The following is a 57671-nucleotide window of genomic DNA, read 5'->3' on the forward strand; positions in this document are numbered from 1 at the left end:
ACGGCCCGGCCCCGGTGTTACGTGAGGGCGGGCGTTTCGGTTCGAAGTACGGGCGCGAACGACCGGGCCGCGATTACGTGACGCGGCCCGGTCGTTCGCCGTGCGATCGGGGGCGAAGGGTTCGCCGCGCTCGCCTTGACTCGGACCCGCCCCCTGTCGAGAATGCCGGTATCAGTTATTTCGTCGCGCCCGCCCGCATCCGGCCCGACCGCGGGCCGTCTCCGAGAATTCCCCTCATGCCAACGCCTAACTTCCGGTTTCGCCCCGTGGCGCCGTTCGTACTGGTCGCGTGTCTCGCTGCCGGCGTCCTCGGGTGCGGGGGCGACGGGATCAGCGTGTCCACTGCCCCGAAGGCTAACGGCGGTGGCGGCGGCGGCGCCGTGAGCGAATACCGCATCCTCGGGGCCATGTACCCCGCCGACTCGCCCGAATGGTTCTTCAAGCTCCCCGGGCCGGCGGACGACCTCGCCAAGTACGAGGCCGACTTCGACAAGCTCCTCGCCAGCGTGTCTCTGGCCCCGGGCGGGCAGCCCAAGTTCGATGCCCCCGAGGGCTGGAAGGTCGGCCCCGGGCGCGCCGGGATCGTGATCGCCACGATCCGCACGCCGGACGGCAAGTACGAGGTCACCATCACCTCCTCGACCGGCGGGGTGGAGCCGAACCTCAAACGGTGGGCGGTGGACCAGCTCGGCCAGAAGAGCTTCGGCCCCGAAGACGTGGCGAAGGTCACCAAGCCCGTCGAGGCGAAGGGCGTGAAGGGGCTGAAGGCCGACCTCCGCGGCCCGAACAACCCCGCCCCGAAGGGCGGCCCCATGATGATGGGCGGCGGCAAGTAGCTTACACCTTTCCCGGGCCACGCGGTCGGGACCGCGAGGAGCACGCACCATGAGCACGACCCTGCCGCACACGCCCGGCGAACACGGCGAGCCCCCGGCCCCCGCGCCCCGCGGGGCGCGCCGGCCCGACCGCTACAGCATCGACTACTACACGCTCAAAGGGCTGAAGGCGCTCAGCTCGCTCCAGCTCACGGTCGGGCTGTTGGCCGTCGGCGTGCTCCTCGTGTTCTTCGGCACGCTGGCCCAGATCGACTTCGGCATCTGGACCGTCGTCGACAAGTACTTCTGGTCGTGGACGGTGGACGTTCCGTTCGAGCTGTTCCGCAAGTTCCTCAACGTTTTCTGGGAGGAGGCGTTCCCGAAGACCGGGGCCGAGTGGAAGGGCTCGTTCCCGTTCCCGGCCGGGAAGGCCGTCGGGCTGGCGATGCTCGTCAACCTGCTCGCGGCGCACGCCCTCCGGTTCCGCCTCACCTGGAAGCGCACCGGCGTGTTCCTGATCCACGGCGGGCTCATCCTGCTGTTCGTCGGCGAGTTCGTGACCCGCGAGTTCGCCGTCGAGCAGCAGATGCGGATCGAGGAGGGCTCGTCCACCGACTTCGCCATCGACACGCGGAACGTCGAACTCGCCTTCGTGGACCCAACGAGCCCGGCGTTCGACCGCGTCGCGGCCGTCTCGCAGCAGCGGCTCAAGGCGGCCGCGTCCGGCGCGCGGATCAGCCACCCGGACCTCCCCGCCGATGTCGAAGTGCTGCAGTTCATGAAGAACTCGGACCTGCTCGACACCCCCAAGGTCGCGCCCGGTGAGCTGACGGACTCCGTCTTCCTCGACGCCCCGAAGGGCCGCGCGCACGAGGCCGGGCCGGCGGCGTACGTCCGCCTGCACATGAAAGCGGGGGCCGAGGCGAAGGGCAAGGGGCCGCTCCCGGCCCTCGGGACGTTCGCGGTGGCCCCGCAGGTGAAGGAGCAGCGGTTCGGGGTCGGCACCGCGACCGGGCGGGTCGCCCTCGCGGATGACGGTTTGGTGGTTGTGGACGAGTCGCACCCGGGGTTCGACCGGACCATGAAGGTGTCTCTCGACCGGCTCGCGGACGCCGCGCCCGGTTCGCGGATCAGCCACCCGGACGTGGCGGTCACGGTCGAGGTGCTCAAGTTCATGCCGCGGGCCGAACGGGTGGACGTCGCGCGGGTGACGAAGGCCCAAACCGGCGGGTTGGCCGGCGACCTGGTCGTGATCCCGGCGAGCGAGGAGTCGGGCGTCGCGATGAAGCAGCGCGGCGACGCGACCGCCGCCTACGTGCGGCTCTACAAGAAGGGCACCGACGAGGTGATCGGCACCTACGCGGTCGCCCTGTTCACGGCCCTTCAGAACCAGGCGGTGACCATCGACGGCACGCCGTACCTGCTCTCGCTGCGGAACGCCCACTACCCGAAGCCGTACAGCGTCAAGCTCCTCAAGTTCAGCTTCGACCGGTACGAGGGCACCGACAAGCCGAAGAACTTCTCCAGCGACGTGGAGGTGAACGAGCCCGGCAACTCGGAACCGGTCCGGAAGACGCGGATCGCGATGAACGAGCCGCTCCGCCACGCCGGCGAGACCTTCTACCAGGCCGACTGGGACAAGGACACCGAGAAGGCGACGGTGCTCCAGGTGGTCAAGAACCCGGGACACATTGACGTGTTCGGGTTGTTCCACGCGTCCATCGACTACCTCGCGTGCGCGGTGGTCGGGTTCGGGCTGGTGCTGCACTTCGGCATCTTCCTGACGCAGTTCCTCGCGCGGAGCCGGACCCGTCCGGCTGCCGCCGCCGCGCCGGTGGTCGCGCCGGGCGGGCGCACGGTGTCGGGCGTGCTCCACTGGATCGTTCTCGGGATCGCCGTGCTGGCCGTGCTGGCGGCCGTGGGGCGGATGACGCCGCGGTCGCTCCGCGAGCCGTACAACCTCGACGCGTTCGCCCGCATCCCGGTGCTGGAGGGCGGGCGGGTGAAGCCGCTCGAGTCCGTGGCCCGGGTGTACCTGCGGACGGTCTCGCACCGCGAGGTGTTCGTCGACGACAGCGACCGGGAACAGCCCGCGATCAAGTGGTACGCGGACGTGATCGCCGCGGGCTCGTTCGACGACGAGTCGCCCGCGTGGCACCACAAGGTGTTCCGGGTCGAGAACGACCAGGTGCGGCAGGACCTGAACCTGCCCAAGCGGGAGGGGCTGCGGTACTCGCTCGCCGAGATCCGGCCCGGCCTCCCGAGCCTCGAAGAGAAGGCGGCCGCGGCCCGGCGGGCCAACAAGGCGGGCGCCGGCGACCTCGTTGGCGCCAAGTTCATCGAACTGGACGAACACCTGACGCTGGTGCGCGGCCTGAACCGGCTGAAGGCCCTGGACTCGCACGGCAAGGACACGCTGCACCACCTGGCCCCGGCCGAGGGCCGGGCCTGGGGGGCGCTGGGCGGGCTGCGCGACGAGGCCGAACTGAACGGGCTGATCGCGGCCCAGGCGGCGCTCAACAAGAGCCCCGACCGGCTGTACCAGTTGTCGCGCGAGGAGGCGCGGCAGGTGGTGCTGGCGTTCGCCGGGGTGGACCTGAACCGTGCGGCCGACGAGAAGCGCCAGATGGACGCGCTCATTTTCGTCGTGAAGGCGCTCCAGCAGCCCGCGACCGCGATCCCGCCCGAGGCGCGGCCGCGGTGGAACGCCGCGACCCTCGCCGCGCTGCCCGCGGCCGAGGCGAGCCGCATCCGCGACGGCATTGAAGCGGAGTACCGGGCGCGGCTGGCGAACGCGCCAGCCGCGCAGGGCTGGGAGCGGATGATTTCGACCTACCGCGCGAAGGACCCGACCGCGTTCAACGCGGCCGTCGCCGACTACCGCGCGACGCAACTGGGCGGGGTGCCGCCCGCGGACGCGCGGCGCACCGGGGCGGAGGTGGCGTACAACCGGTTCGCCCCGTTCCTCCAGTGCTCGGCCATGTACATCCTGGCGTTCGTGCTGGCGGCGGTCGGGTTCGTGATGTACGCCGCCGAGCGGCCCCGGTGGGCGGTCGCCCTGCGGAAGGCCGACACGGCGCTGCTGCTCGTGGCCCTCCTGGTTCACACCGCCGCGCTGCTGGCCCGCATGTACATCATGGAGCGGCCCGGGGTGTTCGTGACCAACCTGTACTCGTCGGCCGTGTTCATCGGCTGGGGGTGCGTGGCGCTGTGCCTGGTGCTGGAACGCATCTTCCCGATCGGGGTGGGCAACACGGTCGCGGCGGTGCTGGGGCTGTCCACCTGCATCGTGGCCCACAACCTCGGCACGCAAGACACGCTCGAAATGATGCAGGCGGTGCTGGACACGAACTTCTGGCTGGCGACCCACGTCACCACGGTGACGCTCGGGTACACCGCCACGTTCGTGGCCGGGTTCCTCGGCGCCGTCTACGTGGTGATGATGCTGGCGACGGTGGTCCGCGACTCGTACCGGAGCACCGGCGAGCCGAGCGTCGGGTCGCTGCTCGCGTTCGGCACCGCCGTGCTGGGGCTGGTGGCGGTGCCGGTGTTCTTCATGTGGTTCGCGAAAACGGCCCTGGAGAAGTTCGAGGTGCTCCCCGCGGTGCTGCTGGACTTCGGGTTCTGGGTCGCGGCCGCCGTGGTCGGGGTCTACGGCGCCTTGCTGCTGGCCCTGCGGGTGATGGCCGTCGGCGTGGACGCGCACGGCCGGCCGTTCCAGGGGCGTGTGCCGGAACCGGCGCAACCGGTCGTCGCCCTCGCGCTGACACCCGAGAGCGGGAAGATCATGGGCCAGATGATCTACGGCGTGGTCGCGTTCGCGACGCTGCTCAGCTTCATCGGGACGGTGCTGGGCGGCATTTGGGCGGACCAGTCGTGGGGCCGGTTCTGGGGCTGGGACCCGAAGGAGAACGGCGCGGTCCTCATCGTGCTGTGGAACGCCCTGATCCTGCACGCCCGCTGGTGCGGGCTGGTGAAGGACCGCGGGGTGGCGGTGCTGTCGGTGTTCGGCAACGTGATCACCGCGTGGAGCTGGTTCGGGACCAACCAGCTCGGCATCGGGCTGCACGCCTACGGGTTCGACAGCCGGCTCGCGGACGGGTGCTTCAACTTCTGGCTGCTCCAGTTCGTGATTCTGGTCGTGGGGGGGGCGATCCCGCGGCACTTCTGGGAGAGCGGGTTCCGCCGGAGCAACCCGGCGCCCGAAGCGGCGGTCCCGGTGACGCCGGTCGCTCCGCCCGCCGTGGGGCCGCCGGCCGCCCCGTCGTTGGCCGTGCGCACGGTGCCGGTCAACGGCTCGCCGAACGGGAACGGGCACTCGCCTCGTGACAAGAAGAAGTCCGGTAAGCGGCGCTGAGCCACCCGCCCGCCGGTCCCGCACCGAAACTCGGTGCGGGACCGGCGGGCGCGGGTTACGTGTTTTTCACCTCTTCCGCTTTCGAGGCCCGTGGGCGGCTAAGAAGCCACGCGGTCGGGGCGATCACCAGCGCGGTGCCCGCCGCCGCGACCTCGTCCACCCCGCGGCCGAAGGCACACGCGCACAAGCCCATCACGAACACGATCTGCGTCAGACCCACGACTGACACCTTTGCGGGCGCGCCGCGGCCGAACGCGAGCGTGAGGAACACCTGTCCCGCGGTGGCTGCGACTCCCATCCCGATGAGGCGAGCCATTACGCCGAACTCCAGTACCCGCGTCACGGGCTGCTGGCGCGGTGTGAGAAAGAACGCGCCGGCACAAAACACCGTCGCGACCACGGAGAAGTGAACGACCACGGCCCGCGGGTCGATGTCGCGGAGCCGGTTCAGCCCGAGCATCGCGACCGCGGTAAACACCGCCGCCGCCAGTGCCGCGAACACCGCCAGCCGCCCGGCCTCAAAGTGCGGTTGCTCGACCAGGACCACGCCCGCGATGCCGACCGCGATCGCAATCACCACCCGCATGCCCGGCGCCTCGCCGTACAGGGGCCAGGAAATGAGTGCTACCCACAACGGGAACGTGTTGGTGAGCGTGACCACGTCGTTCGCTGGCAGGTTCCCGAAGGCGTAGAACGTGCCGACCATGCTGCAACTGCCCGCGACGCTCCGCACCCACAGCCGCCCCGGCCGGAGCCACACCAGTTTGGCCCCGGCGTGCTTCGCGAGCGCGGCCGCGAACAGCGCGACCAGGGCGGCGCGGAACACGGCCATCGTTTGCCAGTCGCACAGCGGGGCGCCGCCCGGACGGGTGCGGGTCAGGTCTTCGGCGAGCACCGCCATCACCGAGAACGAGAACGCGCCGCACAGCATCCACAGGTACGGCCGGGGGTCGGACTGACTCATTCAGCAACCTTAGAGCGCCGGGCCGCACCGGGTAGGCAACGCGGGCGGCACCGGAGTACAATCGAGGACGCCCGCCCCGCGCCCGCGGGCCGGTCCGCCGTGCAACAGCTTCGCGGGGCACACCTTGGAGGGACCGATGTACCCATCGGGCCGCTGGGACGGGTTCTGGGTTCAGAGGCACATGGGCCGCCAGGCGATGACGCCGTTCACGCTGCGCTTTACCGACGGTACGGTGACCGGCGAGGGGCGCGACATGGTGGGGGCGTTCACGTTCGCCGGCACCTGCGACGAAACGACCGGCGCCGTGCGGCTCGTGAAGCAGTACGTCACGACCGACGGGCGCCGGCGGCACCAGGTGCTCTACGTCGGCCGCCCCGACGGCGAGGGGAGCATTTCAGGGACGTGGTCCCTCGGCCCCCACGACTCCGGGCCGTTCCTGTTACGTCCGCGGGTGCAAAAACCGACCGGCGACGAACCCATTCACGAGATCGGCTGATGTCCGTGCCGCCCGACCCGCGCGCGGCGCTGGCCCGCCTCGTGGTGCAGTTGCGCGGGGCCGCGCCCGCCGCCCGCGCGCCGCTCGTGCGCCGGATGCTTCCCCTGCTCGCCCAGCCCGGCATCCCGCTGGCCGTGCGGTACGCGGCGGCGGCGCGCGCGATCGACGCGCTGCCGGACCACCCCGGCGCGGTCCGGAACGTGGTCCGAGCCCTGACCGGTCGCGTCCCGCCGGCGCGGGCGCTGCGCCGGCTCCGGCACCTCCAGCACCTCACGGAGCGCTCGGGCGCCCTCGATGCGCTGGTGGAGCGGCGCGAGCGCAAGGTGAAGCTCACGTGCCCGCGGTGCGACACCAAGCTCCCCCGCGCGGAGATGGCGAAGCACCTTTGGCACGAGCACCGCCTGGAGCTCGTCGAAGGCAAGGTGCGCTCGAACGCGCAAATAGTAGAGGTTTTCCGGGCCGAACACACGGCCACCGGCGACCCGGCGCTCATCGACCGGGCCGCGTTCCGTACCGGCCGAGTGGGCGTGTGGGCCGCCGGTACGGCTACGCCGGAAGAAACCGTTCCACTGTGCTCGGCCGCTCGCGAGCGCGGGGTGAGTTTGTGCCCGGTATGCTTCGGAGACGTAGCGCCCCAAGTGCCGGCCCTGCCGCCGGAACTCGCACTCGCGAACGGGCGGCTCGCCGGCGACGGCTTCGTCGCCACCGCCCCGGTGCTGTCGTCCCCCCGCGTGCGGGCGACGCTGCTGGCCACGGGTGTGATGCTGGCCGGCGCGCTGGTGATACCGGTCGCGCGAGCTCTCGTGCTGTCCGCCATCGCCTATCTGCTCGGGCGAGCCCTCTTCCGGTCCCAAGGCGCGCCGGACGATCTGGCCCTCAACGCGGCTTGGCGGACGCTGGCGCGGAAGCTCACGGACCGGCGCGACGCCGCCCGCTTCCTCACGCGGCTCTGCGTCACCAGTGTGGGCCGCGGCGACCCGTTCGATCGCGCGAACCCGCTGAACGCGCTGGTGGCCCGGGCGAACGCGAACCGGGGTGAGGGGCAGTTGCTCGCGACCGCGCTCGCGCTACGTGTGAGCGACAGCGCCCGCTTTGGACGTGACTATCCGGCCGGATTGGCGGATCTGATTGCACCAGTGTTCCGGGGCGAGCGGTCCGCCGATTTCGCCGAGCACGTTCTGGCGGTGTACTTCCGCACCCCGCGCCACACGGGCGAACTCGCCCGCCTGCGGGCGCTGCTCCTGGCGTCCGCGTTCGAAGCCGAGTGTACTCCGCGCGAGGTGCTCGCGCTCTGCGATGCTGCCCCCCACTTCGCGCGGGCCGCGCGGCTCTCGGCGAATCACGTCGCCATCCTGTACGGCGTCTGGGCCAACCGGACGGCGCGCCCGTGGGAAGCGGTGGGGAAAGCGCGAACGGTGTTCGAGCTGGCGGCCGACGCGCCGAGCACCGCGACCCGGTTACTGGCCACGGACCCGGGACTCGTTTTGTTGTGCCACCCGCGGGGGGCCGAAGACGAACTCGGGCCGGTGCGCGTGCTGGCCGGAGGGGTATCGATCGGTCGGGGCGAGAACCCGATCACCGTCGCCGACCCAGGCACCGACGTGCGGCTGGTTTCGCGGCGCCGAGAACTCGTGTTCGGGGAACGCACGTTGCGCGTCCGCGGCCCCCTGCCCGAAGGTCTGGTTCGCGAGCTGAAGGGGTGGCTACTGTTCCGCGCCGAGGTGCTGGCGGAGTTCCCGGCCGCGTTCCTGAGCGGCACGATGCCAATCCCGACGCGCTTGCTGAAACCGTTCGTCGCGCGGTGCGCGGCCTGCGGAGCCGAGTGCCTGCCCGCGGTCGGGGCGGTCGCCCGACCGTTCCCCACCTGACACCGCGACCGCCTCGCCGGCCGGTTGCGCCGGTGGTGCGGACTCGCGCGACGTGTCCGCCGTCGGCGTGGCCCGGGGACCGGAAATCGTTCGCGCGTGGGTACGGTCTTGTGGTCAGACTGGATGCGTCGGGCTTCACTCTGAGAGGACGCACCATGAAGCGCTTCGGACTCGCGACCGTTCTGGTCGCGGTGCTCGGCCACTCGGCCGGCGCACAACCCGCGCCTACCCCGGCGCCGACCGTCGTTCAGCCGCCGCCTGTTTACCCGCCGAGCACGCCCCCACCGCCGGCGTCGCCGGTTGGCGTTACTCCCACGCTGGAAGCCCCTTCGGTAGGAGCGCCGGCGCCGAACGTGTTCGTGCCGCCCGGGACGCCCCCGGGACCGGCGGTCCCGTTCGCCAAGAGCGGCGGGTTGGTGGTTGGGGTGTACGGGTACTACCCCTACGACACGGGAGTGTGGCTACGGGGCGGCACCGACGGGCTCACCCGCCAGAGCGGCGCGTTCACGATGGTGTATCCGGAATCAACGGGTGTGGTGGTCGGTCCGGTGTCACACGGCCACTTCCACGGTAAGCTGCGGTGCGGCCCCTTCGGTCGCTGAACCAAGTTGAGTAACGGCCGCGTGGTGGCGCAAGGTTTGTTGACCGGCGCCACCGGGACGCGGCCGTTGCGGCAACGGCCTGCCTAAATATTCTCAGCCAACTCTCGCGCCAAGTGCGTGCGTCGCGTTTTGGCGCCGCCAAGCACGCACACCGTACGCGCCCCTACCCGTCATTCGATCGAATCCCACGCTCGTTAACGGCATTCATTCCCCTTTATCCGAACGCTGTGAAGCACAGAACAACTCTTAAAACGACTGAACGTGGTGTGAGTGCGATTGCAGCGGGGTAGCGGGTCGGGTATAAGCCAGTAGTTACATCACGGTACGGTAATGCGGTCCACGTCCTGAGAAACAGAACACCGGCTCGGCCATCAAGGATGGTGCCATGAGGTGCGTGTTATTCCCGCTCGCGGGTCTACAATCGGCCGCTCCATTGGGTCGCCGTCCGGCGCGCATGTCCGCCCCGTCGTCGAGCCATCGACCGCCGATCGCTCCGCACGAGAAGAACCGAGAGATTTCGCCCGAACCTCTGTCCCGTAAGCCCCCTTCGATCAAATTGCCGTTACGTCGCTGTGCCTATCCGCGGTTACGAGCTGGTACAGTGTGCGGTTCGAGCACATGGGGCCGATGGGGCTGGCACAGTTTCAGTGCCCTTCTGCAACACAATCACCGCCCAGACTGCTTGGAAGCAGGCCGGATTCACTGCTCCAAAGAAACGGACCTATTCCCAGTTGTTGCTTCCGGGGTGTCGGGCACGTCAAAACTGACCCATCCCACCTGGATGCGATAGTACCAGCAGCGAACCCCCGCCATGAAAGCGGAGTTACGAGCGACTGAACGGTCAGAAAGGAGATATCCGAGCAAGCAATGACAGCTTGAGCCAAGAAAGCGTCTCGCCTGCGAAGCGTTGGCACGAAAAATGACCTAGAAAATCGTCGAGATGAGTAAGGTGGCTCTGTTCTTGAAGATACTGTCGTCTGTAGTCGCATCGTACTTCAGCCCTGACCGCTCTGCTGACGAGTTATGTGTTGGTGGTACCGGTCGTCCGGTACCAGAATCACGGAAACTTCATGACCATCTGTCTGTGTTCTTGCACGGGCGGCCCACTCGCGACAAACTGTGAACCGCTCGGTACCCACTAAACCGTTCGCCCTCTCCCCGGACCGATGAGGCCGATATGATCGAGCTCAGCTATCCGATGGTCGCTCTGATCACGTGCTTCGTGCTTGTGGTGCTCGTGCTGTGTTTGGGCGGCAAGAGTTTGGACGAAGCTTGGCGCCGCTAATGCCAACGTTGTGGAAGCGCAAGCCGCATGTGGCCCCGGGATGTCCGGGGCCACGTTATTTGAACGGCCCCACAGGCCATTCGCTTTTTTCATACCTTCTGGGGGCAGTGAGCGGCGTCTTCGAGTTCGACAAGCACGTCTCGCAAAACTTGGCCTTTACGCCAGTTTTCTACGTGACCGATCACGGAAACCTCACCGCCATCGGTGAACTTCTCCACCTCTGCTGTGCCAGCCGGACGCTGTAAGCCGGTGACGTTCGGCGGGTAGCCGACGTTGCGACGACACCGCCAGCCGAATTTCCGGCGACTTTGCGCCAAACCACGTCGTTCCCGGCGTGCCCGATTACTCAGGGCACAAAAGCCGCCAGCATCGAAGTGATTCTGAGAACGGATTCGTGCCGTGTCCAAGCACATGACACGGGTGGGCACGAGGGCACGAAGGTGAACGAAACGCCACACCACTCGCGTGTCTAGAACACGAACTTGACCAGCATCACAGCGAGGACGCCGACCGCCGCCATGCAACAGAGGGTTGCAACGAGGAGCGGAGCTTTCCGCTCGTCCGATCCCGGGGCGGCCCGCCGGATCGGCCCGAACGAGGCGAAGGCCACCAGTAACAGCGCTCCGAAGAGCGCAACGAATTCCCAAGGGCGCATGTGTCGGGTGCTCCTGATCCCGTGGGCGAGCAGCGACAAATCCGGCACCACGAAAGGTATTCGGGCGCCGGACGACCGCGAAGTGTTCGTTTGTCCAAATCCACACTCACCCGCCGGATCCGCTGGCCGAGGTTCGGGAGGCCTCTGAACCTGACAACCCGAACACCAGTTCGGGCGCGCGAGGAGGCTGTTGTTCGACGCTCAAAGGTCCGGCGCCGCTGGCATATTGACGGGCGGCCGACCGGTGTTGACAATGTGGCAACCTCCCCCAAACCCTCTTGTAAACACCGGGTGCCGTATGGCCACGCTCCGCTACGCGCTGCTTGCTGCGTTCCTGACTGCCGCAGGACTTACATCGTCCTCCGCGCAGCCGCCACCGCCGAAAGACCCGAAGGCGCCTACGGGGGACGACAAGAAGGCGTCCCCGGAAGGCAAGACCGCACCCAAGGACGAGACGGCTGGCTCCAAGGGCGACAAGAAGGGGCCGCCGACCGTTGTTACTGACGGGTCGGTCATCATTGCCGGACAGAAGGTGGAATACAAAGCGACCGCCGGGATGCTACCGGTGACGGACAAAACGGGTAAGGCGAAGGCGAACATCTTCTTCATGGCGTACGTCCGCAGGTCCGGGGAGGCCGCGGCCACGCGCCCGCTCACGTTCTGCTTCAACGGCGGCCCGGGGTCCGCGTCGTCGTACGTGCATCTCGGCTTCTTCGGCCCCCGCCGCGTACTCATCAACAACGACGGGCTGACCGCGCCCAACCCGGTCGAGTTGGTCGATAACGACTGCTCGATGCTGGACGTAACCGACTTGGTGTTCATCGATCCGGTCAGCACCGGTCTGAGTCGGGCCGAGACCCCGGCCGACGCCAAACTGTTCCACGGGTTGGAGGAGGACACGCAGTCGGTCGGAGATTTCATCCGGGACTACGCGGCCAAGTTCGACCGGAAGGAATCACCGGTGTACGTGGCGGGCGAGAGCTACGGCACCACCCGGGCGGCGGCGCTGGCCGCTTACCTTCAGAACAAGGGCGGGGTGAAGTTGACCGGAATCGTTCTCATCTCCACTGTGCTCGACTTCCAAACCATCCGGTTCGGTACCGGTAACGACCTGCCGTACGCCCTGTTCCTGCCCACGTACACGGCCACCGCGTTCCATCACGGGAAACTCGACAAGAAGTGGGCGACGGACCTACCGACGGCACTCAAGGAGGCCCAAAAGTACGCGGCCGGACCGTACTTGGAGGCGCTACATAAGGGCAACCTGTTGAGCGATTACGAACGGTTAGCGGCGGCCAAGCAGGTGGCCGCGCTGACCGGCCTGTCGGAGGAGTTCGTACTGCGGTCCGACCTGCGGGTGGAGGCGATCCGGTTCCGCGCCGAGTTGCTGCGGGACCAGCAGACCCTGGTCGGGCGGTACGATTCCCGCGTGTCCGCGAAAACCGCCGCCCGCCCGGCCGGCGCGCCAGCGACCGGTGCCCCAAGCGGCGGCACCCCGCCCGCGAGCGGCCCGGGCGGCGGGCCGGGCGGCCCGCGCGGCGAACGTGTGGGCGGGGGGGACCCGTCGGCAGCGCTGCTCTCCCCGCTGTTCACCGCCGGGATGCGGCAATACCTCCCGGACGGGCTCGGGTACAAGACCGACACCGCTTACGTGCTGAGCGCCCCGGTGCAGCCGTGGAACTACGGGCCGGCGGGCACGAACCAGTACGCCAACGTCGCCCCGCGGCTGCGGGCGGCGATGGAAAAGGATAAGGGACTGCGGGTGTTCGTGGCCAACGGGTACTGTGACCTAGCTACCCCGTTCGCGGCCACCGAGTACACCTTCTCCCACCTCGGGCCGCGCGCCCTGCTGGACCGGGTAACCATGGCGTACTACGACGCCGGGCACATGATGTACACGCACGAGCCGTCCCGGAAGAAGTTGCGGGAGGACCTGCGGAAGTTCGTCACCGCTCCCACCGCCGAGCCCGTGCCGAAGCCTTGACAGCATGGTGACGCGGTGGCGCGATCCCCTCCGGCCGGGCCGGCGGCCGAAGGGCGGTGCCGGGGCTGCGATCACGGACGCCAATCGGCCCCCTTGCGAAATAGGCGTTCACAGCGACCCGGATAATGATCGGGTCGAATGAGCTGCAAAACCCGGCAATTGCCCGTCTTGACATTAATCAAACGATCTACCAATCACGCCCGGTGTCGTCGCGCTGGCCCAGTTCAGGCCCGCGCGGGCACCTCCGGTATACTGGTCATCCCGTCGCCCGAGGAGCACGCATGCCGATTCGGACCTTGGCCGTAGCTGTTTTGGCACTGACCGCCGCCGCCGCGGAAGCCGGTAACGTGTACAAAATCACCGCCAAGAAGGGCGACGAGGAGGTCGTCTATAACGTGAAGTTCGGCGGCGGGCGGCGGTTCGAGCAGTTCACCGCGTTCGACCCCGTGTCCAAGAAGTTCGTGTACCTGACCTGGAACCGCGGGGAAACCGCGCCGAAGCCGGCGGCCACCATCTGGGACCACCGGACCGGTGAGACGATCAAGCTGTACACGTTCCCCGATGTCGAGACCCCGCTCCCGGCGATCCCCGCAGTGGACGCCATCAAGGTGTGCCCGATGACCGGGGACAAGGGGTTTAAGGTCGAAAAGACGATCGTGTACGACTGATACGGATTGGCCGCCGGCCACCGCACCAGCCACTGCGCTGGGCGGTGACTGGCGGCCCGTTTGTGTTCCGATCACGGCGTCAGCCGACCCACCAGCCCTTTTTTCAGTCCCTCGTCGAGTGGCTTCGGTCCGAGGTACACCTCCCACAGGGCCTGACCTTGTTCCCCTCCGACTGGTGGATGATCTTCAACTGCGACGCGGTCCCGGCCTCCACCGGCACCAGCTTGAAGCTCTTCCCCTTGTACGCAAAGGTGAATTGCGTCGATGTTAGTTTGCCGGATTCGGCCCCCGTGATCACCCCGCCACCGAGCCCCTTGGCCACCGCCGCCACCTGGTCCCGCAGCAGCTTGTCCACACGCTGCGGCACGTACTCGGTCAACCGCTTCAGCTCGTCCCGCAGCTTGTTCAGGCCGAACTGCTGGGCCGCCAACCCGATCAGCGGCCCGAGCGACGCGTTCATGGCCCCCAACAGCTCCGCCCGGAAGTTCCCCGCGTTGCCCGCCGCCAGCGCGTTCAGGCTGTCCACGATCTTGGTGAACATCGCCCCCATCTCGACCCGGTTGTCGATGGCCCTCCGCAACGGCGAGGGGGCCACCCTCGTGAAAGCGTAATTCTTCGAACACAGGGGCGTGGACTCGGAAGTGAAACGCCCCTGTGTGGTTCGGACGCGGCATCGATCGCACGCACATCGCCGATTCCCCCTGCGTGGTAGTTCTGGCCGTTCGAGCAGCCCCGGGTGGAGCGACCGCACCAGTTCTCGCCCAAGACGAGTGAGCCCGCGTGCCAAGCGACATCCGCCGTAACAGCTCACACAGAAATGTGTTACGGCAGACATTTCGCGTTAAACGGCAGCCCGGCTCGGTTCGTCGGGAGCGATTATCCGGGTTTTGACGGCGCGATTCGGTGGTAGTGCCGTACCAGCGAATGGGCAGCGAATCGCCCGCGGAACGCCAGCTCATAACCCATCGCCCGTCCCGCCCGCGAATGCCGCCCGCGCCACGAGCGGCCGCCCCTCTGTCACTGACCCCGGCAGTCTGGCTGCACTTGGGGCCTCGGCCACATGACTCGTGTAGCGCCCGCTGCGGCCCCCGCCCCCTACCAACCTGATGGCACGCGCGGGCCGGTCGATCTTCTTGGCCGCGCCGGCGACCGCTGCGGCCCCGGCCCCCTACCAACCTGATGGCACCGCGCTCCGTGGTACGCCCGGGTCAGCGCATTTCAACCTTGCCGAAAATGCCGTTGCGGACGGGATCTGTAAAGCACCCCCGCGATAAGTGAGACAATCGAGGTGTGAAGCCAGTGCGGTACAGGTGATGTCGCGAAGCTCTTGTGGTCCCACCACAACGCCCTCCGATACCAGCAAGGGCGGACCGGGGTTCGCGTTTCTTTCGCGCTGAGCGACTGGGTTAAGTTGGCGGCCGTCTGCCGGCCCGCACGCGAGGCATTGGTCCGCACCCGCGACGAGACTGAAGCCGCGTTCAAAACCGATCTATCCTGTGATCTGTTACACGACTTGACCGCGCTGAACGTGAACGTCGCTCGACCGACCCCGCATCGCGTCAGCAGCTTACTTCTGGTCGTGAAGCACCCGGCGTTGAACTCCTGGCACACGTCGTTCACGATGCCCGCGACCACCTGGTCCGTGGCGCCCGATGCGACGGAGACTGGGTGCGCGGGCCGGCCGGGCCGTGAGCCGAGATACACGGGTTGCGGGGTAAGCATGCTGCCCGCCCCACAACCCGTTGGTAAGTGGTCGTCGGCAAGCCGGGCCGCCTACCCAACAACCGTGACTCAAGAGCGAGGCGTCGACTCGCTCTCGGTTTCGGGACAATCACTCACGAGTGAAACCACGTCGGATCGACCACGCAGTTCGGATCGGTGTTCAGTTCAGTCGTGACCGCCCCGTCGGGGCTGACGGTCACCTTCAACCCGTACCACTCTGCTGCCGAATCCTCCTTCCGCACCTTCCAAACTTTGTCGAGAAGGGCCTTCATGTCGCTTGTCACACGCAACGAGCCGTGGAGCTTACGGTTCGGCAGCACGACACGAAGCTTGGACGTGAAGCCCTCGGCATCCGCGAACCACCGCGCGTCCACAAACGCGGAGGTCCACGGCGAGACGTCCGCCCGCGGTTTGGCCTTCGCCTTCTTCGCGGGCAAGCCCTCGTCCACCTCCGCCCGGATCAACCGGCCCAGTTCCCGGATCAGCTTTTGGAACTTCTTCTGAAGCACCTCGGACATAACGAACACCTTCTGTTGCAGGGCGGTATCACGGAGCCGTCGCAACAGCCAGTGCGGCCGCGAGAGCCTGGGATTGCTGAGTGCTCAGAGAGGTGTCACCGCCGGCGACCGGCACCCACTCGCCCGACAGCGTCGCGATCCGGTCACCCGCGGCCAGCGACCCGGCCGCGGTCCACCCCTTCCCGTCCACCCAGAACGGGTGCTCCGGCGTGGTGCGGATCCGCTCACCGCCCCCGAAGTGCAGGTGCAGCACACGGCCCGTGCGGCGGAACGTGTCCTCCACCGCCTTCCACTCCACCGGCCCGCACGGGTCGTGCTCGGTCCGGCTCGCCATTTGGCCGCTTAAGTCATCTTCATCTGCTTGAGATTTGTCCGATATCCCTTAGTCTTACCCCACCACTTCAAATAGCTCTTAACACATCGATATAAAATATCATAAATTCATTAAATTAATACACGATAGATATACATTCTACAAGTCCTTATTCAACCGGTGATTGCGCCGCGGCAACGGGGTAGCATTAGGAACAGGCCGAACTCGGCGGCTCGGCGGAGACCCATTCCAATTGCGACTCCGCTTGGTGGACTGGCCTATAGCCCCAAGCAATGCCGCCGGAACTACCGAAGCATATATATACATTATTCCCCGGCCGAATAATTAATGGCTCATCATTCATCCGGAGAAACGCCCGCCAATTGCGAAGAAACACACCCCACGTCGTCTTATAGATCGTCCACTTGTTAAACAAGAACAGGACAGTATCACTTTCAGACCAACCGGTTACGCGGTGCAGGGCGGGCACCACAGTGTCAGGTCGGTCGGAATGGTTGGCTGATTCATACCAGTCCATCCAGCTCTCCTCATTCAGCTGAGACCAGTGCCCTTCTGGCATGCATGCAACACCATGCAAATTGGGATCAGAGTGAACCAACTCGGCCCATAACCGGGAGCTGTCCTCAGTGACGACCTCGACGATCCCTGTGCGGTCGGAATCAGGTATCGGTCCGCCGACATAAAGACGCGGAGAAGTCGCTTTTGAGATCTCATGTACTCGGAGTCGCATACTGCCTCCTACCACCCGTCCGCGGGTTGGCTAAACTGGTGCGGGCCGCTCCACGAGCCGTAATAAATGTGTCCGTCAGCCGCGACGTGCCCACCATCCGTCCGGTTGTCTGTCCATTTTATGTGTAAGAGGTTATTGTCCGGAGTATTCCCCTTAGGGGTGCCCTCGTATTGCTCATCGAACTGGTATCCGAACTCATATCGGCCGTTCTGCCACGTATCTGACCATTCAGGCTTTCGGAGTGGAAGGCGGCCGGTGGGCGTCCCGTCGTAGGCGTCCCAGATCAACTGTTGCGCCTGTGACTGGCCGGCCACACGGAAATTGGTTCCGTGCGCGAGGGTCGGGTTTCGAATGGCCTCGACGGCCGCCTGCCAATCGGCCGTGCCTGGCGAGAGGATCCGAAGTTCCGATGCGGCTTTTCGAATCGTGACTGCCTTTACCGCCGCGTTGGTGGATCGCCCGATAGCCGCACGAATGTCGTCCAGCACTTGGTTGAACCCAGCCTCGCTGCTCTGTAAGTTGGCCAGATAGTATGCCGCCTTCTCCAAAGAGCCGGCGCCCTTTGCCTTCGCCACCGCATCCTTCAAATTGCCCTCGTAGATTTGCACCAACCCACTTGGCGAGACCTTAATGTTGTAATAAGTGTTATGCGCCCAAGCGGCGAAGCCCCACCCATCGTCGCCGACGAAGTACGTGTGGTGGTCAGCCACCCGCAGGTTGTACACGGGCTCCCATTCCTGCGTGTCGTACACCTCGGTAATCGGCACCCACTCGCCCGACAGCGTCGCGATCCGGTCACCCGCGGCCAGTGACCCGGCTGCGGTCCACCCCTTCCCGTCCACCCAGAGCGGGTGCTCCGGAGTCGTGCGGATCAGCTCGCCGCCCGCGAAGTGCAGGTGCAGCACCCGGCCCGTGCGGCGGAACGTGTCCTCCACCGGCTTCCACTCGACCGGGCCGCTCGGGTCGTGCTCGGTCCGGCTGGCAACCTCGTCGCCCACCCCCAGCAACTCCACCGCCACCCACCCGCGCCGCGTCAGCAGCTTGGTCCCCGCCGCGAAGCAACCCGCGTTCAGGTACTTGCACCCGTTCGCTTGCAGGTACGCCGTCAGGTCCGCCAGCTTGGTGTCCGCGCCCCCTTACAGTTTGATGGCGTGCGCGTACCTCCCCTCAGCCCTGCCCATCTGCCGATCCATATCAGGTACAGTTCGGTACAGCACAATCTCGGTGCCACCGCCGCGCCGGCACCGAGATCGCCCGAGCGAACGAAAAAGCTTGTGCCCGGCTGATGCCGACGCTCACCTACCTTCGTTCACCCGAGTCGCCGGACGGCAACAGGAGCGCTACCGGGAAGCGACGAAGAAGATCGACTTGTGCCGGCAGTCGGGCGAGTGTTCTCAGCACCCGACATGGACTGAACGGCTCAGCCCCTCACCCAAACCCATCAGACCCGCGTAGACAAAGCTGCGGCTGTCGCGCCTGATGCAGAGGGCGCCTTCCCAGCGCAGCAGTTCAAGGCATCACACCTCGCCCTCACTCTTGTCTGGTGCCAACTTCGACAAGAACGCCTTCCACTCTTCGCTTGCGGTATATCGCCTGAATAGAGTTCGCAACTGGTTCTGAGACAACGCAAACAAATCAACCGGGGGGGTGTCAGCATCCGCCTCGATCAATCGCAGTTCGATCTTCTTGCCCTCAGTACCCTCGTCTTGTTCGCTGTACTCCTCAAGGAACTGAAGGAACGAAAAGCAGGCATAGTGGATAGCAGAGTAACAAAAGTCATTTAGTGACCTTCGCTCATCATCGGTGCATCGTTGATATAGGTCTGCGGCAGCTTTGAACGAGGCATACTTGGGATTGCCACGTCCGGCAGCAGCCAGAAAGCCTAAAGAGGCTCGATAGGCTGGCACGGTGACCAGATAGTGAATTTGGGCGACGAAATTCTCGACGATGTTATGGTCCATAATCTCACTTAGGTAGAGTCCCGATGTGGACATCGAGGGTCGCCTCGATAAGTCTCTTGAGTTCCGCGACTTTATTCCTTGGAACGTTAAAATCCAGAAGCTGCTTTAGATGATATCGAATATGGACGACGATATCCGCATTCTGATGCTGCTCAAACTCTAGGCCCGTTAGGTGATCGATTTGCTGGTGCATCCACAAAGGAATGACAATCGCCGGAGCCTCGTTGGGATCATAGTCATCGCCCCATGTGTAATTTCCGGCGCGCACTTGTGGAACGTGATGTCTCGGGAAGTTGGCATCTGAAGGCAGTGACGCGTAAAGACCCACGTCGAAGCACGCATTGTGCGCCCAGGCGGCGAACCCCCACCCATCGTCGCCGACGAAGTACGTGTGGTGGTCAGCCACCCGCAGGTTGTACACGGGCTCCCATTCCTGCGTGTCGTACACCTCGGTAATCGGCACCCACTCGCCCGACAACGTCGCGATCCGGTCACCCGCGGCCTGCGACCCGGCCGCGGTCCACCCAGAACGGGTGCTCCGGGGGCGTACGGATCAACTCCCCCAGCCCGGCGCTGACGGACCCGAGCCACGCACCTTGGAGTTCCGGAGCGATGGGGTGAAGTGCAAGGAGCGGTTGGATAGGCTACGGACGCGCCACTTCGTGCGGCCACCTGAGTAGCTTCATGCGGCCGCCTGAGTAGCATCGAGACCATTTTCAACTACAATAGTTCCGCCCTGCCGCTATGTAGTGGGGTCCTCCAACACGCGCGAGCCGGCCGGTGCCGCGCTGAACGCACGGCGCGTAACTTTTTCACATCGACTTGTCTCGCCAAACGTAACCAGCCCATTCCGCAAATCACACCGCACATAATCTGGATAATTTTTATATTATAATATTAATTATTGATAAATGTATTTACATTGTAAATTGAGCGTCGCTTTATTATATCGACCTAGAGGCAATCAGAAGTTAAGGGTGACGAAATCTAGCTCCCGGCAGGTGGCGATAAATCTCTCGATGTCCGATTCGCTCAGCCACCCGCGTCCTCGTATCCATTCCAGGGAAAGTGCCAATGCAGATAGAGAATCGTCAGCTAGTGTAAGGCTTTGCAAAAAATTTTGCAGCGGCTGATCTCGGTGGATAGCCAGAATCTCCGCAGCATGCCGCCACGGCTCGTGGACGATGAGATGTGGCAACTCCGGCCAAATCAACCCTTCTGGGTTGATATTAAGGAACGGGCACGCATCTAGTCGAGCTTTGGAGAAGTCGCATCGCTCCATCCGGGTCAATGGAGCTTGGAAGCACCTGTTCTTGGAAATACGACCGAATGAACAACTCGAGAACACTCCTTCGAGTTGGCAGTCCAGCCAATGCACGTTGACCCAATTTGGATCGACCTGAGGTTGCATCGCGATCAGCCGGCACCGCTCCAGTGTCGAACAATAAAAACCTGATTTCTTGGGGTGGTGTAACCGAATTTCGCAATCAGTTACTCGCGCCCCCCATTTGACGAGATCGTTGTACTGCCGCACCCCAAAATCCAAACTTAATCCAGAAGCTTCGGAATTAATTATCTCTATCTGGTTTTCACCAATAGACAGGCGCGGATCAGGGTAGCAAGATGGATCGAGGTCGCGATCCAACTTATCTTTCATACGAATGAGTTCACTATCGTCCATATCTACGCCTCCAATTACGAATCCATCTGTATTAGTTATAGGCTAAGGCTCGCCATGCGGCGCCCGTTAAGGCGGGCCGATAATGAGCACTCCACGATCCAGCCGTGTCGCGGAGAACCTCAAAGTGGATGCCGGTCTGGATATGAAGGATATCAATCCCCTCGCTAGAAACATGGAATCCGTTCCCATCGAACTCGTTCTGCATCTGCTTATGAATATATTCCCCCTTTGCGCCCCCTCGCTGGAAGTTTGCGGTCTTAATCGCCTTCCCATGGTCCTTCTTCAGCTGCGCGTATACGCCATCCGTCATCCCCGCTGGTGTTGCGGATTGGAGGCGGGGCAATTCAACAGCTCTCGATAAGAAATCGTTGAGCGCCACTTGCGGCATCCCCAGCTGTGCATAGATTTGATTCGCGGTGGCAACTGCAGCCGCAATCGCGTCACGGCGTCCTTGCGAATACTTGTCGTTGCTGCTAACAGGCAAAGCGTCCCAAGCAGCGCTGTACCGGTTAACGCCTGCCTGAAGCGCATTCCCAATTCCGAGGGTGTTATCCACGCATGCCTGGCGGAGCGCCTCGAAGTCTTTTAGATCATGCGGCTTAAACCACGTCGAATTGTATCCATCGCTAGAATCCCTGATCGTTAAGCGATCCCCAACCGTCGTAACCTGCTCAGTTTCCTCATCCTTCCATTTCGCTTTTCGGCGTGGGCCAGCGATCTCGCAGGCATTATGCGCCCAGGCGGCGAACCCCCACCCGTCGTCGCCCACGAAGTACGTGTGGTGGTCGGCCACCCGCAGGTTGTAGACAGGCTCCCATTCCGCGGTGTCATACACCTCGGCGATCGGCACCCACTCGCCCGACAGCGTCGCGATCCGGTCACCTTCGGCCAGCGCGCCGGCCGCGGTCCAACCCTTCCCGTCCACCCAGAACGGGTGCTCCGGCGTCGTGCGGATCAGCTCACCGCCCCCGAAGTGCAGGTGCAGCACACGGCCCGTGCGGCGGAACGTGTCCTCCACCGCCTTCCACTCCACCGGGCCGCTCGGGTCGTGCTCAGTGCGGCTCGCCACCTCGTCGCCCACCCCCAGCAACTCGACCGCCACCCACCCGCGCCGCGTCAGCAGCTTCGTCCCGGCCGCGAAGCAACCGGCGTTCAGGTACTTGCACCCGTTCGCTTGCAGGTACGCCGTCAGGTCCGCCAGCTTGGCGTCCAGGACCGCCTGCTTCGCCTTCAGCTCCGCGAACTTCGCCTTCGGCTGCGGCGCGGTGGTGCCCGCGCCGTTGACGTTCTGCTTGATGGCCACCCGCGTCGGGCCGCTCGCCGCCGACCGCACCGCCGCCTCGGCCGTCATCACCTCCTGGTATTTGGTCAGCGCCAGCCCGTCAAAATCCTTGGCCGTGAACACGTGGACCTTGTTCCCCTCCGACTGGTGGATGATCTTCAACTGCGACGCGGTCCCGGCCTCCACCGGCACCAGCTTGAAGCTCTTCCCCTTGTACACAAAGGTGAATTGCGTCGATGTTAGTTTGCCGGATTCGGCCCCCGTGATCACCCCGCCACCGAGGCCCTTGGCCACCGCCGCCACCTGGTCCCGCAGCAGCTTGTCCACACGCTGCGGCACGTACTCGGTCAGACGCTTCAGCTCGTCCCGCAGCTTGTTCAGACCGAACTGCTGGGCCGCCAGACCGATCAGCGGCCCGAGCGACGTGTTCATCGCGTCCAACAGCTCCGCCCGGAAGTTCCCCGCGTTGCCCGCCGCCAGCGCGTTCAGGCTGTCCACGATCTTGGTGAACATCGCCCCCATCTGGGCCCGGTTGTCGATGGCCCACTGGAGCGCGTTGGCCAGACCCCGGATCGCACCCGCACCCGGCACGAACATCGACGCCGCCTGCGCCACCGCCCGACCCGCCGCGAGCGTGATCTGCTCCAGCGCCTTGGTCTTCAGCCCCTCGACCAGGGTGGGATCGAATTTGTTCACGAACGCCATCAGCGACCGGGCGCTCGACGTGTCCGACTCGGTCGCGAAGTAGTCGTCGTAGATCTTCGTCACCGCCGCCACGTTCCCGGCGCCCAGCTCTTGCAGCATCACCGCCTGCACGTTGTCCCACGTCAGGCCCGCGTACCCGAGCAGGAACGCCTTGATGTCCTCCCATTCGTCGAAGTTGGCGTTCGCCAGGTTCGACAGGAGGGTGGTCGAGCCCGCCCCGAGCCACTCGAAGAACGCCTTCTTGCTGCTCGTCTGGAACCCGCTCACGAAGTCGCTCAGCGCCCCCTTCAGCCCGACCTCCAGGTTGCTCATCAGGGTCGCGAACCCGCCCTCGGACAGCGACGTGAACAGGTTGACGGCCGCGCTGCCGAGCTGCGGGGCCAGGTCCCGGACCATCTTCCACAGGTCCACCGCCTGGTCCCAGGTGGACTGCGACCGCGGGGTGGTGGCGATCACCTGGTGCGGACCGGCCGACCGCACCACGGTGCCGCCGCTCAGCATCTCCGGGATCACCGTCACGATGATGACCCGGTCCTCCGGCTGGCCGGGGACCGAAATGATGTCGCTCGCGCTCTTGGTGTACTGGTGCGGCGGCAGCGGCCCGCTCCCGTGCCCGTCGGACGGGTACTGTACGTCGATCGCGTACCGGTACCGCAGCGTGTACCCGTGGTCGGCGGCGAACGCCAAGCTCGCCGGGTCGTAGGTGAACTTGATGTCGAACCCCTGCCCGGCCCCGACCGTCCGCCGGACCGTCGGGCAGTCCGCGTACTGGAGGTAGTTGTCGACGGGTATGTCGGTCGGGATGAACGTGCCGAACACGGTCGCGGTTCCCGTCCCGTGGCCCAACTGGGGCTCCACCAGAACGGTCGATGCCGTGGCGATAAAGTCGCCCTCGTTCGGGCCGCCCAGATTGATCGCCTCGGCGATCGCGGGGGGCATGGGGCCGTCCGGCGGCACCACCACGAGTTTGAAGGTGACGTGCGTCATCTCGCCGCCGTCCTTGTCCCTCATGTACGCTTCGACAATGTGGGGCCGAACCACCGTGTAGTCGGGCAACGCAACGGCGGCCGCGTTCCCCAACCAGTTATTGTCGACTTTCCAGAAGAACTGCATCTGTTCGAGGTCCGCCTCGGACGGCTCGACGATGTTCTCGAACGAGAGCAACTCCTTGTCGTGCAGCACCCGCACATCCTGGCCGCCCGTGGCCACGGTCGAGATGACCGTGCCCGCCTTAACCGTTGCGGTCGGGATCACGTTGCGGACGTGGACATCAACGGCGTCGTCGGTCGCCGCCCCCCAATCGTCACTCACCCGGACCTTGGCGTGCCAAACGGTGCCGCCCGCCGGGTTGTCTTCATACGGGGTGTCGAACGTGACCGTCTTGAGCTCCCGGTTGAACGTCCAGTCGCCGTCGTCGACGATGTCGTACTCTCCGGTCCCGTACCAATCGACCTCCACGGTCAGCGAGTCGGTGTTCTTGATGTCGAGTTCGCGGTCGAGTTCGGTGACCACGAACGTGACCACGCTCCCCTCATCGACCGTCGCGTTAACGGCACCGGTCGCGGTCCGGTAGAACGCGTACCCGTCCGGCGCGTCGTTGGTGGCCTTGACGGTGAACCAGTTCTCGGCCACCTCGCCGTTGGCGTCGGTCACCTGGACCCAGAAGTCGTAATCGCCGTAGGTCTCGAACTTGTAGTCCGCCGCGAGCGTGGTCATGTCCGCGACCCGCTCGTACTCCCAGCCGTCGAGGGCGACCCACCACTCAACCCCGGTGATGGCGACATCGGTGTCGGCCGTTACGGTCAGCGTCTCGGTGTTGCCGGCAACGACCGTGAGGTTTTCCGGGACGGTGAGGACGGGCGGTTCGTGGTGGACCGTGACGGCCGTCGTGACGACCTCGACACTTTGGGCGTTGGTCAACCGCGCGGCAACGGTGGCGGTCCCCACGCTCGTGAACGTGTGCGGAGCGAACTCGTCGGTACCGGACACTTCGGCCTGGAAGTTGCCTGTCTGGTAGTCAAAATCCCACTCGATCGAGGTGTACACCGGCTCGGGCGTGAGCGATGTCTGGAGGTAGAACGTGACGGTATCGCCGCGGTAAACGTAATCGTTGTCGGCTTCGAGCCAGACGCCGGTCGACGAAGTTCCGCCGCCGGTACCACCGCTACCGCCCGTACCACCGCTACCGCCCGCCCCTCCACCACCTCCCACTTCGCCGCCCGGCGCCCCAATAGTCCCTCCAGTCCCACCCCCTTCTTCCACACCGCCGCCCACCGGCCCGCCACCCGCTCCCCCGGTTCCTCCGGTGCCACCTCCTTCACCTTCCAGTCCGCCGCCGACCGCTCCGCCGCTCGGCGGCCCTCCGGTCGGGTCCTCCCCGAGCCCCGCGAGACCGCCGGCCGTACCATTCGGGTTCGGGGCTGAGGTGGGTGGCATCTCGCCCAGCGAAGCGAACGGAACGTCCCAGGAGATCCCCAAATCGTCATCAACGGTGCTGCGGGAACCCGGCAGGGGCTCATCGCTCGGTGCTCCAGAGCCCCCACGGTCGGAGTCGCTCCCGGAGAACGCAGGGACGGCAGGGGCCGAGCTTTCGGCCGCTGAAGAAGCCGGCAGACCATTGGCCGGATCGGCACCCAGCCAGGAAGTGAGAGCCGGAACGCCCTCAGGCGGCGCGGGGAAATTGAGGTCCTGAAACGTCGGCAGGGACTCAAGAGCGAGCAGCGAGCCGGGAAGGTCCCGATTCTCGATCGCCTCCAACCCCGCCAACCGGAACCGGTACGGCAGACCCGTGTGGCGGGTGACAACACGCGGCGACCGACCAACGGGTTTGCGGAACGGAGACCGGGCCAAGAGACGGCGGACGAACCGGCGCAAGGCTTCACTGAACATGGGCGCGTGCTCCGTGCGAAAAGCTTCAGGCAGACGATTTTGCGACAGAAACAGCCAGAATCATTGCCAATCAATTGCCAACGGGATCAGCATTCGATCCAGTCGGACACGGAAAATCGCGGCGATTCGGGAGAGTTGAGCTGCGATTGAAGAGAGGATTGTTGTTTTGTTCAGCGCCCAAGTCAATCGACGTTGTCCAACGAGGCGTATTTTTCCAATGCGCGTGAAGCGCACGTGGGGCTGACGCCCTCACCCCACCAGACCATCGGATTCCTTCAACACTTCTGCGACAGCCGCATCGGCCACGCACTTCCCGCGGCGCGTTAATCGTATGCGGTCTCCGTCGTCGGTAACGATGCCGTGGTCGCGGAAGAGCGCCAGCGCCACCGGCGCCAGCGCGTCCAGGTCGAAGCCGGTCTGCGCGCGGAACGAAACCCGCCCGATGCCGTCGGCCCGGCGCAACTGCGTCGCGAGCGTCTCGAACGCCCGCGCCCGCGGTTCCAGCTCCTCGCGCTGGAACGTCACGTCCTCGCCCCCGAGCGCCTTGCGGATGTAGAGTTTCGTGTCGCGCACGTTCAGTTCGCGGCTGCCGTTCACGTACCGCGCCGCCCCCACCCCGAACCCGTAGTAGGCGTCGTTGGCCCAGTACCGCTCGTTGTGCCGGCACCGGTGCCCGGGCCGGGCGAAGTTCGAGATCTCGTAGTGCTCGAACCCGCACGCCGCGAGCCGGTCCATCGCGTGCTCGTACATCGCCAGTTCGGTCTCCTCCGGCACCGCCTCCACCAGCCCGCGGGTTTGGCGCTTCCAGAGCGGCGTGCCCTTCTCGTAGGTCAGCCCGTAGGTCGAAACGTGCTGCGGGTCGAACGCCAGCGCCGCGTCGAGGTCCGCGCGCCAGCCCTCGATCGTCGAACCCGGCGCGCCGAAGATCAGGTCGAACGACACGACGGGGATGTGCTTCCGAACCGCGTCCACGGCCCGCCCGATGTGCTCCGGGGCGTGCCGGCGGTCGAGGGCCGCGAGCGATTCCGGGCGGAACGACTGCACCCCGATGCTCACCCGGTTCACCCCGAGCGCGGCCATCACCGCGGTCTTCTCCTCGGTCAGCGAATCGGGGTTCGCTTCGATCGAAAACTCGCGCCCCGCGCCGCGGCCCAGCGGCAGCCACCGCGTCACCGTTTCGATCAGCCGCCGCAACTGATCGGCCGAGAGGTGCGTGGGGGTCCCGCCGCCGATGAACAGGCTTTCGACCGGGCGCGGCTCGCGCAACCCCGCGAGTTCGGCGCCCAGTGCTTCGAGGTACAGTTCGATGAGGTGGTCGTGCCCCGCGGTCACGGCGAAGTCGCAGTAACCGCAGTGGTGCGCGCAGAACGGGACGTGAACGTACGCCGTGCGGGGGTCGAGCCAGGGATCGTTCAATGCAGCAGTGATATCAAAAGGTGACGGGCGGAAGTGGTCGAACCGACGCGGTTTGCCACCGTTCGATTCTACCACTTCCGCCCGTCACCTTCTCACTTTTGCCGCGCTCTTACGGGAACAGGAACGCGAACCCGGTGACCAACCCGGCCTCGGCCATGATTCCGCCACAGGTCAGGTTCGGCGGGTACAGGTACAGCGGGGCCGGGCTACCGGGCAGGCACTTGCCGGCGTTGGTGTCCCAGAACCCGTAGGTGCAGCCGGACACCAGCCCCGCGGGCCACAGCAGCACGTCGCGGTAGAACTTCCCGGCCGACACGAGCGTCGTCATCGGCCCCAGGTCCCAGCCGGTGCGCTCGAAGTTCCGCTGCTCGAAGTGGAGCCGGCGGTGGACCACGTACAGCGGCTCGATGGTGAGCTTGCTGCCCGGATAAGCAAGCGTCTTCGGCTGATACGCGACGCCCGGCGGGCTGACCACCGGCAGGGTCGGGAACTCGAACTCGGGCAGCGTGCGGGGGTCTTTAACCGCACGGTAGGTGCGGAGCTGTTCCTGCGTGACGTCCGTGGGGCGCCCGGCCGCGGTCTCCTCCTTCAGCGATTTCTCGAGGAGCCGCAACCTGTCCCGGTACGCGGCGTCCACAATCGCCTGCCGGAGTTCGGCGTCGTTGTACGAGACCCCGAAGATCTTGTCGCGCGACGGCAACTGGATCTCCTTCGGGTCCACCTCGATCGCTTTGTACTCTTGCTTCGAAGCGCTCAGATCACTGGCCGGCGCCTTTTGCACCGGCGGCTGTGCCGCGGGCAGCGCCGCAACCGCCGCCGGCGCGGGGGGCACTACCGCCGGGGCGACGGTCACCGGCGGCAGCACCGGGCGTGCGGGTGCCGTGTCGGGCACCGGCAGCGGCACCGCCGGCTCGCGGCCGCCCAGTTGCGCGACGCCGTCGCCGGCGGTCGCCGTGAGCCCGCCGCCGGTCGCGGTCAGCGCGTCCGCCGGCTTGTGGAAGTACATCATGGTTCCGGAAGAACCCGGAGCCGCGCCCGAAGCGGGCGGCTGAGCAGGCCGCGACGGCTGCGCGGGTTGCGCCGCCTGAGGCTGGGCCGGCGGCGTCCGCGGCCGGTAACCGGGTGGCAGCGCCAGCCCGTTGGGCAGGACGTTGTTCGCCGGGGCGGCACCCGCCCCGCCCGATCCGGGCACAAGGTTGCCCCCCGGAATGGGAGCGGGCGGCTGTGCAAGGGCCGGCGCTGCCATGAGCGCCAGGAGCAGGGCGGTCTTAGCCGCCCGCGTCCCCGGCGTAATCGACCGAAGTGTAATTCGGCGCTTCCTGCGTGATAGCAATGTCATGCGGGTGGCTCTCCTGCACACTCGCCGCGGTCACCTGAATGAACCGGGCCTTGGTCCGCAACTCGTCCAGCGTCTTGCAGCCGCAATACCCCATTCCGGCCCGCACGCCGCCGACCAGTTGGTACACGAACGGCGAGAGGTGCCCCTTGAACGGGACCCGCCCCTCGACCCCTTCGGGCACCAGCTTCCCGTTCGCCGGCTGCGCCCCGCCCTGCTGGTAGCGGTCCGCGCTGCCGGCCATCATCGCGCCCATCGATCCCATCCCGCGGTACTGCTTGAACGAGCGACCGCGGTACAGGATCAGTTGCCCCGGGCTCTCGGCCAGACCGGCGAACAGCCCGCCGATCATGACCGAATAGGCCCCGGCCGCCAGCGCCTTGGTGATGTCGCCGCTGTACCGGATGCCGCCGTCGGCGATAATCGGTACCCCGGTCCCCTCGAGCCCTTTCACAGCGTTGGCGATGGCCGACATCTGCGGCACGCCGACGCCGGACACAACCCGGGTGGTGCAAATGCTGCCCGGGCCGATACCGACCTTCACCGCGTCGGCGCCGGCGTCCGCCAGCGCCCGCGCGCCGTCAACAGTCGCCACGTTACCCGCGATCACATCAATTTTGTGCCGCTTTTTCAGCTCCCGCACCGTCTCCACGACGTTGCGGCTGTGCCCGTGGGCCGAATCCACGACCAGCACATCGACCCCCGCCTCGATCAGCGACGCGGCCCGCTCGAACTCGCGCACCCCGATCGCCGCCCCGACCTTCAACCGCCCGCGGGCGTCTTTAGCCGCGTTGGGGAACTTTTGCGTCTTGTCGATGTCCTTGATCGTGATCAACCCCTTCAGTCTGAATTGATCGTCAACCAGGAGCAGTTTCTCCACCTTATTTTTGGTCAGGAGCTTTTCGGCCGCCTCGAGGGTGGTGTGTTCGGGAGCGGTGACCAAGTTCTTCTTGGTCATCACCTCCTCGAGCTTCTGCTCGTTGTCGTCGAGGAACTTGAGGTCGCGGCGGGTGAGGATGCCCTTGAGCACGCCGTTAACGGTGATCGGCACGCCACTGATGTGGTGCTCCTCCATCAACTTGCGCGCGTGGCCGACGGTGTCATCGGGAGGGAGCGTCTGCGGGTCGGTGATGATCCCGTTTTCGCTCCGCTTCACCTTATCCACCTCGCGCGTTTGCGCGGCGATGCTCAGGTTCTTGTGGATGATCCCGATGCCCCCCTCCTGGGCCAAGGCGATGGCAAGTTCGCTCTCGGTGACCGTGTCCATCGGGCTGGAAATGATCGGGATGTTGATCCGCACGTTCCGGGTGAGCTGGGTGCGCACGTCGGTCTCTTTGGGGATCACGTCGCTGTAGCCCGGTTCCAGCAGCACATCATCGAAGGTAATGCCCTGGTACGCGATGCGATCCTGCATGAGTTCGCTCCGTTCGGCGGTGAGCGGGAAATTAAAGTGTGGTCTGGGATTATAGGGACCGGGCAAGAAGTGCGTCGATGAGGGCGGCCCGGTAAATGACGCAAGGGCACCGCCGGTCCCGCGTGCGGCGCCTCAGCGCCCGGGACCAGCAGTGCCCTCGCGACGGGGACGGGAGCCCCTCAACCCGACTTCGGCTTGAGCACCAGCAGGTGCGGGCCGTCGCTGACGACGACCCCGCCCGCGACTTCCTTTGTAACCGCGAACGCGTTAGCCTCGCCGACGCGGATCGGCGCCCGCACCCGCACGAGGGCCGTGCCGTCGGGCCGCACGTCAAAAACCCCGCCGTCCACCGGCTGCTTTTTCGTCGGGTCCACAATCCAGAGCTGGTACTGCTCTTTCGAGGGGTCCAGCGGCGGCAGCCCCTTGAGTTCGAGATACCCCTCTTGCTTGGCGGTGCTCCAGAGGACCTCGCCGGACAGCCCCGGCTTGTCCGCCGCGGCGAACGCGACCGCTTGCGGGCGCAACCGGTCGCGCAGTTCGGCCAGCGTCGGCTCCTTCTTGGGCCACAGCGCGAACGCCAGCACACACGCCAGCGAAGCCGCCACCGCCCACCCCGACCACGCAACCCACGCGCGGGAGGGCCGCGGCTTTGCAAGGCGGACGGGCACGGACGGCATCGCTACCGCCGTCAGTTCGAGCCGCTCTGCAAGGTCCGCCGGGAGCGGTTCCCGCGGTCCGATGAGCGAAAGGTGGATTGCCGCCGCAGCCAGTTCCAAACCGTCGGGGTCTTCGTCCGGAAACTGTGCGAGCAGCGCGTCCAGCTCTGCCGCATCGGCGGGAGCCAGTCCCTGAGTCGCCTCAAGGGCCAGCAACTCGTCTAATCGGTCGTGTTTGAGGCTCATGCGCCGCCCCCCTTCTGGGTCAGGCGCTCGCGCACGCGAATCAGCCCGCGGCGGATGTGCGTTTTAACTGTACCGACCGGCAACCCGGTCGCGGCCGCGATCTCCTCGTGCGTCAACCCGTCGTAGATGGCCAGCCGAATCACGCTGCGCTCCTCGTCGCGCAACCCGGCCAGCACCGCCGCGGCCAGAGCAGCCTCGTCCTCGATCTCGATCCGATCGACCGGCGTTTCCCCCGCGGGCGGCTCTTCGGCGAGGGGTTGCGCTCCGGGCACGCGAGACGCCCGGCGCCGGCGGTCGATGAGCCGACGGCGTGCGATCATGGTCACGTACGTGGGCTCGGACGAGCGGTCCGGGTCGTACCGACCCGCGTTCTTCCACAATTCGATGAACACGTCCTGCACGGCATCTTCCGCGTCACTCGGGCTCCCGAGGAACCGGCGCGCCAGTGACCACACCAGCCCGCCGTAGCGAGTGATGCAGTCCGACACGGCCGCCGGGTCACCGGCCGCGATCCGTGGGAGCACGCTGTCTGTCACCAGCACCGCCCTCCCCGCTCACTACACGACACAATCATTCGCGACGCTACCAATCGCAGATGCAGAAATGGTCCAGCCCGTGACCCGAGTCACGGGCTGGACTCAATTCTCATTAGCTCACCGAGCAAAAACGGCTAGTAGCCGGTTTCGCCGCTGAACCCAAGTTGTTTGCCCCCACCGAAACCGCCTTGGATGCCGCCGATCCCACCACCGAACCCACCCTGGATGCCGCCGATACCACCGATACCGCCGCCGAACCCGCCGATACCACCGCCGAACCCACCCTGGATGCCGCCGATACCACCGCCGAACCCACCCTGGATGCCGCCGATACCACCGCCGAACCCGCCCTGGATGCCGCCGATACCACCGCCGAACCCACCCTGGATGCCGCCGATACCACCGCCGAAACCACCCTGGATGCCGCCGATACCACCCTGAATACCGCCGCCGAACCCACCGATACCGCCCTGAATACCGCCGCCGATACCACCAATACCACCGCCGATCCCGCCGATGCCACCACTGATCCCGCCGATGCCAGCACCAAGGTAGCTACCAATCGACGGGAACGTAACGATGTTCCCACCGATGCCACCGCTAATCCCGCCGATGCCACCACCGATGCCGCCGCCGATCCCGCCACCGATCCCGCCGATACCACCACCGATCCCGCCGATCCCTCCACCAATCCCGCCGATCCCACCACCAATCCCGCCGATACCACCGCCGATCCCGCCCTGAATACCACCGATGCCGCCACCGATCCCACCGATACCACCCTGAATCCCGCCGACGCCGCCGATCCCGCCGATCCCGCCCTGAATACCACCCTGGATCTGGCCGCCCTGAATACCACCCTGGATCTGGCCGCCCTGAATACCACCTTGGATCTGACCGCCTTGAATGCCGTTAATACCACCACCGATGCCGCCGATGTTACCCGCGTTATTGAACCCGGCCGGGCGCCATGTGCCCTGCGGGACGTACGAGTAACTGCCGGCCGGGCGAGCACGCCCCGGTTGCTGGGCTTGCACCAGCCCCGTCGCGGGTACCAGTGAAACCGCCCCAAGGGCGAGCGCCAACCCGGCCAACCGCCGATTCAGAGTTCCAACCATGACAAGCCCTCACCTCAAGTGCTGATGGTTCTTCCGCTGATTCGCAAGCTCGACCGGCCGGCTTCGGCAGTCGCACGGATACACGGATCACTTTTTCACGATCCACGTTACCCGCTTAGGGGACAAATGCAACGCGGCCCTCGGACTTGCGCCGACCCGCCGCTTCCGGTCGAACTGAGCTACGTCCCGCACGACGCCGCGCTGTTCCTGTACGTCGATGCGGCACGGGTGCTGTCACACGAGGCGGTCAAAGGAATTCGCGCCGCCGACCGTAAGGGGGTCCTCGGGGCGATCGAAGCGGCGGCGCCCCAGCAGTTCGGGATGAGCGTGGATGATCTCAAGTCGGTGGTCGTGTTCGTGCCACGCCTAACAGGCCCGCAGGACTCCGAAAAGGTCGGGTTCGTCGTCACGTTCACCAAGCCCTTTGACAAGAAAAAGTTCGAAGCCGGGTTGCCGGCCCTGCTCCCCAACGGTGTGAAGTTCAGTGTGTCGGCGCTGAACGATAAGGCCGCCCTCGTCCTTCAGAACTTCGGCACCAAAGACCCGAAGCCGAGACCGGCCGACGAAGACGGGCCGCTCACCGGCGCGATCAAGGCCGCAGCGAGCGGCAAGCACGCCCTGGTCGCCGGGCTCACCTTCGCCAACCTGCCCGACGAACTGCGGAAAGACAACCTCCCCGGCCCGTTCCGCGTCGCCAAGCCGATCTTTGCCTCCGACGCGCTCGTCGCCACCGTCAACCTGGGCCAGTCGCTCGATCTCGCGGTGACGGTGAAAGCGATGCGCGCGGCGCAGGCCGCCGATGCCGAGAAGGCCCTGGCCGCGATCACCAAACTCCTGACCGAGGAGTTGACCCGTAGCCTCGTGACCCTCGAAAAAGACACCGCGGTCAAAGACGGGGTAACGGTTCTCAAAGCGCTGCTGGCGAGTATGAAGGGGGGCAAGTTCGAACGGGACGGCACCGACGCTCGCGTGACCGCCACCCTGCCGCTGGAAGGGTTGCCACTGGCGGCCGCTTACACCGACGCCGTCAAGGGCGCTCAGCAGGTCGCGGTCCGGAACCGGTCGGCCAACAACCTGAAGCAGATCGGGCTGGCACTGCACAACTACCACGACACCCACGGGCACTTCCCGCCGGCCGCGGTGTGCGACAAGAAGGGCAAGCCGCAGCTCAGTTGGCGCGTCCTCATTCTGCCGTACATTGAGGAGGAAAAGCTGTACAAGGAGTTCAAACTGGACGAGCCGTGGGACGGCCCGAACAACAAGAAGTTGCTCGCCAAGATGCCCCGGGTGTACGCCCTCCCCGAGGCCACCAAGGCGGGCGGCACCGACACGTATTACCGTGCGTTCGTCGGCAACGGCGCCGCGTTCGACTGGCTCACCGGCACCCAGATCACCGGCTTCGCCGACGGGACCTCGAACACCGTGCTGTGCGCGACCGGAGCGACCGCGGTGCCGTGGACCAAACCGGACGAGTTGGAGTTCGACCCCGAGAAGGACCCGACCAAGCTGTTCGGGCTGGTCGTGAACGGAACGGCGCAGGTGACGATGTGCGACGGCTCGGTGCGCACGCTCGCGAAACTGCCGTCGAAGGAAACGCTCAAGGCGCTCATCACCCGCAGCGGCGGCGAGGTAATCGGGAACGATTTCTAAGCGCCGGCTGGGAACGAGCCCCGACCGCCCGTGAGTGGGGCACGCCCCGGCACGACGATCGCAGCTCGTTAAAACGCGTGGCTCAACCACGACCGCCCATTCGGGCGGTCGTCTCAAGTCCCAGATTTCGGGTTCCAAGCTGGGCACCGGCGGCGCGCTGACCGGCCCGCCGGAACTCGGAATGCTCTCCTCAAGGAGTTCCTCCTATGCGATTCACACTCCGGGCCGGCGGGTTCGCCGTCGTCGCGGCGCTGGCCGCTACGGTCGCGCTGCTACACCCCGAGGTTCGACCCCAAGCCGGGGCGGCGCGCGCCGCACAACCGGCGGTCGAGTTGCCTGCGGACCTCGCAATGGTCCCCGCCGACGCCACCGGCTTCGTCCACGTCCGGCTTGCGGATCTGTGGAAGAACGAGGTGATGGAGGGGTTCCGCAAAACGTGGGAGAAGGCCGGTCCGAAAGCGCTGGCCGAACTCGACCGGCAGTTCGTCCCGGCCCCGTCCACGATCTCGCGCGGCACCGCGTTCGTCCTGATCGACGACAAGAAGAGGCCGCACGCGGTCGGGGTGCTGGCGTTCTCTGCCGCGTTCGACCCGGCGAAGGTGCTGAAGACGTACCTGCCCAACCACACCACCGAGAAGGTGAACGGGAAGACCGTGTACCGCAGCCCGGACATGCCAATCGACCTCTATTTCCCGGACGACAAGCACATCGTGATCGGGTCCGAGGGCTCACTGGACGCGTACCTCGCCAAGGCCCCCGCGAAGGACGGCCCGATGGCTCACGCGATCAAACTGGCCGCCTCGCCCGCGAAGGTGGTGGTGGCGTCCGCGGACCTCTCCGCACTGCCGATCCCGCCCGACTCCTTCAAGGACGTGCCCCCCGAGGCCCTGCCGATCCTCAAGGCCAAGCAACTGACGCTGGCAGTCGACCTCGGCAAGGACGCGCGGTTCGACGTGCGGGCCGGGTACGCCGACGACGCCGCGGCGCGAGACGCCGAAAAGGCCGTCAAGGCGCTCGCGGACCTGGGCCGCAAGGAGCTGGCGAAGACCAAAAAGGAACTCGAAGAGAAGTTCTACGACCCGAAGATCAAGACCCCGCGCGGCCCGGAGGAGTTGCCGGAGGCGCTCGCCGCCGTGTTCGCGCTGGGTGCCATCGAGCGACTGAACGAAACGCTCACCGACCCGAAGCTGATCACCCGCGATAAAGCGGAGCTGGCCGTCGCGGTGCCGCTCCCGAAAGAGGTGCTCGTCACCTTGAGCGGGATGTCGGCGTTCGGCGCGGCGGCAGTGGTCCCGGCGGTAGGCAAGGTGCGCACCGCGGCCGCCCGCACGCAAAGCCAGAACAACCTGAAACAGCTCATGCTGGCGATCCATAGCTACCACGACGCCAACGGGCACCTCCCGCAAGACATCGTGGACAAGAACGGCAAGCCGATCCTGAGCTGGCGGGTGGCGATCCTGCCGTACATCGAGCAAAACAACCTGTACAACAAGTTCAAGCTGGACGAGCCCTGGGACAGTGCGAACAACAAGCAGTGGTCGCAGGTGCGCATCAGGGTGTTCACTTCGCCCAGCGCAACGCTGCCGGAGAATCTTGAGTGGGGGACGACCAACTACCGCGGGATCAGCGGCCCGGGCGCGGCGTTCGACCCGACCGCCAAGATGAAGCTCACGTTCGCCCACTTCACCGACGGCCTGTCGAACACCATTGCGCTGATCGAGACGGAGGACTCGGTACCGTGGGCCAAGCCGGACGACTTCCCGTTCGACCCGAAAAAGCCGCTGCCGAAGATCGTGCCCCCGGGCGGCCAGAAGGTGTTCCAGGTCGGCATGGGCGACGGCTCGGTGCGTGCGATCAGCACGACCATCGACGAGAAGACGCTGAAGGCCGCGTTCACCCGCAACGGCGGCGAGGTGATCGACATCGACAAGGGTAAGTGAGTCCGGCAGATCGAACCCGCAGATCGAACGGCGCAGCCGTTCGATCCGCGGGCGGCTGCGCCCGACCGGTCGGATCACTTCCGGTCCGCTGACGGACGCTTCGCCGCCCGCAGGTCCCACGCCAGAATTTCGGCGTTCGTCGCCCCCGAGAACAACCGACCGTCCGGCCCGAACGTCAGGGCCGTTACCCACTCCCGCGGCCCCGGGAACTCGCCGCTCAATTGCCACGTCCCCGCGTCCCACAACTGGATCGTGCCGTCCGCCACCGCGACCGCCAGCGCCTTACCGTCCGGTGCGAACGCGACCGCGGTGATCTCGATCGGCAGCGACGCGACCCGCCGCCCCGTCGCCACCTCCCACACGAACACGTGACCGGCGCGCGGTCTCCGCTCCCACTTGAACGGGTAGGGCGGTTCGCCGGTGACGAGGTACTTGCCGTCGGGAGAGAACGCGACTGCTCCGATGCGATCCGTGTGACCCGACAGGTCGTGCAACTTCTTTCCTGTCTCGGTGTCCCAAAGTCGAACCGCGTAAACGGCAGACGCGCTCGAATGACTGCTGTAGGTGGCATCCGCGAATATCTTCCCGTTCGGTGATAGGGCCGAGCACGAAGTGCCGTGCGGTTGCTCTTTCTCGTCAGCGAGAAACGATCGCACCAGTTTACCGGTCGCCACGTCCCAAAACCGCGTGCCTGTGCCCCAACTGCCGGACGTAACGAGTGCCTTGCTATCGGCCGTGAAACATACGCGGCTGATCCCGCCTTTGATCCCGTCGAACCGTTCAACGAACGCACCGGCCGTCAAGTCAAATGTTCGCAATCGGCTGCCTGTGAGCGTACGCCCCGGAAGCGACGGCTTGGTGAACGTTGCGGTCTTGTCGGCTTCGAGCCAGACGAGCAAGTGTCCGTCTGGGCTCACAGCCGATCTGGAGCCCCAACCGACGCTCAGGCGCTGCACGTACTTACCGGACCGGGCGTTCCAAACGTGGGCCGCGCCGGCGAGTTCGCGGGCGACGATCCGCGAGCCGTCGGGCGCTACGACAATGGACTCGATCTGACTGTTCGGGCCTTCGGGGGCGAGGGCCTTACCCGTGGTTGTGTCCCAGCGGTAAATGGCGTTCGCAACGGCCCCGACGAGTACCCCGCCGTCCGGCGCGAATCGGAGCCCAATGGCCATCCGGTCGATCGTGAGCGCCTCCTTACCGGTGGCGACCTCGAACAGTCGAGTGGTACCATCACCCGAGAACGAATCGAAGCCCGGGGAATAGGAGCTACCGGACGCGGCCAGTGTCTTGCCGTCCAGCGAAAAGGCAACCGATCGCACGCGCGCAGTATTTGGGAACGGAAGCTGCAACCGCTCTTTGCCGGTGGCGGCCTCGAAGAGTGTCACCGTGACCTTACCATTTTCGCCGTCGCCCCCGACGGCCACGGTGGCCCCGTCGGGGGAAAACGCCACGCAGCGAATCTTGCCCTTTCCGAACCATAGCCGGTGCTGTTCTTTTCCCGTCTCCGCGTTCCACAGCCGGGCGAAGTACACGCCCTTATCCTGCTCCTCTCCACCTCCGACAATGCGTTTACCGTCGGGCGAGAACGCAGCCGCATGAACGAGTTGGTTGTGGGGGAACGTGTGAGATACCTGAACGGATTCGAATTCCGCAGTCTTCACCGGATCGACCAACACTAGCGCGTTCCCGTCGCCCGCAGCAATCAGCACATGCGTGCAGTCCGGCGCGAACACGAGCAACTTGGAGGTTCGGAACGTGAAGTCTCGCGTTTTGACACCCGGCGCCGGCACCACGTAGTTGATGCGCGTCTTTTCTTTGCCGGTGGCCGCGTCGTGGAGCCGAAGGGTGCCGTTCTGGTTCGTTGCCAACGTTCTTCCATCAGGCGACACTGCCACCGCCGTAAAGAATCGGTCGCCGTTCCAGCCTTCGAGGGTAAACAGCGCGTGACCGGTGTTCAGGTCGTAAGCCCGGTGTGCGCCGTTGGGGTACCTGTCGCTGCTGGCAACCGCGAATTTGCCGTCGGCGGACACGCACAGCTCGCTAATTTCCGTCGGGTGGCGGAACCGGGTCGAGCCGAACCGCCCTGTCGCACCGGTCGGGAGCGGATCGTCGGGCACCAGAACCGTCTTCGGCGGCACTTTCACGGGGCCGGCCGGCGGCAAGGGCTGAGCGGCCCGTTCTTCCATCAGGGCGAACACACCGGCCGTCACGGCTGCCACAAAACAAGCCGCAAGAACAGCAGGTGGGAGCGGCCGACGCATACCGGTTGCGGCCAGCGCGGCTACCGCGGGCGATGCGGACCGAGCCCACGGGGCCAACGCCGATGCAACAGTTCGGGCGAGGAGATCAGCCGGGACGGTGACCGGGGCGAGCGGGGCGAGCAGCACCGCCGACGGCGCCAGCCCTCGCGCCGCCAACCGGGTCGCGAGCTTCTGGCGCCCGCGCTCGAGCCTCCCTTTCACCGACCCGGGCGACCACCCGAGGCTCTGGGCGGCTTCTTCCCGCGATAGCCCCTGCACACAGCACAACAGCACCGGTAACCGCAACCGCTCGGGGAGCCGCGCGAGTTCTTCGTCGACCACGCGCACGAGCTCGCGCCCTGTGATCTCAGCAAGCGGATCGCGTTCGCACGCCGGGTCCGCGGGTTCGACACGCTCGACCGTTTTAAACCGCGAATTTCGGGCGCGGAGCTTTCGGGCCAGTCGAAGAGCGACCGTGTAGAGCCAGTTGGTCAGAGCCGGGCGCCCGCCGAGCTTTGCAGCGGACCGGGCCAGGGCCAGGAACGTGGCCTGGAACACGTCCTCGGACTGATGCCGGTCGACCAGTTGCCGGCGCGCGACTCCGAGCACCAGCGGGCCGTATCGTCGGACCAGAGCCGCAAACGCCTCCTGGTCGCGTTCCCGAACGTACCGGTCCAGTAGTTCAGGGTCGCCGCGGTGAGCGCCGTGCGGGGACGGAAGCTGTCGAACGACGTGGGTCAGGTTCGCGCCGGAACTCATGGACGCCCCCGGGTCGGAAGTACCAATCTACCCGAGTACTCCTCTCAACGCGGCCGACGGCACACTCATTGTCTGAATTGTCTGCCTCGTCGTGACCAACCGCGGAACGAAGCCCGCTCATCGCAACCGCCCGGCAATCGACGTTTCAAGAGGCTGGTGACAACAGTCGTCAGCCACTCGTACTCGCCCACCAAGAGTTTGTCGGTCACGTTCACCCTTCCCTCAATTACAGCGGCAGCACACCACCCGACGCCCCATTCTCCCTTGCCATCAACCGGCGGATGCACCCGATCGCCTGCTCAAAGTCGTGCGCATCCACGGAGTCCGCCCACCCACCGAAGTGTGCGTGCCAGGAACCGGACCCAACGGTGACCCGGCCGAACTCTTCCGTGGTTACCCACCCGGTCGCGCCAGACGGTGTCAGGAACGTTACGGTAAAGCCGCCATCGTCCGACCCGGCCGGGGGCTGCTCGCCGAACTTCGGGAGCGCCCCGACCAGCGCCGCCAGGAAGCGCGAGGAGTAATCGCCGAGTTCCATATGCTGCTCCGGCCGCCCCCGGTTTGTCCGGCTCTGCATTTCGGGAGCCGGAAGTTTGCTGTTTGGCGTTCGGTGCTCTGCGTTTAGGATGTAAGCAACAGCCAACAACGCCGCACCCGTACCGCGCGTTGTCCGAACAGAGTTTACCGCCTCGCACGTTCGCCCCGCCAGGGTGGCGTTGCCGCCCACCATCAACCACCCCGCCTCCACCATGCACGTCCCACTTTCGCGCCGCGAGCTGCTTCTCCGCTCCGCCAACGGGTTCGGTGCCGCCGCGCTGGCCGCCCTACTTGCTGATGACACGCGGGCGGCCGACGCCCGTGCCCCGGGCGCCGACCCGATGGCGCCGAAGAAGCCCCACTTCGCCCCCAAGGCCAAGTCGGTGATCTTCCTGTTCATGGACGGCGGGCCGAGCCAGATCGACACGTTCGACCCGAAGCCGGCGCTCGAGAAGTACCACGGCAAGCCGTTCCCCGGGAAGACGGAGCCGACCCAGTTCAACAACGTCGGCAACACGCTCGCCAGCCCGTGGAAGTTCAAGAAGTACGGCCAGTGTGGGCTGCCCGTCAGCGACCTGTTCCCGCACGTCGGCGCGTGCGCGGACGACCTCGCGGTGATCCGCTCGGTGGTCGCGAACTTCTCCGAACACACCAACGCGAACTACTTCTGGCACAGCGGTTCCGGGCTCCAGGGGCGCCCGAGCTTCGGGTCTTGGGTGACCTACGGGCTCGGCAGCGAGTGCCGCGACCTGCCCGGGTTCGTCGTGCTGGGCAGCGGCATGATCCCGCCGGGCGGCGCGGACTGCTTCGGCAACGGGTTCTTACCCGCGTCGTACCAGGGCTCGGTGTTCAAGCACGGCCCGCACCCCGTTGCGGACATCGCCCCGCCGACCGAGAGCGCGAAAACACAGAAGGCGAAGCGTGACCTGCTCCGCAAGCTCGACGCCGGGACAAAGGAGAAGTACGGCGATGCCGACCCGCTCGACGCGGCGATTGCGAACTACGAACTCGCGTTCCGGATGCAGACGGCCGTACCCGACCTCACCGACCTCTCGAAGGAAACGACAGAAACGCAAAAGCTGTACGGCATTGACGACAAGAAGACCGAAGTGTTCGGCCGGCAGTGCCTTCTCGCCCGACGGCTCGTTCAGCGTGGCGTGCGGTTCGTCGAGTTGCTGTGTCAGAACCTGGGACACGACCGCTGGGACCAGCACGCGAACCTCAAAAAGGGCCACGAGGATAACGCCCGCGCGGTGGACAAGCCCATCGGCGGGTTGCTGACCGATCTGAAGCGGTTGGGCCTGCTAAACGAGACCCTGGTGATCTGGGGCGGCGAGTTCGGGCGCACCCCGATGGCGCAAGGGACCGACGGCCGCGACCACAACCCGTTCGGGTTCTCGATGTGGATGGCCGGCGGCGGGACGAAGGGCGGGACGGTCGTCGGAGCGACGGACGATTTCGGCTACCACGCGGTTCAGGATAAGGTGCAGGTCCACGACCTGCACGCCACCGCGCTGCACCTGCTCGGATTCGATCACAAGAAGCTGACGTACCGGTTCGGAGGCCGTGACATGCGGCTCACCGATGTTCACGGCGAGCTGATCGAGAAGGTTCTTTAAGCCAAGAAGATTGGCCACCAAAAAGCACAAAGGAAAACCGAAGGCAAAGACAGAAGAGAGTTGGCCACAAAAAAGCACAAAGGGCACAAAAGAAAACCGAAGACGAAGAGAAGTGTTTTGAACGCACTCTTTTGTCTTCGGTTTTCTTTTGTGCCCTTTGTGCTTTTTTGTGGCCAATCTTCTTGGCTTATTTCCCTGTGCTGAAGTCGACACGGACCACCTCGCCCGGGCTGCCAGTGACCTCGCGCGTCACCTCAACCGTTTGCCCGCGCTCGATCCACCGCGCGGTCACGGTGTACCGGTACGGTTGACCCGCTTCGAGCGGCGGCGACTCGAAGATGCGGTCGGTGCCGGTCTGCGCGGTCTTCTGCCCGTCAACGAGCACCTCGGCGGTCGGTTGCGGCACCTTCACCGAGAGCACCAAGCACGAGGTCTGGCGTGCGACCGGCGCGGCCGGCACGGTCTCGGTGTAGGCGGGGGCCGAACCGACCCGCTCGACCGTCGGGTATACGGACACGTTCGGACGGCGCGGGCGAGGTGACGCAGCGTAGATGCCGATCCACCCGTACCCACCGATCCCCGGGGCGGCGCGGTAGTTCCGCACGAGGTCGTTATTGCCGAACACGCCCGGGATCGGGCCGTACACCGGCACCGGCGGGCCGTACGCGCTCAGCCCGTTGGTCCACTGGTTGCCGATCCGCCCCGGGAAACCGTAATACCCGGGGTACCCCGGGTAGCCGTACCCGAAGCCCGGAGAGCCGAACCCCGAATACACCCCGATGTTGGGGCCGAGCGGTTCGTAGTTGGTGAACGCGCTGTTGTAGTACCGCGGGAACACCGGGTACCCGACGAACGGCCCGCCGTACAGCCCCGGGTAGCCCCACGGGGGCGCGACCCGCGGCCCATACGGGTAGCCGTGAACGGTCTTCTTGTCCGCAAGCAGAACGTGCTGCGCCTGTCCGAGCGCCGGAGCGCAAGCGCAGACCGCGACCGCCAACCCGAACGCGCGAAGTGTCATGATGTCGGTCCCTCCGGGGTCTCCCATCAAAACGCATCGACCCGCCGGGCGAGCGGCGCTCACCCGGCGGGTCGGATCGCGTTCAAAAGGGTAACTGAGGAGCGGGCTAAGGCCGCGGACCCGGTGCGGGAGGAACGGTCGTCGGAACCGCCCCACCCGGCGGGGTCGTTACGATCTGCGGATTCGTGCGCGAAACGAGCGGCTGCACGGCAATCACGGCGCGGGCCTCACCGAGCCGCCCATCGGGCGTGTGGCCGGCGACCACGATGCGGTACCCGCGGGCGTCGCCGAGTGCGAAGTTCAGCACCGCCTTACCGTCCGCGGGTAGTACGACCACCGGCTGCCACAGAATCGTGTCCGGCGACTCGCCAGCGTCCGCCAGCACCGCGGCCACCGGCCGCGGTTGGGCGTACTCGCGCACCACCAGCGGCGGAAGTACGGGCACCGCGCCGCGGATCTGCCGCAGCGCGAGCGCCTCGATCTTCTCAGGCGTGAACAGCGGGGCGTTGTACGCCTGGGTGGTGAAGTTGTCCGGACCGACCGCCGGCGCCGTGCGGTTACCGGACAGCGCGTCGAGCGCTTCGGTGAGCTTTCGCTGCCGCTCGTGAGCGAACCGGTTCGCTTCGGCGGTGGCCTTCTGGAGCTGAACGACGGCCCAATCAGAACTCGGCCGCGATCGGGACCGTCCCTGGAGATCCGGTTCGGACCGCGCAAGATCGGCGGCAGTAACAGTAGACGGACGGATCGGCGCCCACCCCATGTCAATGGGACCGGCGGGGCCACCAGAAGCCGCCTTCAGCATCTTTGGGGCAGCGAGCGGCGCCACGGGGTCCGGTACGGCGCCCGGCGCGAACCGCTCGTGTGCCCGTCCCGCGGGCGGCGCAACCGCTGGGGCCTTTGGAGGCGGAATCGGAGTCGGAGCCTGAGTGAGATTCGGCTGGCGCAGGCCCCCGGGCCCGGCCGGAGCCGGAAGCGCGGCCGCTCCAAATCCGCCACCACCGGCGGCACCACCAGAGAGCTTCGCGCCCCCTTCCGGTTTTCCGTCCCATGCCAAACCCGACGCCGCGCTGGCCATGTTCTGAACTTCCGGTGCGCGTTTCAGGCGCGGGGCCGGCGCGAGTTCGGGTTCGGCTCGCTCGACACGTGGCGCCCAGGCGTCAGCGGTCGCAGGCGCTGGCTTGGCTACACTTCGATCGCCCCGGACCTCGGTGTCCCAACCGGCCGCGATAACGAGAAACGCCGCGAGCCCGAACGAACCGACCGTGCTGAAGCCGAGCGGCAGTCGCGCCCGCGGGCGGTTCAGCGACACCCCGCCACACAGCAGCGCCAGTGCCGCGAACCCGGCCACCCCGTACCACGCACCCGATCGGAACCGCTCCACCGATTCCCGAGCCGCGCCCGTCCGGCGTTCCTGCTCCGCCGCGGCGCGCCGAACGGCCGCTTCGGACGCTTGCGCCTGTTGAACGTCGCTCTGGTCGCGGTCGCTCTCGTGGGTCTGATCGATCACCGCCCGCGCCTTCGTAACGGCCTGAACCGCCGCCTCGTACAGCGGCGCGTATGTGTCCGCGAGCCGGCGGGCCTCGAGCGCTACGGTCTGCTCCGCCAGCACCGCGTGCTGCCCGTTCTGAACCAGTAGCCGCGTCAAATCGGACCCACCCGGCAGTAAGGGAGTCGGCTGCAACCCGGCCTTACCGGCGGCCAGCACGAGCGGGCTCTGTTCGGCGAACCGGCGCCACCCCTGGGTTCCGAGCACCAGGTCGAGGGCCTCGCGCGCCTTCGGATGGTCGGTGAGCAGGAAGTCGGCGTACTCCAGGTCTTCGGGGCTCTGCACGTCCCCTGCCAGGAGGAAGTGCGTCGGCAGCGCCCGGTCCTTCGCGCCCGGCGCAACCCCGGTGTTGACCACCGCGGCCCACAGCACCGCCGCGGCCGGGTTGTTCTTCTCGTCGGTCGCCGCCACCGCGCACACGACCGGCGTTCCGGGGACGAACGCCCTCGCTTCGGGCGACGAAACCGCAAGCGACAGGTTGAGCACCTCCCCCGGGCGGCGGAACACGAGCCGCTCCGCGACCGGCTTCAGGTCCGGACGGTCGGGGTCGTTCTTCGCGTCCACTTCCTCGAAGGCGGTGACCCGGACCACCCCGCCGCGCGGGTCGGAGCCGGCCATCAGCTTCGCCTCGGTGAGCTGCCCGGGCTCGGCGAGTACCTTCTGCGTGTCCGCGAGCCGCCCGCGCACATAGGCACCCACCACCAGCGTCCGCGGCTGCCCCACAGAGTACAGATGCACCTTGATCGGCTGTCCGGGCTCGGTGACCGTGTCCGGAACGCTCATCACCACGCCGTCGAGCCGCGCGTCGGGCAGCTTGAATCCGGTGCGCCCGGCAATCGCCGCGGCCCCGCCGACAACCGCCACCTCCGCCACCTTCACCGGCGCGTCCACGAGGACGGGCGCGTACACCCCGTGCGGCGCGTCCAATTTCAGCCAAGTGGGCACGCCCGCCTGCGGGGTGAACGTGAACGACGCCAGCCCGCGGTTCGCCCCCTGCTCGGCCGCGTCCCGCAGCGTGGTCACGGTGGCCAGCGTCTGCCGCCCGTCGGTGACGACGCCGCTGATGTCCACTGGTTGGCCCGCGGGGGTCGTCGCCCGCACGTACGCCCGGCACGGCACGCCCGCAACGATGGCGTCACCGCCCTCGGGAAAGAACTCGACGTGGAGCCGCCGGCTGACGACCGGGACGCGGTCCGCCACGGACTCGACCCCGTCCGCGGAGCGGAACGTGACCTTCACCCGCACGTCCCCGTCGAGCACCTCGTCGGGCAGGGCGAACCGGAGCTTCGCGCGGCCGAGCGCGTCGGTGGTGTGCGCCGCCTCGACCCCGGGGACCGGCACGCCGTCCGCGGTGACGACCACTCCGACCACTTCGGCCCCCACGACCGGCTGGTCCAGCGTCTTCAGTTCCGCCCACGCCTCGACCAAGTCGCCGGAGGCGAACGACCGCGCGCCGGAGTACCCGAGTTGCTTCGCGAACAGGTCCCGCGTGCCGGACCGGACTTTGACCGTGCGGGTCACCGGCACCGGCAGCGTCACCGTCCCGCCCGGGCCGGTCGGCACCTCGCGCAGCACCAGCGTGTACTCGCCGTCGGCGAGATCCGGGGGCAGCACGAACTCGCCGCACCCGACCCCGCGGACCGGTTGCCCGCCGGCGACCCGCACCACCTCGACCTTTCCGCCCGCGTGCCCGACGCGCACCAGCCCGGTGGTCCCGGTGGCGACCGCCACGGGTGCGACCCGAGCGTTCGGGTTAGTGCCGGGGATCAGGTCGTAGCGCAAGGCCTGCTCGGTCGCCGGCGGCTTGAGCGTCACGCGGTCGAGCGTGAGCGAGCGGAAGAACAGCCGCTCCCCGGGGCGGTACACCGGTTTGTCGGTCGTCAGGAGGGTGGTAAAAACCGGCCCGGCAAGGCGAATCTCTTGCAGCGCCGTGCGGGCCTGAGTCTTCTCGTCCACCTCGGCGACGACGAGGGTGAGTTCGGCGTCGGGCTTCAGTTTCGTCCACACGCTCGCGGGGAGCCGGATCGGGTGCTGGTTGCCGCGCTTCTCGTGGTCGAGCGGCTGGGTGAACACGACTGCGTCACTCGCGCGGACCTCGGCGACGAGCCGGGAGCGGCGCGCGGACCCGTCGCGCTCGTCGCGGACGACGAGCAGGAAGTCGTTCGGCGCGCCCGGCTGGACGGTCGCGGGCTTGAGCACGTTCACGTTGAGTTTGCGGGTGAAGGCGGCCTGCGCGACGGCCTTCTGCTCGGCGAGCCACCGGTCGAGCAGCGCGACGCGGGCCTGTTCGGCGGTCGCGAGCCGCATCTCGGCGTCACCGAGGCGGGCGGTGCGGGCGTGTTTCACCTCTTCAACGGCACGGGCGGCGGCAGCGACCTCGCGGTCGGCGGCTTCGGCCGCCCGGCCCTCCTCGGCGGCGGTGCGGAAGGTGTTCAGAACCGGAACAACCGTACTTGGAACCGCGAGCAGTACGGCGGCGGCGACGACCCACGGGACCACGGCGGCGACACGCCACCCGCCCTTCCCTTCTCCGGCGCGGCCCGGAACCGACGGCTGTGCCGGAGCGGTGACGGGGCGCAGCTCGCTCTTCTGTGCCGGGGGCGGGGTGAAGTAGGTGTCGGGGAACGTGCTCTTGGCGGCGCGGGCGATCAGCCCCTGAACGCGGGCGGTTTCGGCGCGGGCGTCCGCGCACGCGGGGCAGCCGGCGAGGTGCGTATCGACCGCCGCGGCCTCGTCACGGTCGAGGAGGTCGTACAGGTGATCGAGCAGCAGGGTTTGACAGTGTTCGCAGTTCATCGTCTCGTCCCCTTCCCCTCGCCGGGGTTGGCGGTCGGCGGGAAGGTTGTTGAGGGCGCCGGCCCGGAGCCGGCGGGCGGTCGTGCGTTCGTACTCCCGTGATCCGTCACGAACAGGATTCGTCCTCGGCGGCGTGCGGGTTGAGCACCTTGCGCAGTTTGATGAGCGCGGTGCGCATCTGGGTCTTCACGGTGCCCACCGGGGCGCAGCGGATCTCGGCGATCTGCTCATAGGTTAGATCGCCGTTCTGCCGCAGGAGAAACACTTCTTTCTCGTCCTGCCGCAGTTGCGTGATGGCGCGCCGGAGCCGGTCGAGAGCCTCTTGCTCTTCGGCCGCCTGGCCCGGCGCGTCGCCCCGGGCGGGTAACATGAGGTCGTCCTCCGGGAGCGGGCGGCTCTTCCGGTTCCACGCGCTCCGCTGAAAGTCCTTGGCGGCGTTGAGCGCGACGCGGAAGATCCAGGCCCGCAGGTTCTGCACGTCCGGCACCGAGTCGCGGGCCCGCCAGCACTTCAGGAACGCCTCCTGCGCGGCGTCCTGGGCGTCGTCGCGGTTGCCGAGGAGGTACATCAGCGTGCTGACGAGTTCGTCGCGCACCTGGTTGAAGGTGGCGACGAGCGCGTCGTCCCCGGGCCGGGTCGCGTCCGGGTCAGGGAGCGAACCGAGCGGGATCGCGTCCGGGGCGGGTTCCGTCCCCGCGAGCGGCTGCGTGATCGGTGGCGCGCCGGGTTTGGCCATATCCTCCTACCAACAACGACGACGGCCAGCTCGGCACCGATTGTCGCACGTCCCAGAAAGACGCGAATGAGTGGCAATCCACGCATGGTATCGCCGCCCGCCGCGGAGCGGCAAGCGGAAACGAAAGGCCGTCCCGGCCGCGCGTCGGTCGGACGCTTGCCCCAATCTGCAATCCGTTTCCGCCTTGCCTCCGGGCCGGCGCGCGGCTATTAGCCGCGTCGCACTGCGCACTGAACTTTGGGCGTCCGGGCCGCGGGGGGATCGCGGCGCCGCGCCCGCGCGCCGCCAGGAGCCGTCATGGATCGTCGCCGCTTCTTGGGTCTCGTCGGGGGTTCGTTCGCCGCCGCACCTGCGCTGGTCGGCTGCCGCTCAAAGCAGGTCGGCGAAGTGATTCAGGACGGCAAGAAGGACATGGTCGGCAGCCACGCCGCCGGGGCCGAAACGTACAAGCCGATGATCGACGACGCGCTGGGCAAATTGCTCGCGCGCCAGGGCGGTCTCCAGCCCGGCGGCGCGCCCGGGCCGGCGCCCAAGCGCATCTGTTTCGTGGGCCTGGAGAACAAGTCTTCGGAAGACCTCGGCGACTTCAAGGAGCAGATCGTCGAGATCATCGACACAAAGATCAACACCTCGCAGGTGTTCGCACAGATCAGCCGCCGGTTCACCGAGGCTGGTTTGCGCGAGGCCCGGATGCGCCCCGACGAGATGTTCCTCCCGGCCAACCAGCGGAAGTTCCTTGCGATCATGGAGCAACAGGGCCAACCGTTCGATTACCTGCTGTTCGCCACGATCACCTCGGGCACCACGCGCAACAACGACGCCACCCAGAAGGATTACATGCTCACACTCGAGCTGGTGAACATCCAGACCGGCACCCCGGACAAGGAGTCGGCCTCCATCCGCAAGGGCTACCGTAAGAGCCGGTTGCCGTGATCGGGGTTCGGGTCGAGCGATGCCGGGGCGCGTGCCCGGCGCCCTCGGTTTGACACCGGAACTGCACCCCCACCCGTTGCGGAGCGACTCATGCCCAAACTGTACGCGCTCGTTGCGGTCGTGTCGGCTGCGCTGATCGGCTGCGCCACCCACGCGGACAAGCTCCAGGACATCCGCGCGGCGTACAACTCCGGCAACACGACCGCGGCGAAGACCAAGCTCGACGCCGCGATCGCCAAGAACGGCGGCGACGCCGACGTGCTCAAGCTCGACCGCGCGATGGTGCTCCTCTCCGAGGGGAACTACCGCGAGGCCGAGAAGCTCCTCCGCGAGGTCCGTGACCGGTTCGAGGAGAAGGAGGGCAAGGACCTCGCCGAGGGCGCGCTGTCCATGCTCACCGACGACCAGCAGCTCGCCTACGCCGGCGAGGACTACGAGAAGGTGCTGATCCGCGTCATGCTGGCGCTGTGCAACCTGCTTGGCGACGGGGCCGACGCCACCGCCTACGCGCTCCAGGTGAACCAGAAGCAGCAGCTCATCATCGAGAAGTCGAAGAGCAAGGACGCCGAGGGGAAGAACCTCAAGGCGAACTACAAGTACGTCCCGGTGGGGCCGTACCTGCACGCGGCGCTCCGCGAGGAGACGCACACGAACTACGACGACGTGGCCCGGTCGCTCGAACTGGTCGCCCAGTGGCTGCCCGACTTCCCGCCCGCCAAACAAGACCTCGAACGAGCGAAGAGCGGCCGCCACTCGCGCCCGGGGTGCGGGGTTCTGTACGTCTTCACGCTGATCGGGCGCGGCCCGTACAAGGACGAGAAGGCCGAGATCGCGACCACCGCGGCGATGCTGGTCGCGGACCGCATCCTCACGGCCGCCGGGAAGCAGTCTTTGCCGCCCACCATCGCACCGATCAAGGTGCCGCGCGTGGTCCGGCCCATCAACCAGGTGGCGAGCGTGAATGTCAACGTCATCGGTCACCCCGAAGGCCGGACGCAAACGATCACCGATATTGGTCAGATGGCAAGCGAGCAGTGCGAGGCGCTCATGACGGAGACGCTCGCCCGGGCGATCGTCCGGCGGGTGGTCAAGAAGGGCATCGTGTACGGGGTGAAGGAGGCGATCGGCACCGATAAGTCCCAGATGACGAGTCTGGCGCTGAACGCGGCGGGAGTGGTGTGGGAAGCGACCGAGTCCGCCGACACCCGGTGCTGGGGGCTGCTGCCGGACAAGATTCAGGTTCTCCGGCTCGAACTGCCGGCCGGCGAACATACCCTGAACCTGCAAACGGTGGGTAAGAACGGGGCATTCATCGGTCCGGCGCACATCACCAAGGTGCAGGTCCGCGACGGTCGGAACACCTACGCGCTCGCGAACTTCCCCGACGCCCGACTGGTCGGCAAGATCGTGACCAACGACGCGAAATGACAACCGACCGGTCTTCCAAGGATAATGATCGGTGCTTCCATAGAACTTGCCATACCCGATCCGGTTAGTTGGGGCGCGTCGGTGTTGTGAACGGCGCCGGAGCGCGGGCACGTGCCCGGAACTCACTTCAGCGTGCCCAAGTAGGCCAGAAGGTCGGCAATTTCGGTGTCGGCGAGTTTGTCGAGCAGTCCGGCGGGCATGAGCGACAACTCGACCGGCTTTTTCGAGGCGATGTCGGTGCCGGCGATGCGGGCGGTGGTGTCCGCGCCCGTTTGCAGAATGATGCCGTCGGTCGCCTCATACACCGGCACGCCGATGAAGCTCTTGTCGTCGTTGGTGGTGATGCGAACCGCCCGGTACCGCGGCGGGATGTCCTTGCTGGGCTGAAGGATCGCGGTGAGCAGGTCGTCACGACCGAACCGCTTGGTGACCCCGATCAGCGACGGTCCGACCGCGCCGCCGCCGTCGTGGCATGCCGCACAGGTCGCTTTGGTGAACGCCGCCCGCCCGCGCGCGGCGTCGCCCTTGGTCCAATCGACCGCCGCGAGGCGTTTGCCCCAGGCGGCCGCGTCGAACCCGTCGCTCGCGTTAAGCGCCTTTGCTTCGTCGGGGTACGCTTTCACGAGCCAAGCCGCCCACGCCTTCTCGTCGGGGCCGAACTTCTCCTTGCTGTACTTCTGGAGCAGCGTCACAAGCGCGTCACGGGTGCGGGCGTCGGTTTTCGGGTCCGGGAACCGGCGCAGCGCCCGCACGGCGGCGGACGCAACGAGCGAGGGCTCTGCGTCGAGCGACCGGGCCAGCGCGTCCGCGGACCCGCGGACGATTTCTGCGTCGAGGGATTTGAGACCGACGAGGAATTTGGGAACGTCGCACGCATCCGGTTGGCGCGCGATCACCCGTAACACGGCTTCCTCGAATCCGCCGCGGTCCCACAGCACTTCGAGCGTCGCGCCCGCTTCGGTGCGGGGCAGTTCGGCGAGCAGCGCGACCGCGCGCGGCGTCCAGGCGTACTTGGGATCGGCTTGCGCGCGCGCCAGGAGCTTCCGTGCGGCGGCCTTGGGCGGAAGCTTCAGCGGCCCCACAAGGGCCGCGTGTTCCGGCTGGCCAAAGGCTTTGTGTTCGAGAACCGCCCGGTTCAGGTCGGGGTACCGTGTCCCCAGTTGCCGCAGCAACTCGTCGAACCGGAGCGGCCAGTGGCGGTCCAACGTGACACCCTGGGCTGTAATTTTGCTCGGGAGCCGCAGCAGAACGGTCGCGATCTCGTCGGCGTTGGCCCGGACGGCACGCGCGTCGGCCCGGGCCAGCGTGATGAGGTAATGGAAGTCGTCCGCCTGGGAAGTCCGGTCGGAGGTCTCGGGCGCCGCGCCGCGGGGCGGGCGCCCGTCGAGCGGGCCGAGTGCGGCGAGCGCGCGGGTCAGCTCGAGTTGCACCGCGCGGGGCAGTGCGGGTTCGCGGAGGCTCTGCTTGACGATCGCCACGCCCAGCAGGGCGGCGCGCTCCTTCGGCACTGGGTCGCGGAAGGTGTACCCTTCCCACACCGTTCCGGTCGCATCCTTCGCCGTCAGGTCGCCGTGCGCCAAGTGAACGATCCGCAGCGCCGTGAGCAGATCCGCGGGCGCGGCCTGCGGGTCGTGGAGCACCCCGAACGCGACCTTCAGCGCCCCGCTCGGATCGCGGGGGGCAGTGGCTAACGCGACCGCGAGTTGCGCCGGGGCTGGCAGTTTCCCATCCGGAACGTTGCCGACAGGGATCGTCAGCGCGACCGCAGCCCGCGCCGCGGCGGCACGGACCAGCGGGTCGTGCGACGCGAGGTTCGCCTTCACCGCGTCGATTAATTCTTTGCCCCGATCGAGCTTGTCGCGGTGGCGCAGGAGCAACTCCAGGGCCTCGCGCCGGCGGCGCGGCTCGTCCGGTGGCGGGTCGGGCCGACGCGGTGACGGTGCGGCGTCGCGCAGCCAGAGGGCGGCGCCGTCTTTGCTGTGATCGAGCGTGCGCCGCGCCATCGGGAGCGGCTTGGGGTTCGTTCCGCCCTGGTCGAAGGTGATCCGGTACACGCCGCCGCGGGTGCCGCGCCCGCCAATGCTGACGAACAGTTCGCCGGTCCGAGGGTGGACGGCGAGCGCGGTCGGCGCGAACCCGCTCGTGCCCGTCGCTTCCGCAAACACCTCCGGCTTGCCTTCGTAAGTCGAACCGGCCGCCGTGAGCGGAACGAAGTGGATGCGGCCGAAGGTCCAGTCGGCGAGAAAGAACCCGCCACGGTACTTGTCCGGGAATTGTGTGTGGCGGTAACACGCGACCCCAGTCGGTGAACCGCGGCCGAGGTCGGCGACCGGCTTCACCACGTCGGGGAAGTGGGGCGGTTTGCGCCACGTTTGCGAGAGCTGCGGGGAGCGCCAGCCGTAGTTCCCGCCGGGGACGATGTGGAGGAACCGACACCCCTCGTACCACGGCAGCCCGGAGCACCGCTCGTTGTCGGAGTCGTAGGTGAACGGCTCGCCGTCGAGGTTGAAATCGAAGGAGTACGGGTTGCGGAACCCGTCCGCCACGATTTCGACGGTCTTGAAGTCGGGGGAAAGGCGCAGCATCGCGCCCGCGGTCGGCTCGCTGATCGGCGAGCGGGCGTCCGTGGCGGTGCCTTTCTTGACGCCGGCGTTGTTCCCACACAATAGGTAGAGCCAGCCGTCGGGACCGCGGCGCACCGCGTGCGCGTCGTGTTCGCCGCCGGTCTTCAGTGCGACGAGCAGTTCGGGCGCTTGAAGCCGGTCTGTCCCGTTGTACCCCCGGTACCGCTTCAGCCCGCCGTCCGCGACCACGAAGAGCGAATCCCCCTCTGGGAGCAACCCCATCGGACCGTCCTTGAGCCCGGCAATGAGATCGACGGCGCGGTCCGCAACACCGTCGTTATCGGAATCCACGAGCGCGCGAACGTACCCGCGGCCGGCGATCAGCACGCGGCCCGCGTCGTCGATGGCCATCGTGTAGGTGTCGGGCGCGAGCGGGTTGTCGGCATAACGCTTCGCGCTGAAGCCCGGCGGGAGTCGCAACTCGTTTACGGGTGCGGGCGGCGCGGCGGTGGCCGTGAGGAGGAGCAGGGCCGGGACCATCGGGTAACCTCCGGGATCGGCCGCCAGTTTACCGTTCTTTCCGAAATGTTGCACGAAGCAACCGCCCGCTCGCCACTAATACGGGTGACGGCCCGTTCGCCCGGGAGAAGTTATGCCGCGCCTCACGCTCCGCACCCTGTTGGCGTACCTCGACGACACGCTCGCGCCCGTGGAGGCCAAAAGCCTCGGCCGCAAGGTCGCCGGCAGCGACGAGGCCCGCGAACTGGTGGACCGCATCAAGCGCGTCACCCGGCGCCGCGGGCTGAAGACGCCGGTGCCGGCCGACGCCGACGACGAGACCGCCGACCCGAACACGGTGGCCGAGTACCTCGACAACACGCTCGACCCGGCGACCGTCAAACAGGTCGAAGAGACGTGCCTCGGGTCCGACGTTCACCTCGCGGAAGTTGCGGCCGTACACCAGATTCTGACGCTCGTCCTGACCGAACCGGTGCGCGTGCCGCCGCGCGCCAACCGGCGCATGTACGGCCTCGTTGAGTCGCCCGCGTCCCGCCCGAAGCGGCGGCCGAACAAGAAGCTGCTCCCGGTGAGCGGCACGCGGCCCCCCGAACTCGACCGCCCCGAGGCCGACGACGCTGACGCGGCCCTGCTCCTGGGCCTGAAGCGGTACGCCGCGTCCGACAGTTGGGCCGGGCGCCTCGCGCTCGTGGGCATCGGCGCGGCGCTCGCGCTCATCCTCGTGTGCGCCGTGTACATGTCCCTGCCGCACCGCGGGCCGAACCCGCCCGAAACGTCGCCCGGCAACTCGTTCGCGCAGCTCACCCCCACGCCCGTGCCGCCACCGGAAGGGAGCGTTCCGAAGCCGAAAGAGGTCGAGCCGAAGCCGAAAGAGGCTGAGCCGAAACCGACCAAGAAAACGACGGACGAGGAGCCGGTTGTGCCCGCGCCGAAGGCGCTCGACCCGACCGAGCTGTCGGCCGCCCTGGGGGCCGCGGTGGCGGGCGAGGCGGTGGCCGCCGGTGCCGCCGAACCGAGGCCAAACCTGTCTGACCCGATCGCGCCCCCCGACGACAAGGTCGCCGAAATCGGGCGCGTCGAAACGAGCCGGGTGCTGGTGGTCGCGCAGGACCCCGGGGCCGCGGGGCAGTGGGTCCGCTTGAAGGCCAAACCCGAGGACGACGACCCCGTCCTTGCGAACGTCCCGGTCATGGCGCTTCCGGGGTACAAGGCGCACCTGCTGGTCGGCCCGCGCGACAAGCAGGTCCAGGTGCTGCTGTGGGGGAACGTGCCCGAGCAGGTGCCGTACCGTGTGTTCGAGTCCCGGGTGAAGTTCCACCAACCGCCCACCGGGTTCGACGCCGACCTCACGCTGCTCGGCGGGCGCATCTACCTCAAGAGCAAAGTGACCGGCGCGGACAAGAAGCCCGCCGGAGCGAAAGTTCGCGTGCGGGTGGCGCGCGAGGTGTGGGACATTACCATCCCGAACGCGCAGGCCGACGTCCTTGTGGAACTGGTCTCGTGGTTCGAGCCCGGGACGATGTACGCGCGCAAAGAGGGGCCGGCCCCGCGCCAGGAGGCGCGGGTCGCGGTGGTGGCGGGGACGGCGTCGCTGACCGCCCCCCGCCGGTTCAAGACGGTGCCGAAGCTCGAGCGCAAAACGCAGGTCGATTGGAACTCGGGCTCCGGCGCCCTGTCCGACCCCAAGCCGATCGCCAGCGACCTGGAGGCGGACCCCAACCCGCCGCTCGACGGCGAGGTCCTCAAAATCATCACCCGCACCCTGTCGGACGCGGCCACCAAGGTGACCGACAAGAACGTGGTGCGCCAGGTCGTCGAGGGGCGCCTCGAGCCGCCCCCGGGGACCCCGGACCGCGACCTCGTCGCGCGGCTGGCGGTGTACACCCAGGCCGCGCTCGCGGACTGCACCCCGGCCGGCGGCGAGCACCTGAAGCCGCTCGTGGACCTGTTGCGGTCGGAACTGCCGTGGCTGGCGCGGCAGTCGGCGGTGACGGCGCTCACCGCGTGGGTGGCGCGCGACCCGGGGAACACGGCGATCCTGCGGTCGGTGCTGGTGAACAAGGGGCTTGGCGAGGAGACCGATAACGAAGACGCCGCGGACCGGCTGCTGCGGCTGCTGCGCGGGTTCGTGTCGCCGACCAAGCCGGACCCGGACCGGCTCGACGATCTGGTCAAGTTCTTGGGCGACAAAGAAATCCCCGTGCGCGAGGCGGCGCTGTGGAACGTGCTCGCGGTGGAACTGGAGACGTGGGTGCCGCTCCCGCTGGAGCGCGGGAACGTCAACGTCGGCGCCGTCGGCGCGGCGGTGAACAGCGAGGAGTACAAGAAGTTCCTGGCGAGCTGGCGCACGAAAGTGGACGCGCTCAAGAAGCGCCCGGCGCCGGTCCCGCTGCCGCGCCCGAAGTGAGCCGGCGGCCCGCGCGGGCCGCCGGCTCACACCAGCTTGACGGTTTTCCCGGGCTTCAGGTCGATCACCTGAAGCTCCAGCTTGCGCGAGCCCTTCCACTCGTTGATTTTCGGGGTGAACGCGAGGCAGCAGTCCCCGCCCGCGCTCATCAGCTCCTCCATCCGGTCGGCCATCCCCCAGGCCACGCAGCGGATCGTTGTGTCGCCCTGGCGCACCCGGAAGTCCATGTGCCGCTGGACCTCTCCCGTCCCGATCAAGCGGGCGGCTTCCACCTTGAGCCCCGCCGCCAGGAACTTCGGTCGCGGGTTGCCCGCGCCGTAGGGTTCGAGTTTGTCCAGGTCGTTAATGAGGCCGAACGTGAGCGCGGAGAGCGGCACCTCGGCGTCGAGGGTCAACGTTTGGGCCGGGGCGCCGCCGGGGTAGTGGCTCCGCACGTACGCGTTGAACCGCTCGCGGAGGGCGGGGATGCGGTCGGGCCGGACTTTCAGCCCGGCGGCGGCGGCGTGCCCCCCGTGCCCCTCCAGGATGTCGTCGCACGCGACCAGCGCCGTGTGCAGCGCGAAGCCCGCCACGCTGCGCCCGGAACCGGTGGAGACCGCTTCGTTGGGCTGCACCGCGATGACCAGCGCGGGCTTGCCGAAGTAATCGACCAAGCGGCTCGCGACGATCCCGACCACCCCCGGGTGCCACTCGGGGGAGCCGACCACGATCGCCGGGTCGTCGGCGAACTGCTCTTCGACCAGCTCCTTCGCCGCCTGGGTGTACTTGCGCTCGCGGGCCTGCCGGTCGCCGTTCTGGGCCTCGAGTTGTTCGGCGAGCTGCCGCGCTTTCGTGGGCGATTGGGTGGTGAGCAGCTCGACCGCGAAACTCGCGCACCCGAGCCGCCCGGCCGCGTTCAACCGCGGCGCGAGCTTGAACCCCACGTCCTCCGCCGTGAGCACCTGATCGGGCTTCACGCCGCTGGCGTCCAGTAGCGCCTTCAGCCCGACAGACGGGCTCGCCTTGATCCGCTCCAACCCGTGCCGCACGAACACGCGGTTCTCGTCGCGCAGCGGCACCACGTCGGCGACCAGGCCGAGGGCGGCCAGCCCGACCGAGTCGAGCAGCACCTCGCGCAGGTCCGCCGACACCTTTTCCGACCCGCTCGCGTGCTGCGCCACCGCCCAGGCCAGCTTGAACGCCACCCCGGCGCCGGACAGATCGCCGAACGGGTACGGCTCCGCGGCGCGCAGCCGCGGGTGAACCAGGACGTCGGCCAGCGGCAGCAGCGGGCCGTCGAGGCCCATTTTCATTTCGTGGTGGTCGGTGACGATCAGTTCGAGCCCGAGGTCGCGGGCCGTCTGTGCCTCCGCGATGCTCGCGATCCCGCAGTCCACACTGATAACGAGGTGAACCCCGTTGCGGGACAGTTCGTGCAGTCGCTCGGAGTTCAGCCCGTACCCCTCGGACAGGCGCAGCGGGACGTGGAACTGAACGTCCGCGCCGAGCTTGCCGAGCACGCGCAACAAGATGGATGTGCCGGTGACGCCGTCCACGTCGTAGTCACCGTACACGCAGATCCGCCGCCGGGCGGTGATGGCCCGAACGACGCGCTCCGCGGCCTCCTTGACGCCGGGCAGGGCGAGTGGTGGGTGCAGCGCGCCGAGCGGAGAGTCGAGGAACCGGCGGGCCGCCGCGGCGTCCCGGACCCCGCGGTTGAGGAGCAACTGCGCGACCACGGACGGCACCCGTGCGGAGCCGGCGAGTCGGTTGGTCGCACCGGTGTCGGTCGGGAGCAGGTGCCACTGTTTTTCCGCACGCGCCACGTTCCTGTTCCTCGGCTGCATCGGGGTACCGACCCTTATTTAGAACGTGCGTTCAGTGGCGTGGCAAGTCCAACCCGCCACCGTCCCGCCCCGGCACGTCCGGCGCGCGCGGCGCATGCGCCCCGTCCGGGGCGTTCGGCGTTCCGTGCGCCACCGGGCCGGGGGGGAAGAATTCGAGTCGTTTTGCGGCCCGGCGGTTCACGAACGGGTTACGGGGGCGACGATGCGTGTAGAGACCGAGTGGTTGCCACCTGTAGACTTCCAACACGTCGGAGGATAGTTATCGTGAACGCCGCGTTCCTGCTCATGTCCACGGCCGCTCTGGCCGGTGCCGACGTGGCCCCGCCGCCCGCGGCGCCCGCTCCGGCGGTTATCAGTTCCGGTGCCGGCTGTAGCAACTGCGGCACGCCGGTCGCGCCGTGCAACGACTGCGGCAAGACCAAGGTCGGGCTCCTCGACAAGCTCAAGGCCCGTCTCGGCGGGGTGGGCAAGAAGTCCCACGACTGCGGGTGCGCCCCGGCCCCGGTTCCGGCCCCTTGCAACGATTGCGTGACCACCACGGTCGCCGCCCGCCCGAACCTCTTCGACAAGCTGAAGTCGCGGATGGGGCACAAGAAGGCGTCGGCGTGTTGCGGTCCGGTGTGCGACACGTGCGCGGTCGCCCCGTTGTCGGTGGTCCCGCCGACCCCCACGCCGGGCACGACGACCCCGCCGAGCACCACCCCGCCGAAGGAGATGCCGAAGCCGCAAGAGGCTCCCAAGACCCAACCCAAGCCGAAGACCACGAAGGACGAGGCCGCGGTTCCGCTGCCCCTTCCGGCCGCTCCGGTGACCGGGGCCAGCGGTCTGGCCGGCGCCGGCAACCCGTACTAAAGGGTCTCCGGATCGCCGCCCGATAACCCGCGCCCCCCGGGCGGTCCTTTGGACTGGCCC

Annotated in this window: 37 protein-coding genes and 1 pseudogene; 15 read left to right on the plus strand and 23 right to left on the minus strand. The window is 67.0% G+C overall.

All coding sequences use genetic code 11. The features are described from left to right. Positions 1-236 precede the first annotated feature (236 nt). Positions 237-836, plus strand: a complete 600-nt coding sequence (locus R5W23_RS24780; protein ID WP_320688630.1) for a hypothetical protein — start codon at positions 237-239, stop codon at positions 834-836. A 49-nt stretch (positions 837-885) separates the two neighbouring features. Further along, positions 886-5172: a cytochrome c biogenesis protein gene (locus tag R5W23_RS24785; protein WP_320688631.1), complete on the plus strand. Its 4287-nt coding sequence runs from the start codon at positions 886-888 to the stop codon at positions 5170-5172. 55 nt (positions 5173-5227) lie between these two features. On the opposite strand, the gene R5W23_RS24790 is transcribed toward R5W23_RS24785, so the two are convergent. Beyond that, complete coding sequence (locus tag R5W23_RS24790) at positions 5228-6136, minus strand: DMT family transporter (RefSeq protein ID WP_320688632.1); 909 nt, start codon at positions 6134-6136, stop codon at positions 5228-5230. Between the two features lie 136 nt (positions 6137-6272). On the opposite strand from R5W23_RS24790, the gene R5W23_RS24795 reads away from it, so the two are divergent. From R5W23_RS24795 to R5W23_RS24805, 3 genes are all read left to right on the plus strand, one after another. Next, positions 6273-6632, plus strand: a complete 360-nt coding sequence (locus R5W23_RS24795; RefSeq protein WP_320688633.1) for a hypothetical protein — start codon at positions 6273-6275, stop codon at positions 6630-6632. Then, on the plus strand, positions 6632-8500 hold the full coding sequence (locus R5W23_RS24800; protein WP_320688634.1) for a hypothetical protein: 1869 nt from the start codon (positions 6632-6634) through the stop codon (positions 8498-8500). The genes R5W23_RS24795 and R5W23_RS24800 overlap by 1 nt, the downstream gene beginning before the upstream one ends. A 155-nt stretch (positions 8501-8655) precedes the next feature. Beyond that, complete coding sequence (locus R5W23_RS24805; protein ID WP_320688635.1) at positions 8656-9102, plus strand: hypothetical protein; 447 nt, start codon at positions 8656-8658, stop codon at positions 9100-9102. A gap of 1754 nt (positions 9103-10856) precedes the next feature. On the opposite strand, the gene R5W23_RS24810 is transcribed toward R5W23_RS24805, so the two are convergent. Next, complete coding sequence (locus R5W23_RS24810) at positions 10857-11042, minus strand: hypothetical protein (protein ID WP_320688636.1); 186 nt, start codon at positions 11040-11042, stop codon at positions 10857-10859. Positions 11043-11340: 298 nt separating this feature from the next. Here R5W23_RS24810 and R5W23_RS24815 point away from each other — a divergent pair, with 298 nt between their 5' ends. Continuing rightward, on the plus strand, positions 11341-13026 hold the full coding sequence (locus R5W23_RS24815; protein WP_320688637.1) for a S10 family peptidase: 1686 nt from the start codon (positions 11341-11343) through the stop codon (positions 13024-13026). A 281-nt stretch (positions 13027-13307) separates the two neighbouring features. Further along, on the plus strand, positions 13308-13694 hold the full coding sequence (locus R5W23_RS24820) for a hypothetical protein (protein WP_320688638.1): 387 nt from the start codon (positions 13308-13310) through the stop codon (positions 13692-13694). Between the two features lie 103 nt (positions 13695-13797). Here the strand turns inward: R5W23_RS24820 and R5W23_RS24825 are convergent, their stop codons facing one another. The 14 genes and pseudogenes from R5W23_RS24825 to R5W23_RS24885 form a co-directional block, all read right to left on the minus strand. After that, entirely contained in the window at positions 13798-14235 is a 438-nt protein-coding gene (locus tag R5W23_RS24825) for a hypothetical protein (RefSeq protein WP_320688639.1), read from the minus strand. 1294 nt (positions 14236-15529) lie between these two features. Then, a complete protein-coding gene (locus R5W23_RS24830) occupies positions 15530-15934 on the minus strand; it encodes a hypothetical protein (protein ID WP_320688640.1) in 405 nt (134 codons plus the stop codon). Between the two features lie 28 nt (positions 15935-15962). Beyond that, positions 15963-16268: a hypothetical protein gene (locus R5W23_RS24835; RefSeq protein ID WP_320688641.1), complete on the minus strand. Its 306-nt coding sequence runs from the start codon at positions 16266-16268 to the stop codon at positions 15963-15965. Positions 16269-16455: 187 nt separating this feature from the next. Beyond that, positions 16456-16998, minus strand: coding sequence for a DUF2947 family protein (locus tag R5W23_RS32805; protein WP_407936162.1), 543 nt, complete (start codon positions 16996-16998; stop codon positions 16456-16458). An 8-nt stretch (positions 16999-17006) separates the two neighbouring features. Next, positions 17007-18116, minus strand: a complete 1110-nt coding sequence (locus R5W23_RS24840) for a polymorphic toxin-type HINT domain-containing protein (protein ID WP_320688721.1) — start codon at positions 18114-18116, stop codon at positions 17007-17009. Between the two features lie 399 nt (positions 18117-18515). Beyond that, a complete protein-coding gene (locus tag R5W23_RS24845) occupies positions 18516-18959 on the minus strand; it encodes a hypothetical protein (RefSeq protein ID WP_320688642.1) in 444 nt (147 codons plus the stop codon). Between the two features lie 4 nt (positions 18960-18963). Continuing rightward, positions 18964-19485: pseudogene (locus R5W23_RS24850) on the minus strand (polymorphic toxin-type HINT domain-containing protein); the annotation flags it as partial. A 438-nt stretch (positions 19486-19923) separates the two neighbouring features. Then, a complete protein-coding gene (locus tag R5W23_RS24855) occupies positions 19924-20640 on the minus strand; it encodes a hypothetical protein (RefSeq protein WP_320688643.1) in 717 nt (238 codons plus the stop codon). Positions 20641-20671: 31 nt separating this feature from the next. After that, positions 20672-25063, minus strand: coding sequence for a polymorphic toxin-type HINT domain-containing protein (locus R5W23_RS24860; protein ID WP_320688644.1), 4392 nt, complete (start codon positions 25061-25063; stop codon positions 20672-20674). 702 nt (positions 25064-25765) lie between these two features. Beyond that, a complete protein-coding gene (gene hemW / locus R5W23_RS24865; protein WP_320688645.1) occupies positions 25766-26932 on the minus strand; it encodes a radical SAM family heme chaperone HemW in 1167 nt (388 codons plus the stop codon). Positions 26933-27041: 109 nt separating this feature from the next. Beyond that, the gene (locus R5W23_RS24870) at positions 27042-28124 is read right to left on the minus strand and encodes a hypothetical protein (protein WP_320688646.1); all 1083 of its coding nucleotides are present in this window, start codon (positions 28122-28124) and stop codon (positions 27042-27044) included. A gap of 76 nt (positions 28125-28200) precedes the next feature. Then, entirely contained in the window at positions 28201-29682 is a 1482-nt protein-coding gene (guaB, locus tag R5W23_RS24875; protein WP_320688647.1) for an IMP dehydrogenase, read from the minus strand. A gap of 179 nt (positions 29683-29861) precedes the next feature. Beyond that, the gene (locus tag R5W23_RS24880; RefSeq protein ID WP_261190653.1) at positions 29862-30584 is read right to left on the minus strand and encodes an anti-sigma factor; all 723 of its coding nucleotides are present in this window, start codon (positions 30582-30584) and stop codon (positions 29862-29864) included. Beyond that, the gene (locus R5W23_RS24885; protein ID WP_320688648.1) at positions 30581-31126 is read right to left on the minus strand and encodes an RNA polymerase sigma factor; all 546 of its coding nucleotides are present in this window, start codon (positions 31124-31126) and stop codon (positions 30581-30583) included. Before R5W23_RS24885 ends, R5W23_RS24880 begins: the two co-directional genes overlap by 4 nt. A 158-nt stretch (positions 31127-31284) precedes the next feature. Between R5W23_RS24885 and R5W23_RS24890 the strand changes: the two genes are divergently transcribed. The 3 genes from R5W23_RS24890 (at position 31285) to R5W23_RS24900 (ending at position 35828) form a co-directional block, all read left to right on the plus strand. After that, positions 31285-32181 (plus strand): hypothetical protein, encoded by an 897-nt coding sequence (locus R5W23_RS24890; RefSeq protein WP_320688649.1) that lies wholly within the window; start codon positions 31285-31287, stop codon positions 32179-32181. 183 nt (positions 32182-32364) lie between these two features. Continuing rightward, entirely contained in the window at positions 32365-33888 is a 1524-nt protein-coding gene (locus tag R5W23_RS24895) for a DUF1559 family PulG-like putative transporter (protein WP_320688650.1), read from the plus strand. A gap of 206 nt (positions 33889-34094) precedes the next feature. Further along, positions 34095-35828, plus strand: a complete 1734-nt coding sequence (locus tag R5W23_RS24900) for a DUF1559 domain-containing protein (protein WP_320688651.1) — start codon at positions 34095-34097, stop codon at positions 35826-35828. 74 nt (positions 35829-35902) lie between these two features. Here the strand turns inward: R5W23_RS24900 and R5W23_RS24905 are convergent, their stop codons facing one another. Next, positions 35903-38830, minus strand: coding sequence for a sigma-70 family RNA polymerase sigma factor (locus R5W23_RS24905; protein ID WP_320688652.1), 2928 nt, complete (start codon positions 38828-38830; stop codon positions 35903-35905). 226 nt (positions 38831-39056) lie between these two features. Then, positions 39057-39368, minus strand: coding sequence for a hypothetical protein (locus tag R5W23_RS24910; protein ID WP_320688653.1), 312 nt, complete (start codon positions 39366-39368; stop codon positions 39057-39059). A gap of 211 nt (positions 39369-39579) precedes the next feature. On the opposite strand from R5W23_RS24910, the gene R5W23_RS24915 reads away from it, so the two are divergent. Continuing rightward, positions 39580-40986 (plus strand): DUF1501 domain-containing protein, encoded by a 1407-nt coding sequence (locus R5W23_RS24915; RefSeq protein WP_320688654.1) that lies wholly within the window; start codon positions 39580-39582, stop codon positions 40984-40986. Positions 40987-41173: 187 nt separating this feature from the next. Here the strand turns inward: R5W23_RS24915 and R5W23_RS24920 are convergent, their stop codons facing one another. From R5W23_RS24920 to R5W23_RS24930, 3 genes are all read right to left on the minus strand, one after another. Beyond that, the gene (locus tag R5W23_RS24920; RefSeq protein ID WP_320688655.1) at positions 41174-42004 is read right to left on the minus strand and encodes a TIGR03000 domain-containing protein; all 831 of its coding nucleotides are present in this window, start codon (positions 42002-42004) and stop codon (positions 41174-41176) included. 106 nt (positions 42005-42110) lie between these two features. Then, positions 42111-46346 (minus strand): zf-HC2 domain-containing protein, encoded by a 4236-nt coding sequence (locus R5W23_RS24925; protein ID WP_320688656.1) that lies wholly within the window; start codon positions 46344-46346, stop codon positions 42111-42113. A gap of 106 nt (positions 46347-46452) precedes the next feature. Beyond that, on the minus strand, positions 46453-47082 hold the full coding sequence (locus R5W23_RS24930) for an RNA polymerase sigma factor (protein ID WP_320688657.1): 630 nt from the start codon (positions 47080-47082) through the stop codon (positions 46453-46455). 297 nt (positions 47083-47379) lie between these two features. Between R5W23_RS24930 and R5W23_RS24935 the strand changes: the two genes are divergently transcribed. Together R5W23_RS24935 and R5W23_RS24940 are read left to right on the plus strand one after the other, a co-directional pair. Then, the gene (locus R5W23_RS24935; protein ID WP_320688658.1) at positions 47380-48015 is read left to right on the plus strand and encodes a penicillin-binding protein activator LpoB; all 636 of its coding nucleotides are present in this window, start codon (positions 47380-47382) and stop codon (positions 48013-48015) included. A gap of 90 nt (positions 48016-48105) precedes the next feature. Beyond that, positions 48106-49443, plus strand: coding sequence for a COG3014 family protein (locus R5W23_RS24940; RefSeq protein WP_320688659.1), 1338 nt, complete (start codon positions 48106-48108; stop codon positions 49441-49443). Between the two features lie 122 nt (positions 49444-49565). Here the strand turns inward: R5W23_RS24940 and R5W23_RS24945 are convergent, their stop codons facing one another. Beyond that, positions 49566-52547, minus strand: a complete 2982-nt coding sequence (locus tag R5W23_RS24945) for a DUF7133 domain-containing protein (protein WP_320688660.1) — start codon at positions 52545-52547, stop codon at positions 49566-49568. 112 nt (positions 52548-52659) lie between these two features. Between R5W23_RS24945 and R5W23_RS24950 the strand changes: the two genes are divergently transcribed. Beyond that, on the plus strand, positions 52660-54933 hold the full coding sequence (locus R5W23_RS24950) for a hypothetical protein (RefSeq protein WP_320688661.1): 2274 nt from the start codon (positions 52660-52662) through the stop codon (positions 54931-54933). 26 nt (positions 54934-54959) lie between these two features. Here the strand turns inward: R5W23_RS24950 and recJ are convergent, their stop codons facing one another. Further along, entirely contained in the window at positions 54960-56738 is a 1779-nt protein-coding gene (gene recJ, locus R5W23_RS24955; RefSeq protein WP_261184302.1) for a single-stranded-DNA-specific exonuclease RecJ, read from the minus strand. Between the two features lie 285 nt (positions 56739-57023). Here recJ and R5W23_RS24960 point away from each other — a divergent pair, with 285 nt between their 5' ends. Further along, on the plus strand, positions 57024-57611 hold the full coding sequence (locus tag R5W23_RS24960; RefSeq protein ID WP_320688662.1) for a hypothetical protein: 588 nt from the start codon (positions 57024-57026) through the stop codon (positions 57609-57611). Positions 57612-57671: the final 60 nt, after the last annotated feature.

It is taken from the genome of Gemmata algarum (genome assembly GCF_034097035.1).
In the GTDB taxonomy this organism is placed as follows: domain Bacteria; phylum Planctomycetota; class Planctomycetia; order Gemmatales; family Gemmataceae; genus Gemmata; species Gemmata algarum.

Coding starts and splice junctions, on each gene's coding strand:
- R5W23_RS24835 (WP_320688641.1), bottom strand. CDS start 16,268: ATGGCGAGCCGGACCGAGCACGACCCGTGCGGGCCGGTGGAGTGGAAG.
- R5W23_RS24795 (WP_320688633.1), top strand. CDS start 6,273: ATGTACCCATCGGGCCGCTGGGACGGGTTCTGGGTTCAGAGGCACATG.
- R5W23_RS24925 (WP_320688656.1), bottom strand. CDS start 46,346: ATGAACTGCGAACACTGTCAAACCCTGCTGCTCGATCACCTGTACGAC.
- R5W23_RS24880 (WP_261190653.1), bottom strand. CDS start 30,584: ATGAGCCTCAAACACGACCGATTAGACGAGTTGCTGGCCCTTGAGGCG.
- R5W23_RS24940 (WP_320688659.1), top strand. CDS start 48,106: ATGCCCAAACTGTACGCGCTCGTTGCGGTCGTGTCGGCTGCGCTGATC.
- R5W23_RS24935 (WP_320688658.1), top strand. CDS start 47,380: ATGGATCGTCGCCGCTTCTTGGGTCTCGTCGGGGGTTCGTTCGCCGCC.
- R5W23_RS24780 (WP_320688630.1), top strand. CDS start 237: ATGCCAACGCCTAACTTCCGGTTTCGCCCCGTGGCGCCGTTCGTACTG.
- R5W23_RS24895 (WP_320688650.1), top strand. CDS start 32,365: ATGCAACGCGGCCCTCGGACTTGCGCCGACCCGCCGCTTCCGGTCGAA.
- R5W23_RS24905 (WP_320688652.1), bottom strand. CDS start 38,830: ATGAGTTCCGGCGCGAACCTGACCCACGTCGTTCGACAGCTTCCGTCC.
- R5W23_RS24920 (WP_320688655.1), bottom strand. CDS start 42,004: ATGACACTTCGCGCGTTCGGGTTGGCGGTCGCGGTCTGCGCTTGCGCT.
- R5W23_RS24790 (WP_320688632.1), bottom strand. CDS start 6,136: ATGAGTCAGTCCGACCCCCGGCCGTACCTGTGGATGCTGTGCGGCGCG.
- R5W23_RS24830 (WP_320688640.1), bottom strand. CDS start 15,934: ATGTCCGAGGTGCTTCAGAAGAAGTTCCAAAAGCTGATCCGGGAACTG.
- R5W23_RS24785 (WP_320688631.1), top strand. CDS start 886: ATGAGCACGACCCTGCCGCACACGCCCGGCGAACACGGCGAGCCCCCG.
- R5W23_RS32805 (WP_407936162.1), bottom strand. CDS start 16,998: ATGCGACTCCGAGTACATGAGATCTCAAAAGCGACTTCTCCGCGTCTT.
- R5W23_RS24900 (WP_320688651.1), top strand. CDS start 34,095: ATGCGATTCACACTCCGGGCCGGCGGGTTCGCCGTCGTCGCGGCGCTG.
- R5W23_RS24945 (WP_320688660.1), bottom strand. CDS start 52,547: ATGGTCCCGGCCCTGCTCCTCCTCACGGCCACCGCCGCGCCGCCCGCA.
- R5W23_RS24800 (WP_320688634.1), top strand. CDS start 6,632: ATGTCCGTGCCGCCCGACCCGCGCGCGGCGCTGGCCCGCCTCGTGGTG.
- R5W23_RS24845 (WP_320688642.1), bottom strand. CDS start 18,959: ATGGACCATAACATCGTCGAGAATTTCGTCGCCCAAATTCACTATCTG.
- guaB (WP_320688647.1), bottom strand. CDS start 29,682: ATGCAGGATCGCATCGCGTACCAGGGCATTACCTTCGATGATGTGCTG.
- R5W23_RS24910 (WP_320688653.1), bottom strand. CDS start 39,368: ATGGAACTCGGCGATTACTCCTCGCGCTTCCTGGCGGCGCTGGTCGGG.
- R5W23_RS24815 (WP_320688637.1), top strand. CDS start 11,341: ATGGCCACGCTCCGCTACGCGCTGCTTGCTGCGTTCCTGACTGCCGCA.
- R5W23_RS24810 (WP_320688636.1), bottom strand. CDS start 11,042: ATGCGCCCTTGGGAATTCGTTGCGCTCTTCGGAGCGCTGTTACTGGTG.
- R5W23_RS24950 (WP_320688661.1), top strand. CDS start 52,660: ATGCCGCGCCTCACGCTCCGCACCCTGTTGGCGTACCTCGACGACACG.
- R5W23_RS24855 (WP_320688643.1), bottom strand. CDS start 20,640: ATGGACGATAGTGAACTCATTCGTATGAAAGATAAGTTGGATCGCGAC.
- R5W23_RS24860 (WP_320688644.1), bottom strand. CDS start 25,063: ATGCCACCCACCTCAGCCCCGAACCCGAATGGTACGGCCGGCGGTCTC.
- R5W23_RS24930 (WP_320688657.1), bottom strand. CDS start 47,082: ATGGCCAAACCCGGCGCGCCACCGATCACGCAGCCGCTCGCGGGGACG.
- R5W23_RS24825 (WP_320688639.1), bottom strand. CDS start 14,235: ATGTTCACCAAGATCGTGGACAGCCTGAACGCGCTGGCGGCGGGCAAC.
- R5W23_RS24805 (WP_320688635.1), top strand. CDS start 8,656: ATGAAGCGCTTCGGACTCGCGACCGTTCTGGTCGCGGTGCTCGGCCAC.
- R5W23_RS24820 (WP_320688638.1), top strand. CDS start 13,308: ATGCCGATTCGGACCTTGGCCGTAGCTGTTTTGGCACTGACCGCCGCC.
- R5W23_RS24915 (WP_320688654.1), top strand. CDS start 39,580: ATGCACGTCCCACTTTCGCGCCGCGAGCTGCTTCTCCGCTCCGCCAAC.